The sequence below is a fragment of the Candidatus Acidiferrales bacterium genome, assembly GCA_035515795.1.
In the GTDB taxonomy this organism is placed as follows: domain Bacteria; phylum Bacteroidota; class Ignavibacteria; order Kryptoniales; family JAKASW01; genus JAKASW01.
In genome coordinates this window covers 1-57,671 of record DATJAY010000028.1, presented here as the reverse complement: position 1 = coordinate 57,671, position 57,671 = coordinate 1, and the positions used below count along the sequence as shown (strand labels likewise).

Annotated in this window: 34 protein-coding genes and 2 tRNA genes (1 of these 36 running past the window's edge); 20 read left to right on the top strand and 16 right to left on the bottom strand. The window is 47.9% G+C overall.

Annotated features, from left to right (window positions below; genetic code table 11):
* From VLX91_12070 to VLX91_12025, 10 genes are all read right to left on the bottom strand, one after another.
* Window positions 1-14, bottom strand: the 5' end (the start) of a protein-coding gene (locus VLX91_12070; GenBank protein ID HUI30943.1) for a metallophosphoesterase. Its footprint begins 901 nt before the window's first position; 14 of the gene's 915 nt are visible here — the first part of the coding sequence; the start codon lies at window positions 12-14; the stop codon falls past the left edge of the window.
* Window positions 15-104: 90 nt separating this feature from the next.
* Entirely contained in the window at window positions 105-1,604 is a 1,500-nt protein-coding gene (locus tag VLX91_12065; protein ID HUI30942.1) for a T9SS type A sorting domain-containing protein, read from the bottom strand.
* 50 nt (window positions 1,605-1,654) lie between these two features.
* Entirely contained in the window at window positions 1,655-4,465 is a 2,811-nt protein-coding gene (locus VLX91_12060; GenBank protein HUI30941.1) for a TonB-dependent receptor, read from the bottom strand.
* A 267-nt stretch (window positions 4,466-4,732) separates the two neighbouring features.
* A complete protein-coding gene (locus tag VLX91_12055; protein ID HUI30940.1) occupies window positions 4,733-7,657 on the bottom strand; it encodes an anaerobic glycerol-3-phosphate dehydrogenase subunit C in 2,925 nt (974 codons plus the stop codon).
* Window positions 7,657-8,610: a cation diffusion facilitator family transporter gene (locus VLX91_12050; protein ID HUI30939.1), complete on the bottom strand. Its 954-nt coding sequence runs from the start codon at window positions 8,608-8,610 to the stop codon at window positions 7,657-7,659. The genes VLX91_12055 and VLX91_12050 overlap by 1 nt, the downstream gene beginning before the upstream one ends.
* Before the next feature lie 132 nt (window positions 8,611-8,742).
* Window positions 8,743-10,056: a hypothetical protein gene (locus VLX91_12045; GenBank protein ID HUI30938.1), complete on the bottom strand. Its 1,314-nt coding sequence runs from the start codon at window positions 10,054-10,056 to the stop codon at window positions 8,743-8,745.
* Window positions 10,057-10,319: 263 nt separating this feature from the next.
* Window positions 10,320-11,138 carry a C1 family peptidase gene (locus tag VLX91_12040; GenBank protein HUI30937.1) on the bottom strand — a complete coding sequence of 273 codons (819 nt, stop codon included), beginning with the start codon at window positions 11,136-11,138 and terminating at the stop codon, window positions 10,320-10,322.
* 81 nt (window positions 11,139-11,219) lie between these two features.
* Window positions 11,220-11,651: a hypothetical protein gene (locus tag VLX91_12035; GenBank protein ID HUI30936.1), complete on the bottom strand. Its 432-nt coding sequence runs from the start codon at window positions 11,649-11,651 to the stop codon at window positions 11,220-11,222.
* A gap of 316 nt (window positions 11,652-11,967) precedes the next feature.
* Window positions 11,968-13,029, bottom strand: coding sequence for a glycosyltransferase family 9 protein (locus tag VLX91_12030; protein ID HUI30935.1), 1,062 nt, complete (start codon window positions 13,027-13,029; stop codon window positions 11,968-11,970).
* Between the two features lie 29 nt (window positions 13,030-13,058).
* The gene (locus VLX91_12025; protein ID HUI30934.1) at window positions 13,059-13,859 is read right to left on the bottom strand and encodes a methyltransferase domain-containing protein; all 801 of its coding nucleotides are present in this window, start codon (window positions 13,857-13,859) and stop codon (window positions 13,059-13,061) included.
* Window positions 13,860-14,109: 250 nt separating this feature from the next.
* Between VLX91_12025 and VLX91_12020 the strand changes: the two genes are divergently transcribed.
* The 14 genes from VLX91_12020 to VLX91_11955 all read left to right on the top strand — a co-directional run bounded on the left by VLX91_12020 (window position 14,110) and on the right by VLX91_11955 (window position 37,358).
* Window positions 14,110-15,123: a hypothetical protein gene (locus VLX91_12020; protein HUI30933.1), complete on the top strand. Its 1,014-nt coding sequence runs from the start codon at window positions 14,110-14,112 to the stop codon at window positions 15,121-15,123.
* Window positions 15,124-15,254: 131 nt separating this feature from the next.
* Window positions 15,255-15,328: transfer RNA gene (locus VLX91_12015), tRNA-Arg, on the top strand.
* A gap of 81 nt (window positions 15,329-15,409) precedes the next feature.
* Window positions 15,410-17,104, top strand: coding sequence for a proline--tRNA ligase (locus VLX91_12010; protein HUI30932.1), 1,695 nt, complete (start codon window positions 15,410-15,412; stop codon window positions 17,102-17,104).
* Between the two features lie 84 nt (window positions 17,105-17,188).
* Complete coding sequence (locus VLX91_12005) at window positions 17,189-18,610, top strand: aldehyde dehydrogenase family protein (protein ID HUI30931.1); 1,422 nt, start codon at window positions 17,189-17,191, stop codon at window positions 18,608-18,610.
* Between the two features lie 62 nt (window positions 18,611-18,672).
* A complete protein-coding gene (locus VLX91_12000; GenBank protein ID HUI30930.1) occupies window positions 18,673-19,308 on the top strand; it encodes a hypothetical protein in 636 nt (211 codons plus the stop codon).
* Between the two features lies 1 nt (window position 19,309).
* The gene (dnaE, locus tag VLX91_11995) at window positions 19,310-22,744 is read left to right on the top strand and encodes a DNA polymerase III subunit alpha (protein HUI30929.1); all 3,435 of its coding nucleotides are present in this window, start codon (window positions 19,310-19,312) and stop codon (window positions 22,742-22,744) included.
* Window positions 22,745-22,866: 122 nt separating this feature from the next.
* A complete protein-coding gene (trxA, locus tag VLX91_11990) occupies window positions 22,867-23,196 on the top strand; it encodes a thioredoxin (protein ID HUI30928.1) in 330 nt (109 codons plus the stop codon).
* A 115-nt stretch (window positions 23,197-23,311) separates the two neighbouring features.
* A complete protein-coding gene (locus tag VLX91_11985; GenBank protein HUI30927.1) occupies window positions 23,312-24,055 on the top strand; it encodes a dienelactone hydrolase family protein in 744 nt (247 codons plus the stop codon).
* 174 nt (window positions 24,056-24,229) lie between these two features.
* Window positions 24,230-24,305: transfer RNA gene (locus tag VLX91_11980), tRNA-Glu, on the top strand.
* Between the two features lie 203 nt (window positions 24,306-24,508).
* Window positions 24,509-28,510, top strand: a complete 4,002-nt coding sequence (gene porU, locus VLX91_11975; protein ID HUI30926.1) for a type IX secretion system sortase PorU — start codon at window positions 24,509-24,511, stop codon at window positions 28,508-28,510.
* Window positions 28,511-28,677: 167 nt separating this feature from the next.
* Window positions 28,678-29,841, top strand: a complete 1,164-nt coding sequence (locus tag VLX91_11970; GenBank protein ID HUI30925.1) for a PorV/PorQ family protein — start codon at window positions 28,678-28,680, stop codon at window positions 29,839-29,841.
* Window positions 29,842-29,854: 13 nt separating this feature from the next.
* A complete protein-coding gene (locus VLX91_11965; protein HUI30924.1) occupies window positions 29,855-33,037 on the top strand; it encodes a T9SS type A sorting domain-containing protein in 3,183 nt (1,060 codons plus the stop codon).
* Complete coding sequence (locus VLX91_11960) at window positions 33,034-36,264, top strand: hypothetical protein (protein HUI30923.1); 3,231 nt, start codon at window positions 33,034-33,036, stop codon at window positions 36,262-36,264. The genes VLX91_11965 and VLX91_11960 overlap by 4 nt, the downstream gene beginning before the upstream one ends.
* A 98-nt stretch (window positions 36,265-36,362) precedes the next feature.
* The gene (locus VLX91_11955) at window positions 36,363-37,358 is read left to right on the top strand and encodes a hypothetical protein (protein HUI30922.1); all 996 of its coding nucleotides are present in this window, start codon (window positions 36,363-36,365) and stop codon (window positions 37,356-37,358) included.
* Between the two features lie 35 nt (window positions 37,359-37,393).
* On the opposite strand, the gene VLX91_11950 is transcribed toward VLX91_11955, so the two are convergent.
* Window positions 37,394-38,413: a metallophosphoesterase gene (locus VLX91_11950; GenBank protein ID HUI30921.1), complete on the bottom strand. Its 1,020-nt coding sequence runs from the start codon at window positions 38,411-38,413 to the stop codon at window positions 37,394-37,396.
* Window positions 38,414-38,544: 131 nt separating this feature from the next.
* Window positions 38,545-39,402, bottom strand: coding sequence for a 4-(cytidine 5'-diphospho)-2-C-methyl-D-erythritol kinase (ispE, locus tag VLX91_11945; GenBank protein HUI30920.1), 858 nt, complete (start codon window positions 39,400-39,402; stop codon window positions 38,545-38,547).
* A 40-nt stretch (window positions 39,403-39,442) separates the two neighbouring features.
* Here ispE and mgtA point away from each other — a divergent pair, with 40 nt between their 5' ends.
* The 4 genes from mgtA (at window position 39,443) to VLX91_11925 (ending at window position 49,019) form a co-directional block, all read left to right on the top strand.
* Window positions 39,443-42,265: a magnesium-translocating P-type ATPase gene (mgtA, locus tag VLX91_11940; GenBank protein HUI30919.1), complete on the top strand. Its 2,823-nt coding sequence runs from the start codon at window positions 39,443-39,445 to the stop codon at window positions 42,263-42,265.
* 146 nt (window positions 42,266-42,411) lie between these two features.
* Window positions 42,412-45,774, top strand: a complete 3,363-nt coding sequence (locus VLX91_11935; protein HUI30918.1) for a glycoside hydrolase family 38 C-terminal domain-containing protein — start codon at window positions 42,412-42,414, stop codon at window positions 45,772-45,774.
* Window positions 45,775-45,824: 50 nt separating this feature from the next.
* Window positions 45,825-47,537, top strand: a complete 1,713-nt coding sequence (locus VLX91_11930; GenBank protein ID HUI30917.1) for an AMP-binding protein — start codon at window positions 45,825-45,827, stop codon at window positions 47,535-47,537.
* Window positions 47,538-47,804: 267 nt separating this feature from the next.
* A complete protein-coding gene (locus VLX91_11925) occupies window positions 47,805-49,019 on the top strand; it encodes a hypothetical protein (protein ID HUI30916.1) in 1,215 nt (404 codons plus the stop codon).
* 94 nt (window positions 49,020-49,113) lie between these two features.
* Here VLX91_11925 and VLX91_11920 read toward each other — a convergent pair whose 3' ends face one another.
* The gene (locus VLX91_11920; protein HUI30915.1) at window positions 49,114-50,256 is read right to left on the bottom strand and encodes a glycosyltransferase; all 1,143 of its coding nucleotides are present in this window, start codon (window positions 50,254-50,256) and stop codon (window positions 49,114-49,116) included.
* A gap of 624 nt (window positions 50,257-50,880) precedes the next feature.
* On the opposite strand from VLX91_11920, the gene VLX91_11915 reads away from it, so the two are divergent.
* Window positions 50,881-51,405 (top strand): DUF4402 domain-containing protein, encoded by a 525-nt coding sequence (locus VLX91_11915; protein ID HUI30914.1) that lies wholly within the window; start codon window positions 50,881-50,883, stop codon window positions 51,403-51,405.
* Window positions 51,406-51,640: 235 nt separating this feature from the next.
* On the top strand, window positions 51,641-54,070 hold the full coding sequence (locus VLX91_11910; protein HUI30913.1) for a hypothetical protein: 2,430 nt from the start codon (window positions 51,641-51,643) through the stop codon (window positions 54,068-54,070).
* Between the two features lie 150 nt (window positions 54,071-54,220).
* On the opposite strand, the gene VLX91_11905 is transcribed toward VLX91_11910, so the two are convergent.
* The 3 genes from VLX91_11905 to VLX91_11895 all read right to left on the bottom strand — a co-directional run bounded on the left by VLX91_11905 (window position 54,221) and on the right by VLX91_11895 (window position 57,415).
* On the bottom strand, window positions 54,221-55,777 hold the full coding sequence (locus tag VLX91_11905) for a carboxylesterase family protein (GenBank protein HUI30912.1): 1,557 nt from the start codon (window positions 55,775-55,777) through the stop codon (window positions 54,221-54,223).
* A gap of 10 nt (window positions 55,778-55,787) precedes the next feature.
* On the bottom strand, window positions 55,788-56,903 hold the full coding sequence (locus VLX91_11900; protein HUI30911.1) for a redoxin family protein: 1,116 nt from the start codon (window positions 56,901-56,903) through the stop codon (window positions 55,788-55,790).
* Between the two features lie 128 nt (window positions 56,904-57,031).
* Window positions 57,032-57,415 carry a hypothetical protein gene (locus VLX91_11895; GenBank protein HUI30910.1) on the bottom strand — a complete coding sequence of 128 codons (384 nt, stop codon included), beginning with the start codon at window positions 57,413-57,415 and terminating at the stop codon, window positions 57,032-57,034.
* Between the last annotated feature and the right edge of the window lie 256 nt (window positions 57,416-57,671).

Genomic DNA, 57,671 nt, shown 5'->3' with positions numbered 1-57,671 from the left:
AGCCTGTGTTTCATGAAATCTCCTTGATGATCAAAAAAATCTCGATGCAATTTTTTGAGAATTGCATCGAGAAATTAATTAACATTTTCTGTGGGTAGCGATTGTCACTTAACCAATATCATTTTCTTTGTGATAGAATTAGCACCGGCTTCCAAACGATAAAAGTAAACACCGCTCGCGAAATTGCTGCCATCGAATGTAGCCGAATGCTGGCCCACGGTCTGCTCGCCGGCAAAAAGCGTGCTGACTTCTTGACCGAGGACGTTATAGACCTTCAACGAAACATAGACGTTCCTGGGAATGCTGTAACTGATCTGTGTCGAAGGGTTGAAAGGATTCGGATAATTCTGATCTAGTATAAAGCTCGATGGGACGTTGGAGTTTTGATTTTCGATGGCCGTAAGCAGGCCATACGCTCCGATGTTTGCATCACCCGGCAATGTCAATGTATCCGTACCATTTACGAAGTATGGGTTCCACCAGTGATTCGAGGAAGTAGGAGCTGGCGGAGTAAATCCGTGTCCTATAGCAGGAGATGAACCAAGCAAGTGGTAATTATTTGACCCATCAAGGGTATTCCAGTCGTTTGTGAAAAATGGCTGGTAACTTACAAAGAGGTTACTGGCTTTCACATCAAAGATATCGTCCGGTGCAGGTCTACCGACTCCGTCGGAAGGATAGTAGCGTGCTGTCCCGCTCAAACTGTCGACTGAGTAGAAGAACAGGTTGTTATCATGGACGGTCCTCAAGGTGTCAGCTATTGTTGTAATCTCAAGTCCGCCGTACATATCACCAATTATGTTGTTGTAAATCTGAGCGCGCGCGCTTGCATCTACGAGGATGCCGTATCCGAGTTCGTCGATTCGGCGCCATCCCCCGGCAGCGATTGTATTGTTATGAATGCATACATTGGTTATGCGAGCGACTGTCGTGGAAGCATTGATCTTGATTCCATTTCCGCCCGCTCCCCAGATGACATTGTAGGCAATTTCGCCGATCGTACCGGACTTTACGTTGATGTTATCGCCGTCTGGTGCACCAACCCATTTCAAGGTGTTGCGAAGAACACTTGCATTCCCCCCGTGGAGACCGATACAGTCATCAACAGTGCCCACGACCACATTATCCGTGAAGACGGTGTTCGTGGTATTCGCGGCATCGGAAGAAATGTCGAATGTGCGATAAGCGTGACCCGACGCGTCATTGCCTCCCGCCCAGGTAATGATTGCAAACCTGACGCTGATGTATTTGCAAGAATCTCCAATGATGCCTCCCCACATTCCAGGATGTTTTGCAGAATCCACAAAGGCAGTCGTGATCACAATGCGGTTTGTCGATGTTCCCTCACAGATGAAGGTTCCGAGGACATCTATCCAACATGCAGCGCCCGTCGAAGGATTGTTCTTCATTAGGAGCGTGTCGCCGGGGCTGATTGTGAGGGTGTCACCCACGTTAACATACAGGCTGTCGTTTACAACATATGTATGGTTGGGTGCAGTTTTTCCCTTCACATAACCCGCCAACGTATCTGGTAGTGTCGCTTGTGAGAATGCTGCTCCTGCTGCAAAAAAAGGGAGCAGAGCAATTACTAAAAGTTTTGACATTGTTTCTCCTTTGATTGTGATTGTTGATTTTACTATTCATTCCAGTGAAACTAAAAATCATAGCTGATTCCAACCGATCCCCCCATCTTGTTTAGGTCGCGTTCGACAACTATCGGTACATGCTTGAGATACTCTCCGGTTTCTATTTCGGTGATATCCTGGGCATTTGTAAGGTTGGTTAGTTTTAGATTTAACTTCAGGTTGAACAACAGTGTTTGTTCGCCGGAAAAATCGAGCTGTCCGACTCCTTCTTCGTATGTGTCGTAACCGTCCAACTGGGCAACGGCACGGAGTCGTTTTCCCGTGTAATTATAGGCGAGCTCTAACTTTGTTCCCCAATTTGGGTTATCGTATGAGAGTATGACGTTAACAACTTGAGGTGACTGGGATGGAAGCGGCGTCGTTTCTTTGTAATACAATTGCGTAAGGTCACCGCTATTTATGTCTTCTACGGTGACTTGCTTTATGCTTGAAATTTTTGAAATGACATAAGCGTAATTGACTGTTGCACCGAAATTACCTATGTGTTTTGAAATCACGCCTTCAAAGCCATATACGGTGGCAGGATCGCCGTTAATCTTTGTGGTGTTGAGCACCACTCCAATGGAGTTGAATTCGTCCTCGATAGGATCTTTTATTCTTTTGTAGTAAACCCCTGCCGAAAAAACGTCAGTAGAGTTTGGATAATATTCATATCGCAGATCTACGTTCGTTGATACAGCGGGACGAAGTCCCGGATTTCCGGTCGAAGAGCTTTCGTCCGAGCGATCAACGGCAGGGACCAAGTCGAAATAACTTGGGCGGCTCATGCTCTGAGTCACTGAAAAGTGAAGAAGTTGCTCCGGGGTAAGTTCATATCTGAAGTGGATACCGGGAAGGATGTTGACCATAAAAATATTTGCCTGTCGGAGACTATCTACAGGATTCGCCATTGTGTTATATATGTCATGAGCCTGTTCCCATCTCATTCCACCGAGAATCTGCAATTGGCCGAGGATTGCTTTGTATTCAAAATATGATGCGAGAAGGACTTCGCTTGCTTTATAGTTCTGGTATCCATACACGGAGGTCCCTGAAGTTGTTCCGTATCCAAACACGGTCACAACAGCACTATCGATTGTTGTAAAGGGTTCTGTGTGTCCAGCGTAAGGACCGCTGGTGAAAACATACGGATTTAGTTTGTAATCGTCCTCATAATTTGCGCGCCGGAGTCCCTGAGCCTCCATGCCGACCTGGAAAGTCTGCGTACCATCCGACGTCAAATGGTATGTTCCATCTAGTTTCCCGAGATACTGACGATCGTCATTCCTTCTCCAGTCGTGAGTTATGTCCGCTAATCCCAACGTGCCTGACAAAACATGCTGAGCATTGTAGTTTTGATAGACAGAATATTCAGCTTCATCCGGTCGATCCTGCAAAGCATCCGTGTAATTAAGTGTCCATGTTATCGATATGGGCGAATCTGTGAAATGCCTGCCTCCAAGAGAAATGCTGGAGATATCCTGCGTTCGCAGTGCCGAGCGGTGTGAGTAAGTAAAATCGGCAGCTCCTCGTTCACCATCGATTGTCACTTGAGTCTCATGGCGTGTCTGGGCTTCCTGTTGAACGACATACATGTAAGTCGCGGATAACTCGTGACCCTCGCTCGCGATGAAGTCTGCGTTTAGTACTGCGCCGCCCCTCATCCTGTTTGTGTAGTAGTTTTGATCTGTTGAATCAGCACGATACGGGATTAGGTGGCCGGATTGATCGAACGTGTTGATGTCTGAGGAGACGGAATAAAATTGAACGGGGACATAGACATAAGTGTTTTGAAAGGCACCGGCGGCCATGATGCCGAACCTGTTGTCGAGGAATCGATCGCCGACAAGGCCATTAAGCAGGCCATCGGGGAGGGCAGCTTTGTTTGTGAATATCAAGTTTGCGGTCGTAAAGTCGGAGGGCGTCGGATTGTAACGTGGTTTGATTTGTGTGGTGGGGTTTTCATCGTCCACTGTCCCGTGCAGTCGCTCAGGATCAAGATCATTTACTGTGCTTCTGTCGAAGGTGCTGAAAGCGCTCCCCACGACGCCGGAGCTTGATCCGCTTGCAGCACTCAGCGAAAATGTGAAGTCCTGTGGAGCTTTTCTTAGGATGAGGTCGGTTGATCCGCCTATTGCGTCACCTGCTAAGTCGGGCGTTAATGATTTTTCAACTTCTATCCTTTCAAAAAGCGATGACGGGAAAATGTCCAGAGGTACAAAGCGGTCCTTGGCTTCGGGGCTCGGTATTTTTATTCCATCGACCAGAGTATTGTTGTATTGCTGCTCGAGTCCGCGCATCACGACATAGCGGGCTTCACCCTGCTGGCGGATCAGCGACATGCCGGAGACTCTCTGCATGACGTCCGCCGCCGAGAGGTCGGTAGATTGTTCGATTGCCTGCGCGGAGATCACATTCACGATGTTTTCAGAGTTTTTTTCCGTGGCCCTTGCTGCTGTTTCAAGCGTGTTGTTTGCTCTTGCTTCGATTATGGTCTCGCGAAGCGTTATCGCGTTTTCTTTTAGCGTGAAATCTCTGACAAGCACGCTCGTGTCACTCGGAATATCTATGTCCCCGCCGGCGTTTGTGTAGCCAATTCCATAAGCCGAGATTTTATAGCTCCCTGCAGGCACGTCGCTAATTTCGTAGGCACCGCTGGTATCTGTCATCGTACCGAAGCTCGTTCCGTCAAGAAACACAGCGGCACCGACTATTCCAGATTTGCTCTTCGTTTCTTTGACATGTCCCTTGATCGTTCCGCCGATTGCGATTTGTTCCGATGCAGCCAAAACTAAGAAAAGCAGCGCGCAACTAACTCTCAACATGAACCCTTCTTCCATGAAAATGAAACAAGTTTTTGAAATCGCTTTGACTGTGAGACGTCTATCCCTCTGAACCCATTCGTCAGACGAATCTCGGATCAAAATACCGAAGTGGTATTAAGCGATGGTTAAGGGGACAATGCCTTTTCAGGAAGAAATTGTTAAGAGGGCAGCCCTGTTGGTTTTTAGCGGGAGATGTTAGTCGACCGCTTTACGTAGTGGGAGATAGAAAAATGCGAAAGTAGGGAGAAAACTAATTCACCTGCATAGCGGAACTGTTCATGCTTATTCTATAAGGCTTTTCCCGAAGGAATCCGTTTGCAAAATTTTTGACACGGTTTCTTCATCTGAAAATCCTTTTTGCGCGTTCTTGTGCTGACCTGCTGTCCCGTCGTACATCCTATAGCTTTCCAGTAAGATCTTTGCGAGATGCTCAACTTTCACGTTTGCGCCTTGCGAAATCTGGATGTTGCATGTTCCGCAGGTCGTAATTACGGAATCGACCTTCCTGTCCTTTATCTGGTCGAATAAATTTGCCCCCGCTTCCATTGAAAGATCATAGAATTGTTTTTTCAAACCGAAAGTTCCCGCCATTCCGCAGCAGGTATCCTCGTCCAGTTCTAAGATTTCTAGATCAGGGATGAGTCGCATCAGATCGATCGGCTGCTTTCTTACGCCGAGAGGAATCGAATGACACGGATTATGATATGTAACAGATTTTTCAATCGGGCCAAAGTCCGTGTTAAGTTTACCTTCCTTATGGAGTACTGAAAGATAATCTGAGAGCTCGAATGAATGTGCGGCGACTTTTTCCGCAGAAGAGGTAGCGAGCAAAATTGGATAATCTTCTTTTACCGCCAGCGCGCAGCTTGGGGCGGAGAAAACTATGTCGAAGCCTTGATCTATGTAAGTTTCAAGCTGAGCTGTGTTCCACGCGGCATCGGGGATCACCTCACTTTTGCTCCCTGTAGTTATACGTGCAATCCCGCAGCAACGAAGGCTGTCGAGCACTCGAACATCAATCCGGTTTCGCCTGAGTACTTCTACTGCGGCAAGTCCTTCGCCTGTAACGTCATTGTAGTTTGCAAAGCAGCCGGAAAAGTAAATGACTCTGCCTTGGGGGGTCTCCGTCTTTCTATTTAATCCAATTCGTTTAAAAAGCGGTTTGTGGAAAAGGGGGAGCTGTCTTCGATAGTCGATGCCGAATAACTTTTCTGTAAGCTTGCGAAAAATCTTCAGACCCGATGCCAGGTTCGCGATCGTCGGGCTAACCGAAGCGGCGGCCGAAAAAATCGGGAGTCGATTGATAAATTTATCTTGTCGGGATTTTTCTGTCTTTTCAAAAAAGATCGTCTTCGCCTCGATCACCATTCCGGGAATGTCGATCTGCGTTGGACATTCTGTAAGACAAAGCTTGCAGTTGAAGCAGTAGTCGAGAACATCCTTGAAATCCTGTTTCCCCAAAATGTCCGAGTCCAAACCCCCGCTTATAATTCCACGAAGTACATTTCCTTTTGCGCGCGGGGTCGCCCTCTCGTCAAATGTTGCGAGAGCTGTCGGACAGTAACTCAGGCACAATCCGCAGCCATGGCATTTCTCTATCTCGTTTGCCATGTCAGCCTCGTCGAGAGATGTCGCCGTTCCGACTCTTCTGTAATTTTCACCATAACGTAGGTCGTGGACGACGGACTCGTTTTGGCTTCCGATGATTTTCCCCGGATTCATTATTCCGTCCGGATCAAAAATTTCCTTCACTCCTTTGAAAAGCGAATAAATCTCTTCGCCATAGAGTTTGGACAGGAAAGGAGTTCGCAAGAGTCCGTCGCCATGCTCGCCGCTCAGAGTTCCGCCAAGGGATATTGCAAGATCATAAATTTCATTTGCGATCGGATCGATTTTCGCCAGATGCTCCCTGTTCTTCTGATCGAGGAGGAGAATGGTGTGAGTGTTTCCGTCGCCAGCGTGGCCATAAAGAGCACATTGCAGGTCGTATCTTTTGAGAATTCTCTGCACACCAACCAGGTAAACCGGAAGTCTTTCAATCGGGACGGCAACGTCCTCCACAAACGAAGTCTTCTTTCCGGGCTTTTCTATTTTGTAAAAGATTGCGGACGCTTCCTTGCGAACTCGCCAGAGTTTGGATGCCTCATTTTGGTCGCGCGGCATGATCTGCCTTTGACTTAACCCCAGGATTTTGAGATGCTCGGATAGCCTGGAAATCTTCCCTTCTGCAAGACCTGGTTCTGTTTCCTCAAACTCAAAAATAACTATCGAGACGAAATTCTGTTTAAGTATCTCGTCCAATACCGGATCGATGCCGAGCGCCGTGTTCGAGAAGGTTTTGTCCAGCATCTCCACTGCCGACGGACCGAATTGCAAGGAATCTTTTGCGGCGGCGGCGCACGATTCGTAGGATGAAAAATATGCGATCAGGTTCCTTCTCTCTTTTGGAAGACGGACCAGTTTTAATCTTGCTTCGACGACTATCCCGAGTGTCCCTTCGCTTCCGCAGAGCAGTTTTGTCAGGTCTATCGCGCCGTCTTTGACCGTGTCCTTCAGGTTGTAGCCTGAAGAATTTTTCGAGGTCTTCGGAAATCTTTTGTCAATCAAGTTCTTATGGGGGAGAAGGATGTCCCCCACTTTCCTGATGAATTCGTTTTCAGACGCTTCTGCCGAAAAAGTCCGAAGTTCTCCCCCGGACGTAACGACCTTCAACTCGAGCACGTTGTCCTTCGTGGCACCGTACTTAACCGTGTGCGGACCCGCCGCGTTCGTTCCGATCATTCCGCCGATGACGCATTGCTTACCTGTGGATGGATCGGGACCGAACATAACCCCATGCGGCAAGAGGTATCTGTCGAGCTTGTCCAAAACTACTCCGGGCTGTACACTTGCAGATTGTTTTGCCTCATCGATGCCGAGTATCTCCCGGAAATATTTATTGAAGACAAGGATAATCCCGCTCCCGATCGATTGCCCGGCCAGACTTGTGCCGGCTCCCCGGCTCGTAATCGGAATTTGCCGCTCGGAGCAATATCGGACTGTCTCGATGACATCTTCGATATTCCTTGGCACCACGACGCCGAGCGGCTTGATCTGGTACATGCAGGCATCCGTGCTGAAGAGCGTTCGGGAAATCTCGTCGAAGAGTACTTCACCCGAGATCTTTTTTCTCAGGTCGCTTTCAATGTTTTGTGGATTGGAACTCATCAAGAGGTCTTTGATCTGCGGTTTCCGTCTTTATACTGCGGAATCAATTCTTCGCCGCAATCTTGGTTCAGCCGGGTCTCCAGCTGGAACGTCGGATGGTCGATGCTGAATCTCGCTGCAAGCTGCTGCTCTAGCTCCCAGGTTATTTCAATAGTGCGGCTGAGCTGCATGTCATCGACCACGATATGCGCCGACAAAGCGCGGAAATTGGACGACAAACTCCAGATGTGAAGATGGTGTACCCCTTTGACTCCCGGAAAATCCTTTATGAAGCTTCCCACTTCGTTGAGATCGATTCCTCTTGGGGAGCCTTCGGTAAGGATGTTGGTCGATTCGAGCAGCAAGTCCCACGAACTCTTTATGATGAAGACGCCGATGACGACGGACATGATCAAATCAAGCGAGGAAAATTTTATGAAGGTGATAATTGCAGCGGTGACGATCACAGCTCCGGACTCCAGAGTATCCGTTATCAAATGGAGAAAGGCACTCTTGATGTTGAGATTTTCTCTTCTATGCTTGCGAAGCAGCAAAACCGACGACAGATTTGCCGCTAACCCGACAATTGCTACTATCAGCATCATTACCGAATCGATGTGCACCGGATGTCGAAAGCGAGCAAGCGCCTCATAAATTATATAAATGCCGATGAGAACGAGGAGAACGGAGTTTATGAATGCCGCAAGGATTTCGAAACGGAAGTAGCCGTAGGATTTCTTGGTGTTGCCTGCCCAGTCCATCATCCGGCTGGCGATCAGACTGATTATCAGCGCGATGAAGTCGCTGAAGTTGTGCATCGCGTCAGAGATGAGTGCCAGGCTTCCGGACAGAATGCCGCCGATCAGCTCCACCACTGTAATCAACCCGTTTAGAAGTATTGAGTAAAGAAGCGGCCTTCCTACATGAACTTTTTCGACGAACACAGACTTCTCGGCAATGTACTCGGGCTCCATCTTTGGAATTTGATGAGTTGAGTTCTTAGAATCAACTCAATGAAGGGGATAGCTTACAGCCGGCCGATGTGAAGCCTTAAAAAAGAATATGGTATTTCCTTGACCCATCTTCAATAAGGATGAATCGCCATATTAAAAATGGAATCGAATGCCGGTGGAGATATAAAGCTCCGAAAAATTCACGGAATGGGCCTTGAGCGTTTTCGTTTCACCGTTGGAAGGATTTGTGTATTGTACCTCCTGCACATCAACCGACGAGGGGATGAAATTTCCACTCAGCATACAGTGAAGCGAAACGTGGCGCGAAAAGTAATAGTCGTAACTGGCACAAACTTGATATCCCAACACGTTCTTTCTCTCATGGAACAGAACTGCTGTATAGACGAATCCGGCGGACAAATACTCCGCAGACAACGTCCCGCCGACGTACAACGAATTGAAACTTGGACCGGCCTCAAGTGCAACTTCGGAGCGTGATGAAAGCAGACTATCCACAGGTAAGGCTACGTATGTTAAAAGCAAGCTGTAAGAAATACCGCGACTGCCTTCGGTTTCCTCATCCGGACCCTCGACATCCCGCTCTGCAATGTCGCTAATGTATCTCAATCCTAACCGAATATTGCTGGCTAGATCATAGTCGCTGGAAATATCCCACGCAAAAGGATTCCCATAATTGCTTGGATAGTATGCAGTTCCAAGCCAGCCATTCACCGTTCCTCCGAAGCCGGAAGAATTAAATGCCGCATTGAGATTGTCACCCGCCGGTCCTGTTATAGATACCGCTCCACTCACCGAAAGATGGACCCTTGGGATCGGAGGCTCGGGTAATCGATTCATTTCATTAGAAGTCAATCTGCGACTTTGAACAGAGGGCTCTGCGCTTCGCGAAATGAAATCACGCAGCTCAGGCGGGGGTGTAGATTGAAACAAGGCGTTTTCCTGCAACTCCGGCAATACTGCAATGTATCTCTCCTGATGTCCGTTCAGGATGAAGTCATCGTCGTCAAGTCCGTGCGCAGCACCCACAGTTCCTCCGAAGATTGCTCCACTGAGGCCGAGAAAGATTCCTGCTAGTTCTGCCTTTTCGCTGGCATTCATGCTGAGAAACTCATCGGCTGGATCGTCGCCGGAAGAGTAGCCTATAAAAGCTCCGACCGCGGCGCCGGTCAAAAGACCTATGCCTGCCCCGGCCCACAAACAGCTATGTCTCGGAACAATAATGCGATTTATCTCAGAAGGGTACAGCCGCGCTGCATATTCACTGATCTTGTCAGCGTCATACGACGAATCACTTTTCCAGACCACAAGTGTACTGCTGTCGGCAAAAAGAATTCTCCACGTATGGCAACCGCCGTCGTGAGTGGTTATGGTGACTTTTGATCCCTGCGCATTTAGAAGATCTGCCGCGAGCACCAGGATCAAGAGTGTTGAAATGAATTTCTTCATGACTGTCCGCAACCGTGAATTCGTAATCTCTGCTTCACATGGTAGTATTTCATGAAGTTATGCTGCATACAAACCCGTGACACACATCTTAATGTATCGGAAAACGTATTTCATTCCAACTGAAAAACTTTCAGCGCGAAGAACTTGTCAAACCGAAATGCAGGAATGGCAAGTCCACAAATGATATCTTCCCAAGTATTTAGAAAAACTTCATGGCTCACAGATACGAAGTCACGATCTATGAGCCATGACTTGTGAGCTTACTACATGTGTTCGCCTCTTCGAATTGTCCAGATGTCATCCGACAGATTTCTGTCGGCGAGATAATCATAGGGCATTGTAAAATAGCCGCGCTGTCCCCAGCTTGCTCCCCACGAATTGCGTATGATGAAACGTTTCTGTGAATCATCATAACCAACGGCAACTACCGCATGACCGCCCATCACCTTCTCGCCCGGCTGTGGCATGTTTAAGATCCCGGTTTGCGCGACTTGCTGCGACTCGAAACTTTCATAGACCGTGAACCCAAATACAAATGGGAATCCACCGGCAAGACAGCTTCGCATTTCGTCTAACGTCAGGATGCGCTGGTACGAAGTGATAACATGCTGGAGCGCATCTTTGTAACACTTCGCTGATGGCTTGGCTGCAAATTTTGCGACGTTGTAGGGCCATTCTTTTTCCGGACACACTCCCTGTTTGGCGAGCGTTTTAATGCCATCACGGATTTGCGCGCCGGAATCTGACTTTACCGTGTGTTCAACGGCGCGCTCGTCATAATAAATGAAGAGTCTGCTCAGGTCGACGAGTTTCATGCCGTCTTTCTTCTCCAAGAATTCAAGCGCGCCGACCAGTGCGTTTGCCGTACAACTTCCAAGTTGTCCTTGGTTTTCAACGGGTGAACAAGTCGGTCGAAGATCCATCGAAGATGGAAGTGGGGCAATTGCCGGACGAATTTGTCCGTACAAGAGATCCCGGTGATCCGGCAGATCGGGCAGCCAGCCGTAGCCGAGTTTGCCGGATTGTGTCTTTCGTGTGCTCCGCGATTTTCCCGCGCGGGATACTTTCTTTCGCTTTGCCATATGATCCTCCTGCTTTTTGGCTTTGAGTTATTTGATAGTTGAATTCTGAAATTGTCGGTCGTTCGGCTGCAACAGTTATTCCTATGTTTCGTTTTCCCGTTTTTGGGCGAGGCTTCGCTTGTTGGTTTTGACCAGAGTCATCTTTTGCTCTGCCATGGCATCTTTGACTTGACGAGCACGCTTGAAAAACTTGTAGACACCCGTGCTTCCGCCTGAGACAAACAACCCGGTGATGATCATCGATAGAGGATGGGATTCGGTCGAATTGAAAATAGTCCTAACCATATCGAGATTGAACTGAAAGACGATTGCGATTGAGACGGCGGCAGAAATCCAGGGTTTCAAGTCAAAATAATCGAGCCCGGTTTGTCGATCCAGGTAAGCCTCGACCCATTTCCAAATCCTGGAATCAAACACCTGGTAGAGCGCACGCTCAATAAGAAGTGCAAGAAATGCAAATGCCGCCATGATGGCGACGAACGTCTCCCAATAGCTTTCATTTATGGCTCCCATGATCAGCCTCGTTCCCTTGAAATCTTAAGTTTTAGATTGAAATTAGGCGCTTAATCAGGCGGCTCGGGACGTACGCGGCCGCAACATCGCAGGATTGCGGGAAATGAAAAATTTTGGCAGGTAAGGCCTTCCGGGTCGACCACTCCGAGCAGGGTGCCTGCAAAATCAACAATTCGGAATTCAGTATCCTCCTCACGATGCTCTCCTTTCGTGTACCATGATATGATAACTCTTTTCAGAGTGTTTGTCAAGTGGAGGAACACCAATTAGCACGCTGTTCTTTGCCTTTGGCTGGAAATCGGCGGATAAGGACCGCCTATATGTTTTTATTCAGGAGGCGGATAACTTTCTGGTAAACCATTTCAACAGGAAGTTCTTTGATGCATTTGAATTTTATATCCGTTCGCGAGCAGGTAAGCGGCCGGGGAGAGTAGAAGAAGCACGGCGAACAATCAAGATAAAGCGACGCGATCTCGTAGCTGGTGTGCCATGGATGAATGTAATTCGTGTTTGTCGGTCCGATTATGGCCACCGTCGGTATTTTCAATGCCGAAGCAAGGTGCATCAACCCGGAATCGTTCGTGACGAAAATGCTGCATCTTTTTACCAGTGCTGCGTTTGCTAGGATTGATTCCGTTTGCGGTATCAAAACTCTCGGCGTTCCTGAACCGTCCCGGATTTTATTTTTCAGGTCGGTTTCATCCGGTCCCCCGAATATCAAGATGTGGGCATTATTCTTCTCCGCCAGCAATTTTGCCAGCTCTGAAAACTTTTCCGGCTCCCATCGTCTCTTCGCTTGGTTTTTGAAAGTCGCTGAACCGGCATGAAATCCGATCACAAGATCTGAGTCTTTTATGCCCGCATTTGCGAGGTATTTATCTCCCTGCTGTTTTTCGTCGATCGGTAAAACAAGGTCGGGCTCTTCGGCTGCGGAAAAATCCAGCAGCTTCTCGCACATGCGAATATTTTCCTGAACGTTGTGGAGCAGATCGTTTTCCGTCAGCCGAACGTTGTTTAGAAATCCCAGCTCCAGTGAATCACGCCGCAGATAACTGACCGCGCCGCGTTTTCTCGCACCGATTAAGAATTGTATGATATTATATTCTCTTCTATTCGAGGGATATACATCTATAGACGCGTCGTATTTTTTCCGAAGGCCGAGCACAACTCCCAGCGACTCTGTCTTTGGCGCGCTCAAAAAATCATGGAAGAGGACTTTGTCGAAGAGTCCGCTCTGCTCATAAATTTCCTTTGCGCCCTTAAACATGACGAGCGCATCGATCCCGGTTCCCGGAAAATTTTTTCTTATCAGCGATGCCGCGGGAGTGAAGAGGAGGGCGTCCCCGATTCCGGAGAGAGCGATGACGAGAATTTTCAATTTTGCGTTTTGAATTTTGATTCCACGTCTTAAGGCTTTCTGGCGATGATTCCGCAGGACAGCGAAGTGTGGAGCATGATGGGAGTCCCGCGGAGTGTTTCTCTAATTTTCCTGCGGAAATTTGCAAGCGCCCTGATGGGGGTTGGATTGAGCGGGAGTTTTATCCCGAATTTTCCGAGTCCTTCGCGCACGACCCGGTAGAAAAGACTCGGGTACATCCACTCGCCGTACCGGTAAACTGGTACAACCCCGAGCGATCGCAAAAGCCTGTCGAGCTCAGGAATGGAGAACTCTCGTTCCCAGCCCGCAAACCATTTGTCGAGTGCGATGAGAATATGTTTCATTGCCGTGTAGACGTGGTACCGCTGAGGAACGTCGACCAAAAGCAGCCCGCCACTTTTAACGACCCGAACATTTTCTTTCAGCAGGTTTTTGGCATCATTTTCTCGAAAGTGTTCGAGAAGCCCTTGATGAAAAACCAGGTCAAACGAGTCGTCGGGGAACGGAAGTGAAAATGCGTTTCCGCCGATGGAACTTACGTCGATTTTTTCTTGAGCCGCGATGCTGTTTATTATGCTCAGTGAATTTTTTGAGTAGTCCAGCATGAACACACTCGCACCATGTTCCACCATGCCGAAGCTGTCTCGTCCCGTTCCGGCCCCTATCTCGAGAACGCGTTTCCCCCTGAGATCTGCAACTTTCAGGACGTTTCGCAGGACACGGTCGTCATTCGAATAGACTTCGCGGACTTCTTTTTTTTCCGACCAGAAATTTTCCCAGTGCGATTTTGTGGATTCTCTTTTTGTCTGCGCGGCTTGGTCCGTTTTCATTAATTGCTCTCTGTTGGCTTGAATCGGTAACAAATTTGTCTCTATTTGCCGACAGTTTCAAGATAGACCGAAATATAAAAGCGGACCGTTTGAATATTAACTGTTTATCAGGCTTGATTTCCTACCCGTGCTATTAATCACATGAAAAAGATTGATTAGTATGTTATATTAAATTAATAATTCTGGCAATCCAAAAGAATCTTTTAAAACGCGAATCAGAACATTTGCTGGTTCATAATAAGGAGGCATCATGAAAAGAACATCTTCGATTCTATTTTTATTGCTCATCTCTGTGGTATTGTTCGAAAGCTGTTCGAAAAGTTCAAACAGCGTGAGTAACGGACCATTGTATCCCGTCACTGCCACGATCTTGAATCCTGCGGGGAACCCTCAGGCCGGTGCAATTTTCAAATTGCAGGGTAAGGCCGATAACGATTCGGTTTTTGCGGCGGTTACCGACACGACAGGTAAAGCCACGATAAAGGCACCGGCAGGGAACCAGACTTTTGTCGCCAAACTCGGCGCCATCTTCCAGGTGACGTTTACCGCGAGTGTTTCAGCAAGCCAAACCGGTACAAACATCGGGAATCATCAAGTTGTGAGAAACACCGCACTCAAGGTTTTGGTGGTTCAAGCTAGTGCCGAAGCGACTGAAGACGTGTTGAAGGTTCTGAACTTTGGCGGGTACGATTCGATCTATGTCTCCGACCTTATTAATAACATTGCCACGGACTCGGTGAAAGCACAGAGCTATCTTGCCGGTTATACTCTCGTTTTCTCCGACTGCGATGGCGGCAGTGAAGGCGGTGACGATTACGCTCAACTTTCACGCGAGTACGGACGCTACATAACGAACGGCGGAAAAGTGTTCGGCGGCCACTACAATTACTATCACCTGCAGAGAATATTCCCCGGCTATTATCAGAATTACGATGATCAATATCCAAACGGATCCGTGGATTCCATCCATATAATAGACCCGAATCTTAACGCTTACGTGGGCGGAGCAATTTTGAATTGGGTTTCAGCTGACTCCAGAAACTTGTCGGGGTACGAGAAGTTTACCGATCTACCTCCAAGTGCAGTCGCCAAAACATATGCGTATATCCAGGGAACTTCCCCCATTATTTATTGCATCGTTGAAAACTCGCTCGGTGCAGGCACTTACGTGTGGACAGATTATCACAACCAGGATGTGATAAACGCATATCCGGCCGCAGATCCGCGCCTGGCAAAGATCGTGCAATACTTCCTTTATAAGTAAGACCGAAAGATTTCCTTTCAAAGCCGATTCGTGTTCAACGCGGGTCGGCTTTTTTGTTTTGGGAGACAGATTTCAAGCGTTTCGTCAATTGTAAATCTTCCCTCGAAGAAATAAATTAGTAAAGGATTCCTGCCCCTGTAGCTCAGTTGGATAGAGCAAGAGTTTCCTAAACTCTGTGTCGCGTGTTCGAGTCACGCCAGGGGCACAAAAACAAATTCGAAACTCTTTCCGAAGGAATCCCTTCGGGAAAATCCTAAAACCTGAGAGCTGAAAGCAGACAACTGAAATGAGACTTAGCACATACTTTCTTCCTACGCTGAAAGAAAATCCTGCTGACGCGACCATGGCGAGCCACCGGTTGATGGTGAGGGCCGGACTGATTCGCCCTCTGTCGGCCGGAATCTATTCATGGCTTCCATTCGGTTGGCGTGTCATGAAGAAAGTCATGGAAATTATACGGCAGGAGATGGACGCTATCGGCGGGCAGGAGTTCCAGCTTCCCGCACTCAATCCCGTTGAGATATGGGAGCAGACGGGAAGAGTCGAGTCGTTCGGAGATACCCTGTTTCATGTTAAGAATCGTCCTTTTGTCCTTGCACCGACGCACGAAGAGGTTTTCACGACGATCGCCAAAGACAATATCAAATCGTATCGCGACCTGCCGAAAATCTGGTACCAGATTCAGACGAAGTTCAGGAACGAGCCGCGCCCGCGCTCGGGCGTTATCCGCGGAAGGCAATTTTTCATGAAGGACTCGTATACCTTCGACAGGAGTTTCGAGGATCTCGACAAAGGTTATGAGCTTCACAAAGAGGCTTACAAAAAAATTTATTCGCGGAGCGGGTTGAAATTTTTTATCGTCGGTGCATCGAGCGGTGCGATGGGTGGTACGGGTTCGCAGGAATTTATGGTCGAATCACCCGATGGGGAAGACACTTGTGCCCTTTGCGATAATTGCGGCTATGCCGCAAATCTTGAAGTAGCATCGAGCGCTGTAGCGCCGCTTGGAAGGATCGATGGCTCTGAGATGCCGGAAGAAATTCACACGCCGAATATCAAGACCATCGATCAGCTCGGCGAATTCTTGAAGATTTCTACTGAGAGACTTGCCAAATCTCTTGTCTATAAAGTCGATGACACCCCTGTCCTGATCCTGATGTCCGGCAACGACCAGCTGAACGAGGCGAAACTTCTTACCGCAATCGGAAAGAATGCATCCGCGATGGCACCCGAAGAACTTGCGAAATATACCGGCGCAAATGCGGGCTCAATTGGCCCCATCGGTCTGCGGGAATTTAAAATAATCGCGGACAAACGGCTCGAAGGCGCTAACGAACTGATCAGCGGCGCGAACAAGGACGATTATCATGTCACACACATCGATTTGAAGCGCGACACAAAGGTGGAAGCTTATTATGATTTGCGAACGATCGACGCGGGCGAGCCGTGTCCGAATTGCAAAGGAAAGCTGCGGATCGTAAACGCGATCGAAATCGGCCACATTTTCAAACTTGGTACTAAGTATTCCGTCTCGCTTCACGCGAATTATCTGGATGAAGACGGAACGGAGAAGCCGATCGTCATGGGGAGCTACGGCATAGGAGTCGAAAGAATCATAGCCTGCCACATCGAACAGAATCACGATCTGGATGGGATAATCTGGGATAAGTCGATTGCGCCTTTTATGGTACACTTGATTTCCGTCAACATGGACAACAAAGAAGTAGTTCAGGAGGCGGAAAATCTATACGGAGAGTTTTCGAAATCAGGCATAGAGATTCTTTACGATGACAGGCAGGGCATAAGTCCGGGATTCAAATTCAAGGATGCCGATCTTCTCGGAATGCCTGTGCAGGTGATTGTCGGCGAGAGAAATTTGAAGCAGGGAAAAATTGAATTGAAGTTTAGGAAGACCGGCGAGCGAAAAGTTGTCGCAGCGTCGGACGTGCTTGATGAAGTCAAAGGCTTTTTGAAAATCTGACTGCGTATCCGGCTGTGTTTAGGTTCCGGCGCGTTTGTAAAAACGCCCGACGTTAGCGGATGGTTATAATTAAGGGACCACGCTGTGGAATATAAACTGTTTATCGGCGGAAAATGGATTGAGACGAGAGATCGTTTGGCCGTGACCAATCCTTATGACGGCTCCCTTGTCGGCGAGGTGTTCCAGGCCGGGGAGGTCGAGATCGGGGAGGCCGTCGACGCCGCCAAAAAAGGATTTGAAACAACCCGGAGGCTTCCGGCCTACCGACGCGCGGAAGTTTTACGAAGAACAGCGGATCAACTCCGGAGCCGGAAAGAAGAGATCGCCCGTACCATGACGTTGGAATCCGGCAAGCCGATCCAGTATACCAGGACTGAGGTTGACAGGGCCGTCCTGACGTTTTCCATTGCAGCCGAAGAGTCCACGAGAATTTCCGGTGAAGTTGTAACCCTCGACATTGCACCCGGCTCCGAGAACCGATGGGGAATAGTAAAGCGCTACCCGATAGGTCCCGTGGCGACCATTACGCCGTTTAATTTTCCGCTTAATCTCGTTGCCCATAAAATCGCTCCGGCACTCGCGGCGGGAAATACTGTGGTACACAAATCCCCTCCACAAACGCCGATCACTTCAATTTTGCTTGCCGGCATCTTCTCTGACTCCGGTGTCCCTGAAGGTGCGGTCAACGTTGTCTCTTGCAGCAATGAAATTGCAGAGAGACTCTCCGCTGATCCGCGCGTGAAGATGCTCAGCTTCACAGGAAGTCCGAAAGTTGGATGGCATTTAAAATCGAAGGTACCCAAGAAAAAAGTCTTGCTTGAATTAGGTGGAAATGCTGCCGCCGTTGTCGAGCCTGATGCCGATCTTGATTTTGTGTCGAAGCGACTGGCTATTGGAGCATTCTCAAACGCGGGGCAAATTTGCATCTCGGTGCAGAGGATCTTCGTGCATAAAGATTTGTACGAAAAGTTCAGGGAATTGTTCGTAGAGCAGACCAGGAAATTGAAAATTGGTAATCCGCTTGATGATGACACGGTCGTGGGGCCGATGATAAGCCATGGTGAAGCAGATCGTGCGTTCAGCTGGATTGAAGAGGCAAAAGGCGCCGGTGCAAAACTGTTGGCAGGCGGCAAGAGGGAAGGAAATGTCATCGAGCCGACCATTTTCGAAAACGTACCCACAAATATCAGTCTTTATTGCGAGGAGGCATTTGCGCCTGTTGCGGTCCTGGATAAATATTCTGCTTTCGAGGAAGCGATCCAAAAGGTCAACGATACCCGGTTCGGACTCCAGGCGGGAATTTTTACCAACGACTCACGGAAAATCTTCCGCGCTTTCGACGAGATAGAAGTCGGCGGCGTCATAATAAATGACTATCCGACTTACAGGATTGACAACATGCCGTATGGCGGCGTCAAGGATTCGGGCTTCGGTCGAGAGGGTGTCCGATACGCGATCAACGAGATGACCGAACCGAAGTTGCTTGTCATGAACACAAGTGTCTGAAAATTTGCAGAAACCGTTAGAAAAGTTGTCGAATTATGTGTTAAATTCATGTCAGTGGTGAGATGACTACTTTCTTAAAATTTGTGGCGGCTCTTTCTCTGGGATTATCTTCATGCGCGTTCTTGAGACCTTCGATAAGCATAGGCCTTTCCAGAGTTTCTAATAACTACGTGGTGAACCCGTTCGACACAACGAAAACTATTTTTACTGTTGATTCTAAAATTGATTTTGATTTTGATCTGAGCGGCTCATATAGGATTTCAATCCGCCACGGACATTCACGAGTGTTGGCGAAAGGTGTCTCGCCTGGATGGTTCTATGTCGATGTGATCGGGGCGAGCATGTGGGTTCGCGGATTACCGCTATATTTGATAGGAGGCGACTCGGTTTCGATCCAAGTTGCCAACAATTATTTGAACGTGGACGGCAAAACGTTTTTCATGGCACAGCAGGAGAAGAGTACGCAGTTTTCATATGATCCATCTTTGTCGATAAGCTGCGTCGGGTGCACACGAAAGCCGACGCTGAAATTTGACGACGAGGAAATGAATTATGTTCCACCTTCTATTTCTGCTGCAGCAGGGTGGCACACGATCGAGATTTACAGTCCGTTCGACAATGTCGATCTTTATTTCCGCACACTTTTCGACAATTATACGATAACCGAATTTACACTTTATCCTATTTTAATGAATTAATATGCAGCAGTTTGTTCATCTTCATAATCATTCGCATTACAGCTTGTTAGACGGCGCGACCCAGATCAATGACATGATTGCTCGCGCAGTCGAGTTCAAAATGCCCGCGCTCGCCTTGACCGACCACGGGGTTCTGTTCGGTGCGATTGAGTTTTATAAATCTGCGAAGAAGGCTGGTATCAAACCCATAATTGGGTGTGAGATGTATGTCGCCAAGGGAAAGCGGAACGAAAAAAACGAATACAACCACCTGACGGTTCTTGCGAAGAATTATACAGGTTATAAAAATCTCATCAAGCTGGTCTCCATCGCACATCTGGAAGGATATTACTACAAGCCCAGGGTAGACTTCGATCTCTTATCGGAAAACCATGATGGACTGATCGTGCTGAGCGGGTGCCTCAGCAGCCCGGTATCTGAGCCGATAGTCAACGGAGATATCGAAAGCGGGAGAAAAGCCGCCCTGAAATATAAAGATGTCTTTGGTGAAGATTATTATTTGGAGGTTCACAGCCACGGTCTCGACGAAGAGAAACGGGTGCTCGCAAGCGTTCCGAAGATTGCGAGGGAGATCGGGGTGAAAATGGTGGCGGTGAACGACGGCCACTATCTAAGAAAGGAACATGCGATTCCGCATAATATTCTGCTGAATATCTCTCAGTCCAGCAACGGCACGAAGGATCCCACAGAGCTGCGGTATAAAGTTCCGGAATTTTATTTCAAGAGTCAGGAGGAAATGGAAAGGGCATTCGCGGACTATGATTTCGGGCCGGGTGCCATAGAGAATACATTGGAGGTTGCGGATAAGTGCGATTTGAAATTAGAGCTGAAAAAAGATTTGATGCCTCGATTTCCGATACCTGCAGATGCCGGGGTGTCGAGTCCGGAAGATTATTTTGAGAAGTTAGCCTACGACGGTTTAACCAAACGCTACGGCGAAATCAGTCCTGATATTAGAAAAAGATTCGACCATGAAATAGTCGTCATAAAGAAAATGGGATTTGCGGGATATTTTCTCGTCGTGCAGGACTTCATAAACAGTGCTCGTGAGATGGGCGTTCGCGTCGGTCCCGGGAGGGGAAGTGCGGCAGGAAGTATCGTGTCGTATGCGCTCGGGATTACGAACGTGGATCCGCTTAAGTATGGTCTTCTCTTTGAAAGATTTTTGAATCCCGATCGCGTCTCGATGCCGGACATCGATATCGACTTCGCCGACAACAAACGTAATCTCGTCATCGATTATGTCAAGAGAAAATACGGAGAGGAGTCGGTGTGCCAGATCGTCACCTTCGGAACCCTTTCTTCGCGGGCCGTCCTAAAAGACGTTGGAAGAGTTCTCGGCATTTCTCTTTCGACGACTGAATCTATCACGAAGCAAATCCCCGTTATCCTTGGTCGGGTCACGCCGCTTCGCGAAGCGGTCGATACGATCCCCGAGCTTCGCTGGGTGAAAGAGAGCAACGACCCGAAGATAAAACAGCTTATCGAATACTCGCTGGTGCTCGAAGGGACCAACAGGAATGTCGGTACGCACGCCGCCGGAGTCGTGATCGCTCCCGGGAAAATTACCGATTATGTGCCGCTTTACAAGACGCCCTCGACGGAAGTCATCACCGAGTATGAGTACAAGAGCCTCGAGGAGATCGGTCTTCTCAAGATGGATTTCTTAGGGCTGAGGACGCTGACCGTAATTGAAGACGCTCTCCGCCGGATCAAAGAAAATCACGGAAAGGAAATCGATCTTGACGGGATTCCTTACGACGATCCGAAAGTTTACGAGCTTTTTGCGGCCGGGCAGACTGTTGCCGTGTTCCAGTTTGAAAGTTCCAAGATGCAGGAGTACCTCAAGAAGTTGAACCCGACCTCGATGGACGATGTCGTCGCGATGAATGCACTGTATCGACCCGGCCCGATGGAAATGATAGAAGATTTCATCGACAGGAAAATCGGAAGGAAGCCGATAGAATATTTGCATCCTAAGATGGAGCAAATCCTTAAGCCGACTTACGGTGTCATGGTTTACCAGGAGCAGGTGATTCAGATAGCGAGCGCGATTGCAGGATTCACGCTCGCGCAGGCAGATATGATGCGCCGTGCGATGGGAAAGAAAGACAAAATCTTGATGGCGGAGCAGAAAAAACTTTTTGTCGAAGGAGCGATCAAGAATTCTATCGATAGGAAACTCGCCGGAGAAATTTTCGATTTGATAGATAAGTTCGCTTCATACGGGTTCAATAAATCTCATGCTGTTGCCTATTCGGTCCTCGCTTACCAGACCGCATATCTGAAAACTTATTATCCGCCGGAGTTCATGGCGGCAGCGCTCACGAGCGAAATAGGCGACCTGAACAAGACCACCCTCCTTCTGGCCGAATGCAGAAAGCTCGGAATCACCGTACTCGGGCCGGATGTGAATGAGAGTCTCGCCGATTTTTCGGTGACCGAAGGGAAGCTGAGATTTGGACTGAGCGCGATAAAAAATGTCGGAGTCGGCGCAGCCGAGGAAATAATCCGGTCAAGAAATGACGGAGGAAAATTCGAAAATATTTTCGACTTCGTCTCCCGTGTCGACATGAAATCCGTGAACAAGCGGGCGCTTGAAAGCCTTGTCCAAGCCGGCGCGTTTGATTCCATGGGACACCGGCGGGCGCAATTATATAATTCATTCGAGACCATATCACAGTTCGGCCAGTCGATACAGGAGAGCAAGTCAAGTTCCCAATCATCTCTTTTCGATATTCTGGGCGCAGACCAGAAGAAACTTGTAAATTATCCGTCGCTGTCGATGGTTGAAGAATGGAGCCAGGGGGAGAAACTAAATCGCGAGAAGGAATTGATCGGCGTATATATATCCGGACATCCGCTTCTTAGATTCGAGCAGGAATACAATTCATTTACAAATGTTCGCCTTGGCGATTCAAGCTCCATAGTCGAGGGGATGAGCGCGAAAGCGGCCGGGATTGTGGTCGATGTCCGGCGGAAGATCGACAAGAAAGGTAACACCATGGCCTTCGTCCAGCTGGAAGATTTTACGGGGAAGGGCGATGTGATTTTTTTCTCCGATGCATATTCAAAATATCAAGGCGTGCTGTTTGCCGATTCCATCGTCCTGGTTTCGGGTAAGGCTGAATCAAATGGCGACTCGGTCCGCATTATGGCAAACGAGGCAATCTCAATGGAAGAAGCCGCAGGAAAGCTGACAAAAAGTATAGCGGTTTCTATTGACAGAAGCGACAACTCCAAAGAGGGTCTGGTTTCGCTGAAGGAGATGCTGGGGAATTACTCTACCGGGAATTGTTCCATCTTCTTTAGCGTTAACAGTGAAAATGGGAAGCCAAAAATTTTCAGATCGAATAAGTCGGTGGATCCTAACCGGAAATTTGTGGATGCACTGTTCGGCCTTTTTGGAAAGGAAAACGTGAGATTAATTTCGTGATCACAGGTTAACGCTTCTGTCTGGTCTTTGAACGGGCGAGATCTCATTTCATGCGGAGTCCGAGACTGGCAACTTCCGGGTGGAGGCAAAATAATTTAAAAAATTCTGAAGGAAGAAATTAAATGAAACCCGTCGTTGTAAATGTGCAAAATTTTGAATCCGAAGTCGTAAAGAGTAATCTGCCTGTGCTGGTAGATTTCTGGGCAGCATGGTGCGGTCCATGCAAAATGATCGCCCCTGTTGTGGAACAGCTCGCCGCGGAGTATGACGGCAAATTGAAGGTTGCCAAAGTCGATGTCGATGCCAACCAGGAAATCGCAATGACGTTCGGCATAATGAGCATTCCGACACTCCTGATTTTTAACGGAGGGAGAGTTGCGGAACAACTCGTAGGCGCAGTACCGAAGTCGATGCTGGTCGATAAGATCACGAGAGTTTTGGAGCAGAACTGAATTTTTTGTTACCATTGAGCAGTAATCAGCAATTACCGGATAGTGAGAGCGAATCCATCCGCGTGCGAATGACAGCGCGAATGGATAATTCGTAGTTATCAAAAAGGAGGAATCGATGAAGGGAGTCATTGTGTTTGTCTGTGTAGTCTTTGTCTCGCTGGCCGATGCGGCTGAAATAAAGACGAGCATAGTTCAGTACGTCAGCGGGAGCGACACCGTCTCTGCCTATCTTGCCCAACCGGCTGATGCCGGAAAACATCCGGCGTTGATTGTTATCCATGAATGGTGGGGATTGACAGACTGGATGAAACAGGATGCGAGAGATTTTGCTGCGAGAGGATATGTCGCACTTGCAATAGATTTATATCGTGGAGCGCTTGCTTCGACGCCGCAGGATGCTTACAAATTGTTGGTGTCGGTGCCGAAAGAGCGAGGCGCGATGGATCTCAAAGCCGCATTCGAATATCTTGCTTCCATTGAGAATGTTAACACTGCTAAGATCGGAGTGATCGGCTGGTGCATGGGCGGCTCTTACTCGTTTGAAGCTGCGACGTTGCTTCCGAAGCTGGCGGCTTGCGTCATCGATTATGGAAACGTTGACACGACCGCCGCAGCTGTCGGCCAGATCAATTGCCCTGTCCTGTGCAACTTTGCGGAATTAGACAAAACATATACGCCCAAAATGGGCGAGGCATTCAAGAAAGCTATGCAGTCAGCGGGCAAGAAGATCGAGTTTCACGTTTATCCGGGCGTTAACCACGCATTTATGAATCCCAATAATCCGTCGGTATATAATGAAACGCAGACGGCAGAAGCATGGGAGAATATTTTCGCTTTCTTGAATGCGAATCTGAAATAGCGGATCATGACAGCCTGGGCGGCGCACTGGTCATTAGTCATAGAATGTAGCATTCGGCTTGAAGATTCCTTGTAATTTCGGCTCAGGACTTCTAAATTATTTTCTGAAGAAGGCACTCCTCAAATAGCTTGTGCCAGGAATTTTTGACCGCGAGCTATAAACTATGAGCTTTTTGTCCCCATCGTCTAGTGGCCTAGGACATCGCCCTTTCACGGCGGTAACAGGGGTTCAAATCCCCTTGGGGACGCCATTCAAGAGCTGTGTGCCGGGTCGAGATAAATCCGTTACGCCTTGACAGAGTTTCATATTCCTGCTATATTTTAAAAATACAAGAAGGAAAGATTTTATAGAAAGTTCGTTAAAGGTTTAAAATAAGTGCTGTGATAGACCTTTGATGAACTTTTTGCCGAATACGGTGCAAGGGTCTGTATTCGGCTTTTTTATTGTTGGAGAATGAAAACACAAATTATCGCGTACGCTCTTCTGGCATCTGCCATTGCGCAACTATCTTTTGCTCAGGACATGCGGGTTTTGTCGGAAGGAGCCGGCTCAACACTGATCGAAGTGACTCCCGATTTGTTCGGTGCCGATACAATTAAACAAGGCGGAGTTTCATATTTGAAGCTTTTGTTTGATCATGCGGTGCCGGAAGTGAGTTCCTCAGGCTACCTCAAGACGTTCATACCGGTCATGGTCGGGGTTTTTTCCCGACAAATTAATGTCCGAATAGTTCAGACGGATTACTCGACGCGTTCCATGATGCGGCCTGTGCGCAGTTCCGGCCTGCCGTCGGCACGGGCGTTGTTCGCGGCATCTGAGTTTGTCTCCTACGACGCACCGTCTGAACAACGGCGGCATCTTGTATCGATGATAAGAGTCTATCCTTTTTTATATGACAGTCTAACAGGTTCCTACAAGGTTTTGAAAAGGGTCGTGTTTCAAGTTGCTTCGACAGGCTCAGGCATTACAGCCCAGGCAGTCGGTACGGATCGGTTGCTGTTAGAGAGTTTGGTTAATTATTCGCAGGTGCGAAATGCGATCGTGAAGGGAAGCGTTCGGAATCAATTTCAGAAAATTCAAACCTCAAGTGTTCTTGCCCAAGGGCCATGGTACAGCCTTTCGATATCCCAGAGCGGAATTTACAGGCTCACTTATCAGAATCTGAGAGACGCAAAAATTCCCGTTGACAGTATCCATTTGAACACGATCAGAATTTTTAACGACGGCGGAGATGCATTGCCGGAGCCTCCGGACTCCCCCCGGCCTGCCGATATCATGGAGAACGCAATATATGTTTTCAATGGAAATTCAGACGGCACGGACAATTTTGAACCCGCCGATTACATATTATTTTACGGAAAATCGCCGCGAGAATGGACTTACGATCCATCAGCACACACATACCATCATTACCTGAACTATTATACTGAGACAAACTACTACTTCATGACCTATGGCGGGCAGGCCGGAAAGCGGATGCAGATAGCTCCAAGCTATCATTCATCGTCATACTATATGCCTCAAGATTTCACGTCGATGGTTGCTGCGGACAGTGAACTTTATAACCTTCAAGGTTCCGGCAAAGATTGGTACGGTGCGATCCTTGAAAAGTCAACACAAGATAATGCAGGCGTCAACACAGTCGAATATCTTAACAAGCTGTACGGATTGGACCCGACGCAGCCCATTACGTACAGGCTGAGTTTTGCGTCGAGAAGCGACGAGGCAAACTGGTTCACCATTTATGAAAACTCTACCGGAACTCAGCTGGGGACAATTAACGGCGGCGTTGTTGATATTACAGGTCCATACAGCGATCAAGGCCCTTATGCTATAGCCGTGTCTACGCCGGATTACACGGGCACCGGAAATCTTTTGAATGATATGAGCGCTTTGAAAATCGTTTATGACTCGGATTCTCAGTTAGCTAAAGGATACGTCGATTGGTTCGAGATTTTTTACAAAAGGAGATTTCAGGCGCTCAATGATGCCCTGAATTTCTACGCTCCCGACACGAATGCCGCAGTATATTATTCCGTCCAGGGATTTTCCAGCAATAACGTAAGAGTCTTCGATGTAACAGATTTTGCCAATGTTAGCATGGTACAGCCCGATTCAATCAGCGGTGAGACGGCTTCGTTCGGCATCCAGACAGCTGCCGGGGCATCGAAACGATTTTATGCCGTTGGCGAGAACGGCTTTCTGACCGCAGGAGGCATTTCACAAATTCAGAACTCCGATCTTCGCGGCCAGGTTTCCGGTACGGACCTGATAATCATTACCCCGCCCGATTTTTTATCACAAGCGAACCAGCTTGCGAATTTCAAACAGAGTTTTGATGGGCTCAAAACGATTGTTGTCAAAACTACGGATATATACAATGAATTCGCTTGCGGAATTCCTGACCCAACCGCGATTCGAGATTATCTGAACTTTGTCTATTCAAATGACCAGCAGATTCCTTCTTACGTCATTCTCTTCGGGGCCGGAACTTATGATTATAAGAACAAAGTGGCCAGCCTCCCGGAATATGTTCCAGCCTATGAATCGGATAATTCGTTGGATCAGGTTGATAGCTATGCCACCGACGACTATTTCGTAGACTTCAAAGGTTCCCTGACCTCTTCGAGGATCTCTATGTCTTTGGGAAGACTGCCTGCAAGAAGCGAACAGGATGCCAACGCAATTGTAAGCAAAATTCAACAATATGAACAAAATCCAAACTACGGCAGTTGGAGAAATCTTGTAACATTCGTCGGCGATGATCACGATAACAATACTGCGGACAGTGTGATTACCGATTTCATGATCGATTCGGAGGATCTGGCAAATAATTTAACATATACGCCTCCGGATCTCGACAGGCGGAAAATATATTTGATTTCATATCCAACCATCGTCTCAACTCAGGGCATCCGCAAACCCGATGCAGCGGCAGATCTCGTGAACCAGATCAATGAGGGGACTCTTGTTGTAAACTTTGTGGGTCATGGAGCTCCAGACGTTTGGTCTTACACACATATTTTTGAAAACGACGTGACAATTCCGCAACTCAATAATCTGACGACCCTCGCACTGTTTGTCACCGCCACATGTGATTTTGGAAGAGACGATGATCCCGCAACGCAGAGCGGCGCTGAACTTCTCCTTAATTCTCAAAAGGGCGGCGCAATAGGAGCAGTGAGCTCGACGAGGGTTACATTTGAGAACCTAAATTCTGATCTGAACTCAGATCTTTTTGAGCATTTGTTCACCAGGGATAGTCTGCGAAACGCGGCGCGGATCGGGGACGCTTTCTTCGCGACTAAGCAGGATTATTATTCTGATCCCAATGACATAAAGTATAATTATATCGGCGATCCTACCGTGCGATTGGCCTTGCCCAAATACCAGGCGGCTGTCGACAGTTTGAACGGAAAATCTCTGACGGTGCAGACGCAGCAGATAAGAGCACTGGACAAGCTTGACATAAAAGGAACGGTTTACCACCCGGATAAAACCGTTTGGAATGACTTCAACGGCACAGCTCTTCTTACGATATATGATTCGGACAAAAACATTCACATCCCGCAATTGAGTTATACTTATCGTACTCAAGGCTCTATACTCTTCCGAGGAGAAATCTCGATCAAAGATGGAACATTTGATGCAAAAGCCGTGATACCGAAAGACATATCATACAGCAACATTACAGGAAAAATAGAGCTGTATTTTCAGGCGAACGGTTCGGATGGGATAGGGTACACGAGAAATGTCGTCGTGGGCGGGACCGATACGAACGCGGTGAACGACCACAAGGCTCCAACCGTAAAAATTTATCTGGACTCTCGGAATTTTAGAGACGGCGACGTCGTCTCAGAGAAACCAAATTTGATTGTCGATCTGCATTCTGACAATGGAATTAATCTATCCGACGCGGGAGTCGGACATAATTTGCAGGCAACCTTCGATGGACAGCAGTCCGTTGATCTCGGTCCTTATTATGTAGGAGCGGTCGACTCCTATCAAGATGGTACAGTGAATTTCCCCGTCACCATGGCGCTTTCCACCGGCAAACACTCGGTTGAGGTGGATGCATTCGATGTCTTCAATAATTCAGCAGAGGCAAGTGCGGCATTTGATTTGGAGTCATCGCAGCAATTGTCGTTAATGAATGTTTACAACTATCCCGACCCTTTCAGGGATGCTACTGCATTTACATTTCAGAGAACGGCTGTCGGCGGGCCGGGAGAACCGGTTAATGTGAAGATAAAAGTTTTCACATTGAGTGGAAGATTGATTAAAACAATTCAAGCGTATGGGCTGACCGACACGTTCGTAAAGATAGACTGGAACGGTCTCGATGATGACGGCAACCGTCTCGCGAACGGCGTTTATCTCTATAAAGTGATTGTGTCGACCGTCGATGGATCGCAAACCAGCGAGGCGATAGGAAAAATGGCGGTCCTAAGATGAGCCGAACGGTAACATATATCTCGTGTGATTCAGTCGCCGCGAAGCGAGATTCCGTGCGTTCGATTTTGATGATATGGAGGGCTTTCCGAAGATTGCAGTCGGAAATGGATGTGGAAAGTGTTTTAGAAACGTTTTATTATAAACCCCTAATTGAGGAGTGATGTGTTATGAAGGCAACTATTTTGGCGGCAGTTGCTGCGATGGTAGTACTAATGTTGAACTCAGATGCGTTTTCGCAAAATCAGCAGACCACCGCTGTCCCATTTCTTCTGATTTCCCCCGACGCCCGGGCCGGCGGCATGGGAGAAACAGGAACAGGCTTGGCGGACGACGGTTCTGCCATTTTCTGGAACGTCGGCGGACTCGGTTTTTTAAAAGGAGATAACGTAGGCCTTTCGGAAGCTCCTTGGCTGCCGGAGTTCAGTTCTGATTTGAATTATAATTTCTTCAGTTACAGTCATTATTTAGAAGACTGGTCGGGCAGTGTCGCGGCAAGCATAACTTTTTTTAACCTGGGCGAGTTCACGCAGACAAATTCAAGCGGTCCCACCCCGATCGGGACATGGCATGCCTACGAGGGCGCTCTTACACTTGGCTACGGCACCCAGATTTCCGACGACATTGGACTCGGCGTGAACTTCCGTTTCATAAGAAGCGACCTATCACCGGTAGGCACTGAGAACGAGCAGGGATCGGGTATTGCCAACGATGTCAGCTTCGATTTGGGATTATTGTATAGGCCGCAGAAACTCGATCTGCCTTTTGTGGGAAACTTTGATAATAGGCTCGGCTTGGGTATAACACTTACAAATTTAGGTCCGAACCTATATTATATCGATCGAGCCCAAGCGGATCCTCTTCCAACAAATCTCAGGGCAGGTCTTGCACTTCACCTGCTGAAAAGTGACTATAACAATTTGTACTTCATCCTCGATTTAAGCAGGACGATGGTACGCGTAAGAATCGGGGATACGGTAATCGTGCAGGGAGATACCACAATTCCCCGGACCGTCGACCCTTTGCCAAAGTCGTTAATCACTACATGGAACGACGGCAGCGGTTTGAAAGAAATTATCTTGAGCCTAGGTGCGGAATACTGGTACGGTCAGCCGAGACTCATCGCGCTTCGATGGGGCTACTACAGGGAAAATCCGAATTTTGGCGGGCGAGACTTCATGACATTTGGCGCCGGTATTCGATATGACATCACTGATTTCGGAATTGTCAATTTTGATTTCAGTTATATATCCACGTTTGATCCGAATAATCCTTTATCAAATCAACTTCGCTTTTCGTTAGGTCTGAATTGGGGCGGGCAAGCTGATTTTTAGATTTTCGACCGCCGTGGTAATTGCTTCCGCGGCGCTGCTTTTTCGGGCTGATTTTTTGCACGGGCAGGAGCTGAGTCATCCTCTTGCCGCAGCACATGGTGCACGGCCGCAAAAAATCCCGGCGGTTGGTACCTACAATGTCCTTGCCATCATGGTACAGTTCCAAACGGATAGAGATACATTGACTAGCGGCAACGGAGAGCTGGTGATAAGCCAGGGAAGCGGAATCGATTCACCGCCGCATGATAAAACGTATTTCGAGAACCATCTCCTCTTTCTGAAAAATTATTTTAACAAAGTTTCAGGCGGGAAGGACAGCATAAATTACACGGTACTCGATTCCGTCGTTACGCTGCCTCATCAAATAAAATACTATTCGCCTCCGAAATCGGGGAACGGAAATAACTTAGGACTCCTCTTCCGAGATTCGTGGCACACGGCGGATTCCCTGTACCACGGAACATTCCCGTTCAGCCAGTATCAATGTTTCGTGATATTTCATGCGGGCTCAGGCCATGACATCGATTTCACCGCGACAATCGGCTACGATCCGCTTCCTTACGATATCCCTTCAATTTACCTGGACCTGACGAGCCTCGCACAAATGTTCGGTGCCGGATATGGAGGACAGTCTGTCGACGGCGGCAGTTTTCATGTCAATAATTCCATCATCATGCCTGAATGGGAAGATTTCCCCATTGATAGCCTGAGGCTTGGAATCAACGGGCTTCTTGCCGCAAGCTTCGGCAGTTTTCTTGGCCTGCCGGATTTGTTCGACACTCAGACGGGAGTAACAGGCATCGGCAGGTTCGGTTTGATGGACGGCCAGGGATTTTTTTCTTACGGCGGAATCTTCCCTCCAGAGCCATCCGTATGGGAGAAGGCATATCTGGGGTGGATAACTCCCACCGAAGTCTCTCCATCGAAGGCGACGCAATACCAGCTTTACGCGAATGCGACGGGAAAATATTCTGCGCTCAAGATTCCGATCAGCTCGACTGAGTATTTCCTGCTGGAGAATCGTGAAGGCGATGCGAACCATGACGGGGAAAACGTCACGAGCTATTACGACGGCAGTTACAGTACGATGAAAATAACTTTTGCGACCGCGTCGGGATATTTTGACGGTGTGCAAATCAAGAACATAAACGGAGTTGTAACAGATGCCGATGAATACGATTGGGCGCTCCCGCAGGACACGACATACTTCGGCGGAATTTTAGTTTGGCATATAGATCAAACTGTGATCGACCAGAATCTGTCGACGAACACAGTAAATGCAAATCCCGCTCATCGCGGAGTCGCTGTCATGGAGGCGCATGGCGCAAATGAAATCGGGAGATACATCCAGACGATCTTCGGCGGAAATTACTATGATGGTTCGTTTGCCGATTTCTGGTACAATGGGAATCCCGCCCGTCATGCCAATCCTTACAGTTCCGATGATCCGCTTGCAGATTGGTTCACCCCATTTTCTTTGCCGAACTCCGACGGTTACAACGAAGCGAATTCACATATCTACGTCACAAACTTCAGTAGCCATGATAGCTTGATGACATTTTATGTAACGGTAGACTCCATCGCCTCGAATTTCACAGCCACGTCGGGTTTTCCAAAAAATATTCACGGAGCAACAGAGAATTCATCCCCGACATTCGGACATATCAGCCCGGACGGGAAACTGCAGGTTATCGCAAATAACGGAGACTCTCTGTATACATTCAATATGGACGGGAGTTCGGCCGGATTTGATTCGACCGGATTCTTCTCGAAAGTGGGCGGGAAATTTCAGCCGATTATTTCGGGTTCGAGCGTGAATGACACGCTGTACGCCATGGATGATTCAGTGTTTTACGGATTGGTAGATCACGACAACGACCATGATGGAACGGCGGATATGATCTTTGCGACAAAAGACTCTTTACCTTTGTATGAAGCAGGCTTGCCCCTGTTGGCATTGGGCGCAAAAGTGATTTCGGTGGAACCGGACGACTATTCTGTGACCGTGTTTTCTTCAAAAGGTAAATATCTTGGCAGTCGTGCTTATCCGCCTCCTGTAAAGAATTCGGTTGATGAGCCGCTTAACGTGAGTTCAGCGGTAAGCAGTTTGTCTCAGTGTGCAGCGATCGATACAAGCAATGTAGTATTGAACTTCGGTGGTCGTATTGTGTCGGCGAATTTGGACAATATTTCAAGTCAATCGAGCTCTGTTTATGTTTCGGCGTCCCCGATAGGTGGGGCTGTACCTCAAGTTCCAATCGGAATCTCATTTGCGAACTTATTCCAGAAAAATTCTTCCTATCTGGTTTGGCTGACATTGAATTCCGTTTATATCGATTCTTTGAGTGGGAATTCTCAGAAAATCTTTACTTCTTTCCCCGGTGACACTATAATCTCCGGCCCAGTCGTTGCCGACCTTGATGGCGATGGGAATCGCGACATAATTTTCGCAACGCAAACCAAAGTTTACACGATCTCGTATACCGGCGCCGTACTAAATCATTTTCCGATCTCTACTGTTGGGAGTGAAGTCCTACCGCCAGACGCAAATAGAATTGTGGGTTCTATCGTGGTCGCAGCGTTGACCGGCGATACCGCCGACGTGATTTTCGGAACAAAGGGTGGGACGATCTACGCATTCAACGGTGTGACCGGACAGCTTGTCACCGGTTTTCCTGTGAACATCGGAGACGGACTTGCGGGAAGTCCGGCGCTCGCTTACGACTCACAGAGCGGGAATTTGTACCTCGATGCAATCGGCCTCGATGGATATTTGTACAGCTGGACATTCAAAGGGAACTACTTGGCGAATTCCATTTTGTGGGCGAATTTGCTCCGCGATAATAATCACGCGAACTCGATTACCGAGGCGCCTGCTCCGCGAACGATCCCGCCATCTATAACCGATACGCTTAGTCTGATGCCGAAAGTTTATAACTGGCCCAATCCGGTCACAAACGGGGCGACAAAAATCCGTTTTTATCTGAACCATGATGCACAGGTTTCGATCAGCGTTTACAGCTTTGCCGGCAGCAAGGTCGCTGATATCCCAACTGCGAACGGGACAGGAGGGACTTACGGGGAGGTTGACTGGAATGTTGCCGGAGTGCAAAGCGGAGTCTACTTTGCGAGGGTCGAAGCGATTTCTTCAAAGGTCCATGAAGTAAAAATCATCAAGATCGCCGTCGTTAAGTGAAATTGCTTTCCCGCAAGATTATCAAAATGTTGAAACATCCGAGTGACAAGTCCCGAGGGTTTTCTCCACTCTTCCATCGTTTCTCATTTACACTATTTCTCTATGCATACGTTGCCTCGTGCTCCTGCAACGCAGCTTTTGCCCAGGACGAGTTCATTCACCCCGAGTTAAACTGGCACACGATCGAGACGAAACATTTTTATATCGATTATCACGACGGCGAAGAGCGGACCGCACAGCTCGTTGCAAAAATTGCAGAACAAATGTACCCGGCTGTAACCTCTCTGTACCATCATGAGCCGACACAAAAAGTTTCCTTTGTCATCTGGGACAACGACGATTACTCGAACGGCGAAACTTATTTCTTCGATAACAAGATCAACATCTGGGCGTCCAACCTCGATTTCGCGCTCCGCGGCACTCACAATTGGCTGCGGGATGTCGTGACGCATGAATTCACCCACGATGTCCAGATGCAAACCGCGATGAAATTTGGCAGGCAGCTCCCCGCAATTTATCTCCAGTGGCTCGGATACGAAGCGGAGAGAAGGCCGGATGTTCTTTACGGTTATCCGAATGTCGTCGTAAGTTATCCGCTGAGCGGGATAGTTGTCCCGGCGTGGTTTGCAGAAGGGGTCGCGCAGTACAACGTTCCACATCTGAATTTTGAGCATGACACGTGGGACACGCACCGCGATATGATTTTGCGGATGTACGTTTTAAATCATAAGATGCTTACACTGGAGGAAATGGGAGGGTTCGGCAAGACGAGCCTCGGCAATGAATCTACATACAACGCGGGTTTTGCGTTTGTTCATTATCTGGCGGGCAAGTATGGGTCCGGCGTGTTGAGAGAACTGTCGGATGCAATGAGCTCCATCGATGCAGTATCGATCGATCAGGCTTTCAAGAAGGTGCTTGGCAAATCGGGCACGCAAGTTTATGGTGAGTGGGAAAAATTTTTGGAAGAGAATTACGAAACGAGGACGGAAAAAATAAACGAGGCATTGCATCAAGGGAGAATTATCCGTGACGTTGGATTCGCGAATCTCTTCCCGGTGTTTTCGCCCGACGGGAAGAGGATAGCTTATTGCTCCAATAAAGATAATGATTATTTTGGAACCTCCTCGATTTACGTGTACAATCTTGCTGACAGTTCGGAGAAAGAAGTGACCGATCACACGGCGAGCGAGCTTTCATGGTCTCCGGACGGGAATTATCTGGTTTATTCAAAGCTGGACCGGCACAACCCGCACTGGGACGACCTTTACGATTTGTATTCGTACAATTTGACCACCGGTGATGAAGAGAGGTTGACTGACGGATCACGGGCGGAGTATTCTTCGCTTTCACACGACGGCAGGAGAGTCGCGTTTGTTGCCGGCAGTGACGGGACCTTGAATCTGTTTTGCGCCGACGTCGATCTTGCAGAGAACAAGATTTCCGGCATTAAGAAATTAACGGACTATGGAAACGGCGAGCAGATTTACTCGACCCGCTGGTCGAATGACGGTTCGAAGATTGCGTTCGATTATTCCGTCGACTCATCGCGGCAGATCGGCATTTATAGTTTTGCGGACAGCTCCGTTAAATTTGTGACTCCGGGAGGCGAAGACTCCCGCGATGCGATCTTTGCCGACAACGATAGCAGTTTGGTCTATTCATCCGATCGTTCGGGAATATTCAATATTTATGAGGAGAATCTCTACAGCGGAGCAACAGTAGCGTTGACGAATGTCCTCGGAGGCGCGTTCATGCCGACGTTTTCAAAAAGCGGTGATCTTGTTTGTTCCTCGTATCAATGGAATGGATACAAAATAGCAGATATCGAGAGCGCTTCGCCGATTTCCAATCCGCCGGCATACAAGGCAGAAATAGAACCCGCATCGCAAATTGCAGAATCAACGGATACGCAAGGCATCGCTCCGCAAACCCAAGATGCGCCTCACGAGAAGTCATCCGAAGAAATGGCCACTTATGTGTCGAAGCCATATAGCAGCAGGACGACCAGCCTGTCGTTCTATCCTGTGCTCCTATTCGACAACTATAATCCCCATGTGAGCTTCCTGGATGAATTGAAAGGAGGCCTGTATTTCACTTCCGAGGATGTAATCGGGAAATATGACATTTTCGGCGGGATCACACTGAACAAACTTTTCGAGCGCGATATTTTTTTTCAGCTCGATTACAACGACAGGATCCCGGGGCTCTCGTCGCTTGGAATTTTTCCGAAGTTTACTTTAACTGCGTACAATCTTACGAGGCAGACATCCGCAACCTTTAACCTCGGCGGTGATACGATTCCAAATGTTGCGATTACCTACGATCTGATTGAGGTCGATGGGGCGTTCAGCGGACAAATCATTTCTCCTTTTCTAAATTTGACGTTGGGATTTACTTTCGATAGATATGACGTGGAACAATCTGCATTTAAGGATACCGTGACAGAATATCTGTGGTCATCTTTAGGATATGTCTATTTCATCGGGAGAACTTTTTATGCGCAGTTCGATTTCGATGGGATCTCTCCTGCGAGGAATTCCTGGATCAATCCGCTCGGAGTCAAAACGAGACTCAGATTCTCAGCAGCATTGAACAAACTAAGTGATAGTCTGGAGGCGTCGAGTCTTATCATCCCGATATATAAGCCTTCTAATTTTTTCCAGGCCGAGCTGATGAATTATTTTGCTGTACCACTATTAAGGGACGATGACGCGTTAGCTGCGAAACTGCATCTCGGTTACACCTTTGGACCGCAAATAAACGACTTCTACAATTTTTACGCCGGCGGCCTGATCGGGATGAGAGGCTATCCGTTTTACGCAATTGGCGGGAACAAGCTGCTCACATTGAACCTCACATACAGATATCCGCTTTTCAGAGATGTCGACAAGCAGCTACTTCAATTCTATCTGAGCGACGTTTATCTTTCGGGTTTCGGCGATGTCGGAAATTGCTGGAGCGGTACCGTGACCGGCACGAAATTCAGAAGAGACTTAGGCGGGGAATTGAGGATGAGCGGGTTCTCGTTCTACGCTTTTCCGACGGCGATTTTTTTCGACGCCTGTTACGGATTGGATAAATTCACACTCCAGCTCCGCGACTACCAGACAGGAGTGCCATATGGAAGCGCCACATACGGAAAGGAATGGAGATTTTATTTTGGCTTGACGTTTTCGTTCGACATAATAGATTTCGGGAGACAGGGATTCAAAGAGATGCAATGATGGAACAGAAGCAAGAGATCACCAAGATAGCAGGCTGAGGGAACACAAGGGGAAAACCGGCTACAGACCATAATAGAAGTGAAAGAAAGGATTCAAAGATGAAAAAGCTAATCGTCTTATTATTATTGATGATTGGTGCATCGGCGGAGGCCCAATCCCGCGTTCCCTTTTTAGAAGCTGGCCGGTCTGCAGATAGACTTACGGGAGTCTTGTCGCAGGATCTTTTCCCGGGTGCAACGTTCGAGAGACAAAGCATGACGGGGCATGATTTATTGATCGGCATTGCAGCGCAGCCGGAAAGTCTGTCACACAGGGATTCGCTGTACTTGCTGGAGACTCGTTCTTCGCTGAAAGCGGGTTTGTTTTCTCTGGTGGTTCCCGGAGCAGGCCAGGTTTACAATGGCGGGACGGTAAACTATATCACAGCCGCCGGCTTTCTTGCTATCGAGGCTGCTGCCATTGCAGTAAATATTATCTGGATAAACAAAGGAAATAACCAGACGACTTTTTTCCAGAATTATGCGGACGCCAATTACAGCGTTCTCCGTTATGCTCAGTGGATAAAGCTTAATTTTAATTCCTGGGATCCGAACCCCGACCAGGCAACTCAGAACTTGTTGAATGAAATGTTCGTAAACGACGGACCTGCACCATGGCAGAAAGTGGATTTTGGAAAACTTAACGAGATTGAATCCATCCTTGGTCAGACGACACCAGGTCAGTTTTTCACCCATAAACTTCCACCGTACGGCGACCAGCAGTACTACGAACTTATCGGAAAGTATCCCCAGTTTAGGGAAGGTTGGAATCCTGCCGCGGCCACGGACACTGTTGTTACGTACGAGCAGCTCAAATATGGCGTCGAGGTAGGTCAAGACAATTATTACATGGGACAGCGCGGCCTGGCAAATAATCTTTACGCAGTCGCCGGAACGGCAATCGGAGTGGTCATAGCGAACCATTTCCTTTCGGCCATCGAAGCCGCGATCTGGGCGCATGCGCACAACAAGCTTGTTCAAACCAGCGTTGATGTAACTCCGTTACCGCAGGGCCTCGGTTATCAAACGCGAGTAAATGTGGCGGTTAATCTTTGAGGTTTGTTCCCTCTCCTGTTAGGAGAAGGCTAGGTCTAAGCCGCAGTGCTGTTATGCTGAGGTTGGGTTAATCCTTCTCGTTCCGAAGAGATTCGGTCGGAGAACAGAATTCCCCGTTTCTTTGAAGTGATTGTCCCACTCTCGCTTATTGCGATCTCATTGAAGACGAGCCGATCCGCTCTTGGCGATTCGTTCATGTCGGTTTTGCCCCTGATCGGATTTAGTGCTGTGCTTGAATAAAAAATTCCGTCGCTTGAATAGATTTCTTCAAGATGGGTGTGCCCATGAAGCGCCCCGGCAACTCCAAGTTTTCTGAAAGCATCTTTTACTTTTGTTCGCTCATGGAGCTTCAACGTCTGAGATTCAAAAACGTGATAAAGTCTGTCCGCGATTGAAGAAGAATACGGTTTGTATTTGTTAAAGTGGTGGTGGATCAGCGCAATCTTAGCAAGACCTTCCACAGAAGGATGACTGAGAATCCGCTCGACCGCCTGCAGCTGACGTTCCGAGACGTGACCGTTTGAGCCGAACGGATTGAACAACGGATGGAATGGTCTTACCGAATTTATCCCGACGAAGACAGCGGGTCCGATGATCTTTACAAAGGGGAACACTCTTTGGCTCTCATAAACTTTCTTGGGGAATGTTTCTCTGAACGCCTTCTCGAAGAGAACTATTTTCTCCGCATAGTTTACAGATCTGCAATGGTTTCCAAATGACAGTAAATCTTCCGCACGATGAACCCCTCCGAAGACATCATGGTTGCCGATCGTCACCGTCAACTTCTCATAATCGAGGAGTCCGAAATATTTCAGAATTCGCCTGACTGATTTGAAGTCCCGCTCTTCGGCGTGGCCGGCAATATCGCCAGTAATAACTACATGATCATAATTCTCGTCGACGATCTGCCCCAAGAGGTCTTTAAGCTTAAAAATGTTTTGTCTATTGTATTCTGGGCTTATGTGAGTATCGGAAATATGCGCTATCTTGAACTTGGCTCCTGTGTTTTCCGATTCAATGCCCTGCGTCGCAAATGAAGTATTCCATGATTCCATGCATTAATCTATTTATTGCATGTTAAATCATTGTTTTTGGAGTATTGTGATATGGTTAAGAATTTACTTTAGATTATTCGTGCAACTTCCCCAATGCGGAACTCTTCAAACCTGCACGCCTTTTCATCTTGTCAGTTATGAGGAGGCGTTATGTCTGTTGCCTGCAATGTGAATTTTCTATTCAAGATTTCCTGTGCTTCGATAGCGTCTTCTTTGGTTCCAAAGAATCCATAGATGCTGCTTCCGCTTCCTGACATCAGAGCAAACTGGGCCCCCTGTTTGTACATTTCCGCCTTTATTTCGCCGATGGTTGGGAATTTTTTTAGTATTTCAGTCTCGAAATCGTTTACAACGACATCTTTGTAAGCATCATAACGATTCCCTAAATCGAGCAAAACATCTCTTAATAATTTGCGCTTAACGCCTGTCGGTTTCACCAACGAATATGCGGTGGCAGTCGAGACCGAAAGGTTCGGGGTTACCGTTAAGATGAAATCTGTAATATTCAGATCGATCGGTTCAATTACTTCTCCCTTCCCGGTTGCGTAAGATGGCGCTCTGTTTCCAGACGCATTCTTTCGAGACAAAAAAAATGGCACGTCTGCACCGAGCTGGACGGCGATGTCGTGAAGTTCAATTTCACAGAGAGGTTTTCCGTAGAGTTCCTGGAGTGCGAGGAGGACCGCGGCAGCATCGGAGCTGCCGCCGCCAAGCCCGCTCCCGATCGGGATATTTTTGTTGAGAACCATTTTGACTTCTGCGTTGATTCCAGTTCGCTCGCAGAAAAAGTGCAGGGCCTTAAGACAAAGGTTTGCATCTGCTTCAAGATGAATGTTCGAATAGAACTCATGCTTGTCCGATTCGATTATTTCCAGTTCATCGGCAAGGTGAATCGGATAAAAGACCGTTTCAATGTCATGATATGTATCGGAGCGTTTCCGGATCACGCGGAGGCCGATGTTAATTTTTGCCGGAGCGAGAAGTTTCATACGGGTTAAAATAATTCTATTAAATCAGGAGTTCAATTCAATGTCGGAGAAAATTCCAAATCCAGGATTTACGACTTCGAGCGTTTCCGGCTCGACAAATCTCGAATTTTCCGGGAATGTGTGGAATCTTTTGAAAATCGGAATTAAATTTTCAAGAAATTTCTGCCTCTTTGTCCTAGAAAGAATTATCATGGCACAGGTAAACGGAAAAAACATAAGAACTACCGGTCTGGAAAAATTATTTTCGATCTTAAAAAGCAACGGCATCAATAAGGCCGATGAGGGTTTTTCGAGGTCGAGCGTTAAATCTGCTTCTGCACAGCGCGTGATTGAAGCGTCGAAGCTTCAGTCGGAAGAAGTATACAGATCTATGGAGACTCAGCCTTCCGGACTTCCTCAGGAAGAAATTGAAAAGCGTATAGAGGAACACGGATTCAATGAGGTGGCACAGGAGAAGAAGCATGGAGGCTGGGCGCGATTTTTAGATTCCATAAGGAATCCGCTGGTCATACTGTTGTCGATACTCGCGGTGATAGCATTTGCTACGGAAGATGTCAGATCGGGGGTCGTGATGCTGGGCATGGTGGTTATGGGCGTGGCATTGAGGTTCATACAGGAGTCGCGGGCGGATAAAGCGGCGGCTGCGTTGAAGGCGATGATTAAAGTCACCACTGCGGTCCTTCGCGACGGACAGGAGGTGGAAATTCCGCTTAAGGAAGTTGTGCCTGGCGATGTTGTGAAATTGGCTGCGGGGGATATGATTCCGGCAGATGTCAGAATTGTTTCATCCAAAGATTTATTTATCATTCAAGCGTCGCTCACAGGCGAATCCATGCCGGTGGAAAAATTTGACGCGCCGGAGTCTAAGGATTCGCTGCTGGAACTTTCCAATATTTGCTATCTAGGCACGAGTGTGGAAAGCGGAAGTGCCACCGCGGTTGTGGTCAACACGGGTTCGAATACATACTTCGGGCAGATGGCAAGAAGCATCACGGCCCATCCGGTCGAGACGAGCTTCGACAAGGGTGTCAACCGGTTTACCGTATTGATGATCCAGTTTATTTTTTTCATGGCGCCGACCGTCTTTCTCATAAACTGGCTGACGAAACACAATTGGATCGAAGCGTTTTTCTTCGCTCTTGCAGTTGCAGTGGGTCTGACTCCTGAGATGCTCCCGATGATCGTTTCGGTTTGCCTGTCAAAGGGGGCAATGCTGATGTCTCGAAAAAAGGTGATCGTCAAACGTTTGAATTCAATTCAGAACTTCGGCGCCATGGATGTTTTGTGCACCGACAAGACAGGCACACTGACGATGGATCATGTCATACTGGAACAGCATTGCGATGTGGTACAAAAGGAAGACGATGAAGTCTTAAAAGATGCGTTTCTCGTCAGCCATTTCCAGACCGGGCTTAGAAACGTTCTAGACCGCGCTGTCCTTCAACACGAAGAAGTGAAAAAAGTAGTATCGATCTCGGATTATTTAAAAGTTGACGAGATACCTTTTGATTTTTCCCGCCGCCTCATGTCGGTAGTTGTCTGTTCGCCCAAGGAGGAATACAGGCTGCTCACTAAAGGTGCGCCCGAAGAGATCTTCAAGCGGTGCACGTGGTTCGAGCTGGAAGGCGACATACTTCCGATGGACCCGGTCCTCATTCAAGATTTGAAAGAGGAATACGAGAGGTTGAGCATGGACGGATTTCGCGTCCTCGCGGTCGCATTCAAGGATGTAGAAAAAAAACCTGCTTATTCAAAAGATGAAGAACAAGATCTTGTCTTGAAGGGATATCTCGCATTTCTCGATCCTCCTAAAGAAACCACGGCACCGGCGATTGGCGCGCTGCAGCAGCACGGAGTTGCGGTAAAAGTTTTGACGGGAGACAATGATCTTGTCGCCAAAAAAGTGTGCCATGAAGTGGGCCTTTCTACGGAATATACTTTGATCGGGAATGAAATTGAAAATATGTCGGACGAAGAGCTGGCGGAAGCATCGGAGAGGACGACGCTTTTCGCGAGACTTTCTCCCACGCATAAGAAGCGAATTATCGATGTTCTGAGACAGCGAAAGCATGTCGTCGGATTTATGGGGGATGGCATTAACGACGCGCCTGCGCTCCGCGTGGCGGACGTCGGTATCTCAGTTGATACTGCGGTCGATATTGCCAAGGAATCTGCCGATATTATCCTGCTCGAGAAGAGTTTGATGGTGCTCGAAGAAGGAGTGCTGGAGGGAAGGAAAGTATTCAACAACATTTTGAAGTACATCAGGATGGGCGCAAGTTCCAATTTCGGAAACATGTTCAGCGTGCTGGGCGCAAGCGCGATTCTTCCTTTTCTGCCGATGGCTCCGATACAAATTCTGACAAATAATTTTCTCTATGATATATCGCAGATTCCAATCCCGACCGATAGCGTTGATCCGGAACAGATCACGAGGCCGAGACCCTGGTCTATAGATGAAATTAGGAAATTCATAATCTTCATCGGTCCTATAAGTTCGATTTTCGACTATACGACATACTTTGTGATGCTCTATATTTTTTATTGCTGGAACCCGGTACATGCCTCGCTGTTCCAGACAGGTTGGTTCGTCGAGTCGTTGATGACACAGACTCTGATCATCCATGTCATACGGACGAATAAGATTCCATTCTTGCAAAGCCGTCCAAGCGTGCCGCTGATGATAACCACGGGAATTATTATCGCCTTCGGAATCTGGCTTCCGTTCTCTCCGTTTGCGTCTTCGCTAGGGTTGGTGGCCCTTCCCGTGTTATATTGGCCCATCTTGTTCATGACTTTGCTGTCCTATGTGACTCTCACACAATTTGTGAAGACCGTTCTGTTGAAGAAAAGCTGGATCTGAACCGGGGACTTCCTCCGGGCATTCTCGATTGACACTTCACATGTTTTGTTGTGAGATTGCTTCGCAAAAGAAAAAAGGCGAAATTAGTCGGCAGTCTTAGCTTGCGGTTGAGGTTCTGATTCATCCTTTAAATGGAGGGTCGCAAGATGAAATTCCTTTGCCGATTTGCCTTTTTTTTGTCGCTGTTCGCAACTCTTTCCTACGGAAGAGCACAAACTAATCCATCCGCAAATTCCCGGCAATCAAACGTAGATAGACTTTCTTCTTCACTCGATTCTCTTGCTGCGACGGCTTCTGTAGATAATTGGAAAGTTAGCCCCGATCTAGGCAACCCCGTAAAAGGAGATCCCACTTCCTTGGATTTTGACGACTCGCTGTGGGATAACAAGAGACTTGGTGATGAAATCGATGATGATTCCTGCTGGATAAGAAAAGCTTTCGTTCTGCCGGACAGCATTTTCGGGAGACCGGTCGAAGGCAAGATCGGTCTACTCGTGACGCTCGATAACTACGGATACATGTGGATCAACGGCGAAAGCAAAGGTTATTTCCCGTTTACCAAAGAATTTGTGTTGACCGACAATGCAAGGCCGGGAATGCGGTTCGTCATCGCGATCAAAGCTGTGAACGGCGGTGCGATGATTCATCTCTTGCAAGCAGAATTGCGCAGCGGAGTAATCAACGAAATTCCCGACATGATGCGCGATGTTGCATTGAGTTTTAGAGTCGGACAGAAGATTCTCAGCTTTGATACTTACCAGACGAATGCGAGGGTCAGGGTTGATCCTCATATCGATAAGTCAAAGATGGATCGCGATGAAAAAATAAGGTTGAACGATCTCCTTCAGAAGCTTGCGGGCGAAATCAATGTCGATGCGTTGAAGACGGGAGATGATACGAAGTTCGTTGTCTCCGTCAATTCGGTTCGTCCGAAACTAAAACCGATCAGCGAATTCGTGAAACAGTACACCTTGTATTTTGTTTCAAACGCTCATATCGATGCTGCCTGGTTGTGGAGATACATTGAAACTGTTCAAGTCTGTCGAAATACCTTTGCCTCGGTCTTGCACATGATGGATGCCAGGCCCGACTTGACTTACGCCCAGAGTGCCGCTGCATATTATAATTGGATGGAAGAGAATTATCCCGATGTGTTCAACGGGATAAAGCAGCGCGTGAAAGACGGCAGATGGGAAGTGGTCGGCGGAATGTGGATCGAGCCTGACTGCAACCTGCCGAGCGGAGAATCGTGGATGCATCAGCTTCTCTACTCGCAAAATTATTTCAAGAAAAACTTGGGCGTCGAAGCAAAGATAGGGTGGAACCCCGATTCGTTCGGCTATGATTGGAACATGCCTGAATTTTACCGGAACGCCGGGATCGATGCCTTCATCACGCAAAAGATCGGCTGGAACGAAACGGACGTTTTTCCTTACCGTGTCTTCTGGTGGGAGTCTCCTGATGGATCCAGGATATTAAGTTATTTTCCATTTGACTATGTAAATGAAATTTCAAATCCGTATCGACTCGTCGACTGGCTGCGGCAATTCGAAGCTAATACAGGTTTCGCTGACATGATGGTCCTTTTCGGAGTTGGAGATCACGGCGGCGGTCCTTCTCTGGAAATGATGGAGAGAATAGACCGCTTGAAGACGCTTGACATTTATCCGAAGGTTGAATTCGGGACAGTGACGAATTACCTGAAGTGGCTGAAGAGTCAGGACATATCGAAGCTCCCGGTTTGGGACAGCGAACTCTATTTGGAATATCATCAGGGCACATTCACTACGCAGTCCGAGACGAAAAAGTCGAACAGAAAATCTGAAGTGTTGATGACCACTGCGGAGAAATTTTCCACAGTTGCCACAATCTACGACCGAGATTATAACAACCGGGATTTGGAAACCGCCTGGCGGGACGTAATGTTCAACCAGTTTCACGATATCCTTCCCGGTTCTGGCATTCGTGAGAACTACATCGACGCCGCAAAGAGATACAAGAAGGTGAATGAAATCGGCAAGTATCAACTCGACGGCTCTCTTGAACGAATCGAGGAACACATCAACACCTCGGCCATCAAGGGGAAGACCGTGGTCGGCGAACTCCATTTTGGGGATACTCTGATCGTGAGGAGGACAATGGTTGAGAGCAAGCCGATTGTCGTATTCAACCCGCTGTCATGGTCGAGGACCGACGTGGTGAAATTGGAACTTCCCCCTGAATATGCTGCCAGCGGGAAAGGCGAGTCGAGTTATTATTCGATTTTTGATTCCGGCGGAAGAGAAGTTCCGTCTCAGATCGTTCAAAAGAGTGAATATTCTCGTGAGATAATTTTCGTAGCCGACAGCGTTCCTTCTCTCGGTTACAAGGTCTACGAACTTCGCGACGTAAAACCCGACGCGAAGACGCAAAACCTTGCGTCTCAACAATTGGAGATCGATACAACTTTTTTGGAGAATCAATTTTACAGAGTCGTGATAGATCCTGATTCCGGCTGGGTCAAAAATATTTATGACAAAAGGAATAAAAGAGAAGTCTTAACCGGCGAAGGAAATCGTCTTCAATTCCTGGAAGACAACCCGAAAGAGTGGGATGCCTGGAACATCGGCTTTACCGGCGTCGAGTATCCGTCCAAGTTGAGAAAAGTTGAAGTCGTCGAGAAGGGACCGGTAAGAGTCGTGTTGAGAGTCTGTAGAGATTTTCTCAGGCCGGGACAGGTCGGCGTTTTCCCGACCGACAATTTCCCGTCTTCGTTCTTCAACCAGGACATAATTTTGTACAACGGCGTTGACCGCGTAGATTTCGGACTCGATGCGGATTGGTGGGAGACTCACGTTATGCTCAAAGTGGCATTCCCGCTCGACGTGCAGGATTCTCTGGCAACATACGAAATTCCTTACGGCTCAATTGTACGCCACACGATCCCAACGAACAGCTGGGAGAGAGCCAAGTTTGAAGTTCCAGCGGAGCGCTGGGCAGATATGTCGAACAACGGATTTGGTGTCAGCCTTTTGAACCAGGCCAAATACGGCTACGACACGAGGGGAAGCACGATGAGATTGTCGCTGCTTCGTTCACCGGTTTGGCCCGATCCGACGGCCGATCGCGGCGAGCACGAAATTAAATACGCAATTTACTCGCATGATGGTACATGGAAAGACGGCGGGACGGTCCACCAAGCTTATCAGTATAACTATCCCCTTATTGCATTTGTTGGCACGATTCATAAAGGCGACCTGCCGTTGAGTCATTCATTTATCCAATTGACACCGTCGAATCTTGTCCTCACGATCGCAAAAGTTGCCGAGAGGTCCAATGCATGGGTAATTCAGTGGTACGAAGCGGTCGGGAAGGATTCAAATGCCGATTTGGTTTTACCGATGACTCCGAAAAAAGTTGTCGAGTCAAGTTTCCTCGAAGACGACGGGAATCCCGTTCCGTTCAAAGGGAATCACGTCAATCTTATGACAAAGAAAAATTCGGTGGCGACCATTAAGGTGTATTTCTAAACAAGGGACAAAGGCACCATGTGCCTCCTTTTAAGAAAGGATTTCCGCAGATGAGAAAAGATACTCCGTTGTTTGATGTCCCGCATATCGAGTCGATCCAGGATATGGTCATCGGTTCTGCGCGTCGGTACGGGAGCAAATTAGCTTTGGAGGATTTCAATGAAACTCCGATTTCTAAAGTGAGCTACAACGTACTTCTTGATAATGTCTTGCGCTTCGGTGCTGCGCTCAGGAATCTCGGCATCAAGGAAAGGGACCACATCGCGGTGATCGGAGAGAACCGTGTACAATGGGCGATCAGTTATTTGACGGCCATGGCGTTTAACCTTGTCGTCGTGCCCGTTGATAAGAATCTGGGTGTAAATGAAATCCTGAATATCCTCCATGAGTCGGAAGCAAGCGCGATAGTTTTCTCTGAAACATTCGAGCCGATGCTCAGAGAAAAGAAATCGTCGTTCAAGCATCTCAAGCACTATATCAGCATGGATTTGAAGAAGCATGAGGGCGGCTTCCATTCGATGACGGAACTCATAAACAGGAGTTACGCTGTCGAGTTGTCGAAGCTCCCGCAGATAAATCCCGACGAGATGGCTGTAATCATTTTCACTTCCGGCACGCTCGGGAGGGCGAAAGGTGTAATGCTCAGCCAGAAAAATCTCGCCTCAAACCTCATGGACATGGTGGCACAGTTTGGAATTTTTCCTACGGACAGGTTCCTCTCAATCCTCCCGATGCATCATACTTATGAATGCACCTGCGGCATGTTGTGTCCGCTGTATGGCGGTTCATCGGTCTTTTTCGCCAGGTCCCTGAAGACAGTCGTTGAGGATTTGCAGAGATCTCAAGCAACAATTCTCCTTGCAATCCCTCTTCTTTACGACAAAATGTTCAAGGCAGTCTATCGCGGCATAAAGGAGAAAAAACTGGTTGCGCCGCTCATTCGGCCTATGATAAAAGCGACTGATATTCTCGAAAGAATCGGCTGGAAAGGTTCGAAGAAAATTATCTTCAGAGAGATTCATAACCGATTTGGAGGCTCTATCCGATGTTTCATAGCCGGTGGTGCGGCACCAGATCCGGTGGTAGCGAAAGGACTTCGCGAGTTCGGATTCGGTTTCGTGCAAGGTTACGGTCTTACCGAGACCTCACCCATACTGACACTGAACAAGCTTACTAACTTCAAAGACGATGCAGCGGGCTTGCCTCTGCCGCATGTTCGGATAAGAATTGCCAATCCCGATCAGGACGGGAACGGAGAAGTATGTGCGAAGGGTCCAAATGTCATGAGCGGATATTATAAGAACGAAAAGGCAACGGCAGAGACCTTTGAAGATGAATGGTTCAAGACGGGTGACCTCGGTTTTGTCGATGAGGATGGGTTTCTTCATATCAACGGCAGAAAAAAGAATGTCATAATATCCAAAAGCGGGAAAAACGTTTTCCCGGAAGAGATCGAGGATGTCCTGAATAGAAGTCCGTTTATCATGGAAAGCATGGTCTTCGGCGAACGCGATGAAAAAGAAGGTGAAATCATAGGCGCGCAAATTGTCGTCGATGCAGAAGCGTTTATCGAGCTCTCGGAGACGAAGGGAGTTCAGATTACTCCTGAATTGATCCATGACGTGGTCGACGGTGAAGTAAGAAAAGTGAATCGCGAGCTGCAGACTTACAAACAGATAAAAAAGTTTCACCTCCGCGACCAGGAATTTCCGAAGACGACGACTCAAAAGATTAAGAGATATTCAGTAAATGCTGGAGATTGATAATCTGGGTGGCAAAGGTACATAGGCGCAGATGGGGCTATTTGCTTGGTGGTGACTCATTTTGGATGTTCAAACAAAAGAGGAGATGTCATGCCAGCGAAAGCTGGCATCCAGAAGGCTGGATTCCGGCTTTCGCCGGAATGACCCTACAATGGAAACGAAACTGAGTCATTACCATTTGCTTTATGTCTTTGCAACTTTCTGTCGCTGTGTGTATATTTACGACTGTAGTTATCCTCTTGCCTTCCGTTAGAACAAATCGAGCTTATGAATACGCCGGAGCAATTCTCGAATCATAAATATTTGGTCACTACTGCCTACATGGGATTCGGTCATCTCAGGGCAGCACATAATATCGCATCGTACAGCCGTTCGCCAATTCTGAGAGTAGATCAAAAGCCTTACCTCAACGGTGTCGATGAATTTGTCTGGAGGTCAAGCCAGGCGGTTCACACCTACGGGTCCCGCGACAAAGAAAGCAAGAGCAGCGTTTTCTACGATTGGTTTGAAAGCTTAATGGTAATACCGGAGAATGGCACCCCTCCGTCCTTAGGCCCGTCGCGCTTCATTCGAATGATGCAAAGGTTCGGTGCGGGGGATGAGTTATTTAGAGTGCTCAACAGAAACAAAATGAGGCTGCTTCACACTTTCTACATGCCCGCTATGCTCTCGGTGTACCATGGCTATCCGGGAGAAAATTTTCTCCTGCTGTGCGATACCGATTTCCATAGGGTGTGGGTGCCGGTCGAACCAAAGAAGTATGATTTGAAATACTTTGTTCCGATCCCGTCTTCTGCGGATAGACTGGTTTCTTATGGGGTGGAACGAGAAAAAATTTTCGTCACCGGATTTCCGCTGCCGACGACAAACACCGGAGGGCGCGATCTCAGAGTCGTCGAGCGAGATTTCGATGTCCGACAGGCCAGGCTGAAGAATGATTCGACTTTGCCCATGACAATAATGTTCCCGTTCAGCGGAGCAGGTGCATATTCTAACGTGCTTGCAGATTTGGTGAAGGCGATTCACGAAGACCTGAAAGAAGGGACCCTGCGCTTAATAGTATCATGCGGTGACAACAGCCGCGCGCTGAGAAACGCGGAAAACATATTTATCAATTACGGGATAGAAGAACTGGAGTATGCGGAGATAATGTACCATGAAGATGTATTTGCCGCTTTTGACGAATTCAATGCGGCATTAAAGTCGACCGATGTGATGATTACCAAGCCCAGCGAGATGGTATTTTATGCGGCGTTGGGGATACCGCTTGTGTTCCTTCCGCCAATCGGAGCGCATGAAGAAAAAAACAGGGACTATCTTTTTGAAAATGATTGTGCCGTAAACATGGTACCCACCTCGGATTTCCCGCGCTGGCTTGAGAAAAGCAGGCGTAAGGGGTTATTGCTCGAAATTGCTGAGAACGGATTCACTAAACTTCCGAAGAATGGAAGCATTGCAATTGATGAACTTGTTGGGGGTTAGACGAGCTCTTGATTGGCAAGCCAGGCGATGCTTGGCTTATGTTCAAGCCTGTCCTGACGGTAAGGCGGGGGATTGAAAATCCACAATTTATTATTTAGTTCGTCGGAAGAAGCAGCGTGTTGCGTGCGATCCTCACTGGTGTGCCACGCCAGCTTGTTCTCCTGTTCACTATTGGGACGATCCAGAGAAACCCTATCAGCAAATCCTTGAACGGCGCGGCTAAGCAATGTCTCACTCCAAGCCCGGTTTTCAGGAGGGAATTCATCAACGAGTCGCCCATAACTTTAGCCGCCCAGCAAAGCGCGGCGATCATGGAAGATTCATAAGAGAATCCGCATGCGATTGCGAAAATCAAAGATAAGAGTGGAAAGTTAAATAAAAGCTCGGAGATGTAAGCAGTCTTGTTTAAGTTCCATCTTAGCTGTGCCCATCGCGTGTGCCTGTTGATGAATCGCTTGATTGTCCAGGAATGATTAGTAGTGCATACTAAATTCGGTGCCACTACGACCTTGTATCCATTCTCCTTGTAGAGTTTTCCCATTAGGTAATCTTCCGCGAGATAATTTCTCAGTTCCCATAGTCCGCCTAACCGTTCGAACTGCGATCTCCTGAAGAAGATAGACTTGCCAACGACGATTTTTCTTTGGAAGAGATCGAGAAGGCTCACGTTTCCAATTACGAAAGAGTTAAGATGCAGATTTTCAAAAAGGGCCCCGACGCTTTCGCCGCCAATCCCCTTTATCAGATTCGTCACGAGTCCTACTTCTCTGTCTTCGAAGTAACTTATGTTGGAGCGTAAGTAATCTCTCCCAACAATGACGTTGCTGTCGCTGATTATGGCATAATCATATTTGGCGCGGGAAATCATGCCGTAAAGATTGTTGATCTTCGGATTGTAGCCGAGCGTTTGGTTGCTAATTATGATGTGAATATTTTTCGAGGGGAATTCCTGTTTAAGCTGCCCGACGAGCTTGATTGCGGGGTCGTTTGATGATTGAACACCGACGATGATCTCGAATTCAGGATAATCCTGGTTTATAAATGAAAGAAGATTATTGCGGAGATTCCCGTCGACGCCGGTCACGGGTTTAAGAACGGATATCGGAGGGAGAAAATTGCCGATATGCGAACGTTCATGCCGGCGGCGAGAAACAAAGAGCTTGAAAACCGTCGCGACAACCAGGCTGATGTAGTACGTTAGTCCAATGCCTGTAATTATTCCGAACACTTCTTTCATCAATTATCTCTATGATTAGCATACGTAATTAATGAAGCAAATGTTAAGAAGGCGTGAAGCAAATGTGAAATTTAGGCTATTTTCCGCCGCAAGGAGTTCTTGCGCTTAGAAAACCAGTGATAGACTTATTCCCGGCCGCTTCACATACTGCTGTGAAAATAAAAAAGAGCATCAATGCCAGGCAAATCCTTTGACAGGGTGCCGCCCCATAAGATTGTCCTCCACGATCAGTAGCCAAAAAGAACTGATTGAGATTAGTTCCAACCAGCGCATTTTGTCTTTTCACGTTTCCACAACTCGGTTATGATTTTCGACGCATTATGCCGGATAGGGTTAGAAGCGACGACACATTTTGATGACGGCTGTGCGTTCTCTAATCGCTGTGTCCCAACCGGATACACGCATTGAGAATTACTCGGTTACGAAATCGTAACCGAGTGTCTCGCTTCTCAAAAAGGATCCGTTTTCCTTTCAAAATTTGACTATGTTTCCGGCACGAGTCTTGTTGTTCACAAGGTAGTTATGAAAAAGAATTTGAAGACATACCACAGAAAAAGAAATTCGAACACAGAAATATTTGAATCAAAAATTTTCAATACCAGAGAAATCTTCGGGAGGCTGCTTATGAAAAAGTTAGTGATTGTCGCGGCGATTGTCATTGGCACCTTTGAGATCTCATTTGCTCAAAATAATGCAAGTGCGAGTGTCCCCCTGAGTGCCAGCGTGATACAAGGATTGAGCACGGCAGTGACAGGACAAGAGAACTTTGGAACTATCGTCGCTGGGACAACCCCGGGTTCATTGAATGCCCAAAGCGCCACGGTGGGTTCAAGCCCGGGAAACATAGCAATGATTACGTTGACTGGAAACGGCGGGCAGCTAATACATGTGACATACGACGCCAATGATCCTCTAATAAAGGCCGGAGCAACCAATATTACATTTACGCCGAGTGTTTATGGTTCCAATTCATCATCGAACCAATTAAGCTCGACGGCGGTCACTTCTGGCGGAACGGTCACTTTGAGCGGAACGTCTGGCTCTGCAGGCAACTACTATTTCTGGCTCGGTGGATCATTATCCACACTTCCAGGAGGTCAGACTCCGGGCAGCTACTCTGGTACTTGGACCGTTACGGTTACCTATTAAAGTTTTTCTCTCCACCTCCTGTTGATGGCAACAAGGGCTCGACATTAATCTACGTCGGGCCTTTTTTTTGTTAATTGTTGATAGCGCTAACAGAACATAAGACTGGAAAAAAAGGGAAAATAATAATAGCTTAAGCGGTTGGCGCTGTGTTGGGCGATCCAGGTATACCCCGAAAGACTCTTTTGGACGTCCAGGACAAGAACAGTTTTTCCGCAACTAAAGGCAAAGAGAGAACATGAAATACGGTTTCTTTGACGACAAGGCGAGGGAATATGTGATCACCAATCCCCGCACACCCTATCCGTGGATAAATTACTTGGGTAGTCAGGAGTTTTTCTCCATCATTTCAAATACTGCAGGCGGCTACAGCTTTTTTAAAGACGCCAGGCTCAGACGGATTACACGCTTTAGATACAATAACGTTCCCATAGACGAGGGCGGGAAATATTTTTATGTCAAGGATGGTGACACCATCTGGTCGCCAGGCTGGAAGCCGGTGAAGACCGAACTCGATTCTTATGAGTGCCGTCATGGGTTGGGATACACGATCGTTAAAGGAAAGAGAAACGATCTCGAAGCCGAAGTTCTATATTTTGTCCCTGTGAATTTCTGGGGCGAAGTGCAAAAGATGAGACTCACGAACCACGGGAAGTCTGCAAAGAAGTTCAAAGTATTTTCCTTTGTCGAATGGTGTCTATGGAACGCGCTGGACGATATGACAAATTTCCAGCGTAATTTCTCGACCGGAGAAGTTGAGGTGGTGGGCTCAGTTATTTACCACAAAACGGAGTATAAAGAACGGAGGAACCACTACGCTTTTTATTCTGTGAATTCTCCGGTAGCCGGATTTGACACCGACCGCGAAACTTTCATGGGGCTGTACAACGGTTTTGGGAATCCGGACGCGGTAATGGAAGGGAGGTCTCGTAATTCAGAAGCGCACGGCTGGTCGCCTATCGCGTCGCATTGCCTCGAAGTGAGTTTGAATCCTGGAGAAGAGAAAGAGTTTGTGTTTCTTCTGGGTTACGTGGAGAATCCTCAGGAGGAAAAGTTTGAATCGAAAGGCGTGATCAACAAGAAGATGGCACTTGCGATGATCGATGCGGTGTCCACACCCGCAAAAGTTCAGAAACTTTTTGACGAGCTCAAGACATATTGGGACAATCTTGTTTCGCGCTTCGTCATTGAAAGTAAGGACGACAAGCTTAACAGAATGGTCAACATCTGGAATCAATACCAGTGCATGATCACTTTCTGCATGTCCCGCAGCGCATCGTATTTCGAGTCGGGCATCGGACGCGGTCTTGGGTTCCGCGACTCCAATCAGGATCTTGTTGGGTTTGTTCACCAGACTCCGGAACGGGCTAAAGAACGGATACTCGACTTGGCCGCGACGCAGCTTGAGGATGGAGGTGCGTACCATCAATATCAGCCTCTCACGAAAAAAGGGAATAACGAAATCGGCGGCAATTTCAACGACGATCCGCTGTGGCTCATTTTCGGGACCGCCGCTTACTTGAAGGAAACAGGAGACTGGTCCATTCTCGATGAAAAAGTTCCTTACAACAGCGATGCTTCGAAAGCAGCACCGCTGCTGGATCACCTCAACCGCTCGTTCCATCACGTCGTTAACAATCTTGGCCCTCACAAGCTTCCGCTGATTGGCCGCGCAGATTGGAACGACTGCCTCAACTTGAATTGTTTTTCCAACAATCCTGATGAATCGTACCAGACAACGGAGAACCGCACAGGCGGTCAGGCCGAATCAGTTTTCATTGGTGGAATGTTGATTTTGTATGGAGGAGAATTCGGAAAAATTCTTCGACATCTTGGAAAGAATTCAGAAGCAGACGAAGCAAAGAAGCATGTCGAGGCGATGAAAAAAGCCGTCGACCAGCACGGATGGGATGGCGAGTGGTTTGTCCGCGCATACGATTTCTTCGGAAAGAAAGTCGGCAGCAAGGAAAACGAAGAAGGCAAAATCTTCATCGAATCTAACGGTTTGTGTGTGATGGCCGGCGTCGGCCTGGATGACGGAAGGGCGAAAACCGCGCTGGAGTCCGTCAAGAAATATCTTGATTGCCCGTTCGGAATCGTATTGAACAATCCGGCATTCACAAAATATTTCATCGAGTATGGAGAGATCTCTTCATACCCGAAAGGATACAAAGAAAATGCCGGGGTGTTCTGCCATAACAATCCCTGGATAATGATCGGCGAGACGATGGTCGGCAACGGAGACAGGGCGTTCGAGTACTACAGCAAAATCGCTCCGTCCTATCTTGAGGAGATCAGCGATCTCCACAAGACTGAACCGTATGTCTATGCACAGATGGTCGCGGGAAAGGATGCGTTTAGACCCGGTGAGGCGAAGAATTCATGGCTCACTGGAACAGCTGCATGGAACTTCTATGCCATATCCCAGTACATCCTTGGCATCAGGCCTGACTATGACGGTTTAGTTGTCGATCCTTGCATTCCGAAAAGCTGGGAAGGATTTACTGTCGAAAGAAAGTTCCGCGGAGCTGATTACACGATAGTTGTCTCGAATCCCAATAAGGTCTCGAAAGGGGTCAAGAAATTATTAGTAGACGGAAAAGAGGCGAAGACAATTCCTGTGTTTCCCGCGGGAACAGAACATATAGTTGAAGTGACACTGGGGTAGTTTTTTTGACGGGCTTGATAAACCTCGGATGCCGGCAGCGTTGGCTACTTCGAGGCACATGCCGACACTTAGATGCCGTACGAAGTACGATGAACTCCGCGGCGTGATGATCCCCTCATATGTGCCTCTTGACGCCGGATTGATACGTATCTATGGCATTGCCCGAAGCGAGTCGAGAAACTCGTACCGCATCCGGTGATTGTCCGGAGCGGCGGCCGAATTCTCTTCAAGATGCATCACCTGATAACCGTTATTGCTGTCATACATTGGCCAGACTGGTAAGCCGGGGCCGTTTGGATCACCTGTCTTTGCGAAGTTGGTCCAGTATGAAGCCATCAATTCTGACACATTGTAATCATCCCGTGTCCACGGGAGATTTCTCGATGAAAGTACTTGAAACACAAACATAATGTCGGAAGCGTGCGGCGTTGTATTTAAAGGAGGAGGGAGCGGCTGATCGAACTCGTACCTGTAAACCGGAGATCCCCCCGTCTTGTGCTGCAGTTCGAGCCACTTCCATGTCGAATATGCGATGAACCTATCGCCATCGTAGTCGCTCGCAGATCGTCTTGCCTCGGAATCGTTCTCCGCGGGATAGAGCTGCATGAATTTGTTTGCGTTGTTCCCAAACATTGAGTCGGCAAGCCTGATGTAATTGTCGCGGGTGGGCTGACCTCCATTGAAGAATGTTCTAAAGTTTCCTTCGTCTTTGTTCCACCCGGCCAAAAGTGCAATATGGCTTTGCTTGCCGGCGGCGCATATCGAATCACAAAATTCAGGGAGGAAATAACCATCGACATCTTGCGAGAAATATTCATGCGGAAGTTTCAATGCTGCATTAAGAATTTCCTGAGCCGGGATAGCGCGCAGCTTTTCAAGCGAAGTCGTTCTAAATGCAGACTTCACAAATTCCACTCCGGCTTTTTCGGCGCTATCGCGTGACACAAGGTGGAGAGTCTTTCCAAAGAATGCACCACTCTCGCCGATCGCTCCGCGGAAGAGTCCTTTCGACAGAGGCGATGCCATGAGTGCACTGACTGAGAACGAACCAGCTGATTCACCGAAGATTGTCACATCATCAGCATCGCCTCCGAATGCTTCAATATTATTCTTGACCCACTTCAGTGCGGCAACCTGGTCAAGCAGTCCATAGTTTCCCGATGAATTGTATCTTGATTCCTTGCTGAGCTCAGGGAGTGCGAGAAAACCAAATACTCCCAGCCTGTAGTTGAAGCTCACAACGATGACGCCCTTCTTGCAAAGGTTGCTGCCGTCCTGGCGTGGTTCTGAAGTACAGCCGGCGACGAAACCTCCGCCATATATCCAAACCATCACGGGGAGTTTGCCTTTAGGTCGGTTTGCTTCAGGAATCCAAATGTTAAGATAGAGACAGTCTTCACCAGGCCCGGAGTCGTTGAAAACCATATCATTGTATATGCGTCCCTGCATTGGACGCGGACCAAAGTCGACAGCTTTTCGGATTCCCATCCACGGCACCACTGCCTGAGGAGGTTTCCAACGTTGCCGGCCCACAGGCGGTGCGGCATACGGAATTCCTTTGAATGTCTTTACTTTGCCGTCAGGGCTGACAATTCCCTCTAGTATTCCGTCGCTGATCTTTACCGTCACGTAACGGGGTTGTTGTGCCTGGAGTCCCTGCATCGCTAACATTGCCCAGATGGCCCAATTATTTGCATGAAGTCTCATTCTTCTTCCTTTACCATGGTCTGCGTTCGTTCATCCCTTTCTGGATAGCCCGTTTGACTGCAAGTATGTCGACGCTCCCTACTTCGCGGTAAATAACATTTCCATCCGGATCCAGAAGAACTGTGTAAGGCACCGCTCCCTGCCATTGCGGATCGAATGCACTCATTAACTGGTCGGTGTCGTTCGACGCGAAAATGAGATTACGGTTCGAAGCATGTTCCTTCTTGAGAAACTCCAGTACTTCGTTCTCTTCATCAGGTGCATTGATTGAAACAGTCACCAGCTCGAAGTCGCGGTGCCGGTACATTCTGTTCACGGTGACGAAGTCGTCAAATTCCGCGACACAGGGCGGGCACCATGTCGCCCAGAAATTTATCAGCCGGAATTTACCGGAATCATTCTTCCTCAGAGTGTGTAACATCGCCGTGTCAGCCTTAGAAAGAGAGACAGGTTCTTCGTCTAACTTCTCCAGATATTCCTTCACCGATTCCTCCTTGCCTGCCCATTTGATTGAACAGCCGATGGCTTTCGTTTCTGCGACAGGTGGTTCCCTGCCGGCAAGAAGGGCGTCCAGAGCGTCACGCAAATAATTTTTCGTCACATGTTCAATGCGCTGTGAATTGTCGATTGCTCCGACGTAGCGCAGCTTCCTGTTGGCGTCGAACACGAACACGTGCGGCGTTGCAACCGGGCCATAGGCTCGCGAGACGCTTTCCGTTTCACCATCATACAGATATGGAAAGTTGAACTCCTGGTCCTTCGCTCGGATTTTCATCTCGTCAAAAGAATCGCCGACATCGGTCCAGCCTAGCTCATCGAGACGGACAGACCTTGGGTCGTTCGGCATGATAGCGACAAGCGCGACGCCTTTGCTCTTGTAGTCGGTCACGATCTGCTTGATGCGTCCCTGGTAATACTGGGCCGTGGGGCAGTGGTTGCAGGTGAAGACTGCGACAAGGATCTTTGCATCTGCAAAATCCTTGAGCGTATAGTTGTGCCCGTCGACACCTGTGAGATTGAAGTCGGGTGCCGCAGAGCCAAGCTGTAATGTGGGAAATTCATCGACTGAACGGGCCGGGAAAAGAATCGTGAGGCTCATAAAAAGGATGGGTAGGAATTGGTTCATTGTTGATCACTCTCCTCTCTATAAGAAGTGGGAAACGCTTGAGCTATTGTAATTTCAAATCTCAAAAAAATAATCGGAGTTATGTTAAGGCTTTCGGAAGTGAATGTCAACTCTGGGCTGCGCTGCTATTATGCGGCCCGGTTTTTCCTTTTCAAATTATTCAGAATCCCGTAGAGCGGTCCGCTTATGAAAGGAACGACAATTGAAATTGCCAATACTATTAGATTTTTGAGAGATGGCGTGTATGTGATAACATAATGCTGAACGAGGATTATCAACCCAACTACAAATCCCAGAATCAGACTCAATGTCCGGCTTAGCTTTGCGGGCTGAGCGGGGTCAACAATAAAAAAGAAGACGATGAAAAGGACAATTGAAACGATGAGTAACGAAACCGTTCTCATAAGGACATTTTCTGGGATAAAATATTTTTGCGCGACAGCGTATAGGTAGCCCATGCATACGAGCACCACGAACGCAAGATAATCCTTCATCTTCAAATGTCTAAACATCACATCATAAATTTTATTGGAATTCAGCCGGTTTTGGCTTCGGTTTTAGTGCGCCGTGCGTGACTCGAACACGCAACCCTCAGCTTAGAAGGCTGATGCTCTGTGAACGGTGTTCTTGATGGGTAATAAGTAAGAGTCATTATCTTAGAGAGTTATGAAGAAAAACATCTCTTTTTTGTCATAATTTCATTAGAATTATTAAGGGGGTTGTTCAAAATCTATTCATAGAATTTTGGATTGATTTCTATAATGGGTT

What these genes read in the sequence shown, in the direction of transcription:
- VLX91_12065 (HUI30942.1), bottom strand. Translation starts at nt 1,604, where the DNA reads ATGTCAAAACTTTTAGTAATTGCTCTGCTCCCTTTTTTTGCAGCAGGA.
- VLX91_12060 (HUI30941.1), bottom strand. Translation starts at nt 4,465, where the DNA reads ATGGAAGAAGGGTTCATGTTGAGAGTTAGTTGCGCGCTGCTTTTCTTA.
- VLX91_12055 (HUI30940.1), bottom strand. Translation starts at nt 7,657, where the DNA reads ATGAGTTCCAATCCACAAAACATTGAAAGCGACCTGAGAAAAAAGATC.
- VLX91_12050 (HUI30939.1), bottom strand. Translation starts at nt 8,610, where the DNA reads ATGGAGCCCGAGTACATTGCCGAGAAGTCTGTGTTCGTCGAAAAAGTT.
- VLX91_12045 (HUI30938.1), bottom strand. Translation starts at nt 10,056, where the DNA reads ATGAAGAAATTCATTTCAACACTCTTGATCCTGGTGCTCGCGGCAGAT.
- VLX91_12040 (HUI30937.1), bottom strand. Translation starts at nt 11,138, where the DNA reads ATGGCAAAGCGAAAGAAAGTATCCCGCGCGGGAAAATCGCGGAGCACA.
- VLX91_12035 (HUI30936.1), bottom strand. Translation starts at nt 11,651, where the DNA reads ATGGGAGCCATAAATGAAAGCTATTGGGAGACGTTCGTCGCCATCATG.
- VLX91_12025 (HUI30934.1), bottom strand. Translation starts at nt 13,859, where the DNA reads ATGAAAACGGACCAAGCCGCGCAGACAAAAAGAGAATCCACAAAATCG.
- VLX91_12020 (HUI30933.1), top strand. Translation starts at nt 14,110, where the DNA reads ATGAAAAGAACATCTTCGATTCTATTTTTATTGCTCATCTCTGTGGTA.
- VLX91_12010 (HUI30932.1), top strand. Translation starts at nt 15,410, where the DNA reads ATGAGACTTAGCACATACTTTCTTCCTACGCTGAAAGAAAATCCTGCT.
- VLX91_12000 (HUI30930.1), top strand. Translation starts at nt 18,673, where the DNA reads ATGACTACTTTCTTAAAATTTGTGGCGGCTCTTTCTCTGGGATTATCT.
- dnaE (HUI30929.1), top strand. Translation starts at nt 19,310, where the DNA reads ATGCAGCAGTTTGTTCATCTTCATAATCATTCGCATTACAGCTTGTTA.
- trxA (HUI30928.1), top strand. Translation starts at nt 22,867, where the DNA reads ATGAAACCCGTCGTTGTAAATGTGCAAAATTTTGAATCCGAAGTCGTA.
- VLX91_11985 (HUI30927.1), top strand. Translation starts at nt 23,312, where the DNA reads ATGAAGGGAGTCATTGTGTTTGTCTGTGTAGTCTTTGTCTCGCTGGCC.
- porU (HUI30926.1), top strand. Translation starts at nt 24,509, where the DNA reads ATGAAAACACAAATTATCGCGTACGCTCTTCTGGCATCTGCCATTGCG.
- VLX91_11970 (HUI30925.1), top strand. Translation starts at nt 28,678, where the DNA reads ATGAAGGCAACTATTTTGGCGGCAGTTGCTGCGATGGTAGTACTAATG.
- VLX91_11955 (HUI30922.1), top strand. Translation starts at nt 36,363, where the DNA reads ATGAAAAAGCTAATCGTCTTATTATTATTGATGATTGGTGCATCGGCG.
- VLX91_11950 (HUI30921.1), bottom strand. Translation starts at nt 38,413, where the DNA reads ATGGAATCATGGAATACTTCATTTGCGACGCAGGGCATTGAATCGGAA.
- ispE (HUI30920.1), bottom strand. Translation starts at nt 39,402, where the DNA reads ATGAAACTTCTCGCTCCGGCAAAAATTAACATCGGCCTCCGCGTGATC.
- mgtA (HUI30919.1), top strand. Translation starts at nt 39,443, where the DNA reads ATGTCGGAGAAAATTCCAAATCCAGGATTTACGACTTCGAGCGTTTCC.
- VLX91_11935 (HUI30918.1), top strand. Translation starts at nt 42,412, where the DNA reads ATGAAATTCCTTTGCCGATTTGCCTTTTTTTTGTCGCTGTTCGCAACT.
- VLX91_11930 (HUI30917.1), top strand. Translation starts at nt 45,825, where the DNA reads ATGAGAAAAGATACTCCGTTGTTTGATGTCCCGCATATCGAGTCGATC.
- VLX91_11925 (HUI30916.1), top strand. Translation starts at nt 47,805, where the DNA reads ATGAATACGCCGGAGCAATTCTCGAATCATAAATATTTGGTCACTACT.
- VLX91_11920 (HUI30915.1), bottom strand. Translation starts at nt 50,256, where the DNA reads ATGAAAGAAGTGTTCGGAATAATTACAGGCATTGGACTAACGTACTAC.
- VLX91_11915 (HUI30914.1), top strand. Translation starts at nt 50,881, where the DNA reads ATGAAAAAGTTAGTGATTGTCGCGGCGATTGTCATTGGCACCTTTGAG.
- VLX91_11910 (HUI30913.1), top strand. Translation starts at nt 51,641, where the DNA reads ATGAAATACGGTTTCTTTGACGACAAGGCGAGGGAATATGTGATCACC.
- VLX91_11905 (HUI30912.1), bottom strand. Translation starts at nt 55,777, where the DNA reads ATGAGACTTCATGCAAATAATTGGGCCATCTGGGCAATGTTAGCGATG.
- VLX91_11900 (HUI30911.1), bottom strand. Translation starts at nt 56,903, where the DNA reads ATGAACCAATTCCTACCCATCCTTTTTATGAGCCTCACGATTCTTTTC.
- VLX91_11895 (HUI30910.1), bottom strand. Translation starts at nt 57,415, where the DNA reads ATGTTTAGACATTTGAAGATGAAGGATTATCTTGCGTTCGTGGTGCTC.